We start from the raw sequence: 57,671 nt of genomic DNA on the forward strand, positions 1-57,671 counted from the left end.
GCGTCTGGAGCCTGCGACAACTCAAGCTCGATGGGTTGTATGTCAGCGGTGAAACGCCCTATCGCTATCAACTGGCCATGGGTGTACCCCGCGACAACAAGATGCTGGTCGGCATTCTCGACAAAGTCCTGGCGGACATGAGCCCCGCTGAAATCAGCGCCATTCAGGAGCATTGGGTCGGCAACGTCCTCGATCATCGAACTTTCTGGAATGATCTGCTGGTATATGGCCTGCCCGGATTGCTACTGCTGACTATCGTGCTGGGGGTGGTCATTCGCATCAACCGCCGCTTGAGTTCGGAAATCGCCCGCCGGGTCGATCTTGAACAGGAACTGCGCAGCAGCGAGTACCACTACCGCGGTCTGGTGGAGAGCCTGTCGGCCATCGCCTGGGAAGCAAAAGTCACCGACTACACCTACAGCTATGTATCGCCCCACGCCGAAGACCTTCTCGGTTATCCCCTGTCCCACTGGCTGATTCCGGGCTTCTGGCGCAACATCATTCACCCCGCCGACCTGATCCGCGCCCAGACATTCTGCGATCACGAAGTGCTGGCCGGGCGCGATCACAGCCTCGATTACCGGGTGATCACTGCCGACGGCCGCTGCCTGTGGGTACGCGATATCGTCAGCCTGATCGAACATGGGCATGAGCCGGTGATGCGCGGGCTGATGATCGACATCACCGAGGCCAAGCGCACTGAAGAAGCCCTGCGCCTGTCGGAACAAAAATTCGCGTCCGTGTTCCAGCAATGCCCTGACATTCTGGTGATCGCGCGCCTGAGCGACGGTTGCCTGCTGGAGGTCAACGAAGCGTTTGAAGAGCAGATCGGCCTCAAGGCCGAGGACGTCATTGGCCTGACCGCCACCGACCTGAACATCTGGGGAATTCCCGGCGTTGGACCCGGCCTGCTGCAACGCTTGCAGGCCGGCAGCATCCGCAACCTGGAAATGCCCTTTCGTCGCAGCAACGGCCAGGTGTTTACCGGCCTGATCTCCGCCGAACCCTTTGACCTCGACATGACACCGGCGCTGGTGGTCGTGGTGCGGGACATCACCCAGCTCAAGGAAACCCAGCAGCAACTGCAAACATCCGAAGAAAAGTTCGCCAAGGCCTTCCACGCGTCCCCCGACGGATTGCTGCTGTCGCGGCAAAGTGACGGTTTGCTGCTGGAAGTTAACGAGGGCTTCAGCCGCATCACCGGATTCAACAGCGCCATGTCGGTGGATCGTTCGGTGCTGGAACTGGGGATCTGGGTCAACCTCAATGAACGCAAGCAAATGCTCGACCTGCTGCAACGGGACGGTTTTGTCCGCGACTTCAGCTGCCATATCCGCCGCAGCGACGGGCAGATCCGCCTCTGCGAAGTATCCAGCCGTCCGCTGCCCATTGGCGATGACGACTGCATGTTGACCATCGCCCGGGACATCACCGAGCGCCACCTGATGCAGGAAAAACTGCAACAGGCCGCCACCGTGTTCGAAAGCACCGCCGAAGGCGTGTTGATCACCGACACCCAACAGCACATCAGCGCGGTCAACCGGGCCTTCACTGAGATCACCGGTTACAGCGAAAGCGAAGCGCTGGGGCACACACCGCGCCTGCTCGCCTCAGGCCTGCATGACAGCGCGTTCTACGCGGCCATGTGGCATCAATTGACTGCCGAAGGTCATTGGCAGGGCGAAATTTCCAATCGGCGCAAGAATGGCGAGCTTTACCCAAGCTGGCTGACCATCAGTGCCGTGCGCAACCGCGACATGTTCATCACCCACTTTGTCGCGGTGTTCGCCGACATATCCAGCCTCAAGCATGCCCAGGCCAAACTCGATTACCAGGCGCACCACGACCCGCTGACCGGCCTGCCAAACCGCACGCTGTTCGAAAGCCGCCTGCTGACGGCGCTCACCAGCCAGCAGGAACATGGCGGCCAGGGCGCCGTGCTATTTCTCGACCTTGACCGCTTCAAGCACATCAACGACAGCCTCGGCCACCCGGTCGGCGACCTGCTGCTCAAGGGCATTGCCGTACGTCTGCGCGAGCAACTGCGTGACATCGACACCGTGGCGCGCCTGGGCGGTGACGAGTTCATTATCCTGCTGCCGGGCCTGCAACAACCCACTGATGCCGACAACATCGCCACCAAACTGCTCAATTGTTTCGCCGCGCCATTCCAGGCCGGCGAACACGAGTTTTTCATCAGCGCCAGCATCGGCACCAGCCTCTATCCGAAGGATGGCTGCGACGTTGCCACACTGATCAAGAACGCCGACGCCGCGATGTACCGATCCAAGGCCAAGGGCCGTAACCGCGTCGAAAGCTACACCCGCGACCTCACCGCCCAGGCCAGCGAACGCGTTGCACTGGAACACGAACTGCGCCGCGCCATCGAACGCAACGAGTTGCACCTGTGCTACCAACCGAAAATCAGCCTCGAAGACTACAGCCTGGTCGGCGCCGAAGCCCTCATCCGCTGGCGCCATCCAACCTTTGGCGACGTGCCGCGGGAACACTTCATCCCGCTGGCTGAAGAAAACGGCATGATCCTGCAAATCGGTGACTGGGTCCTGGAAACCGCCTGCCGGCAGATGGCCGAATGGCACCGGCTGTACGACAGTCCCGGCCCGCTGTCGGTCAACCTTGCAGGCGCCCAATTGCGCCAGCCCAACCTGCTCGGCCGTATCGAGCAGCTGCTCAAGGACAACGGCCTCAACCCAGGTTTCCTGCAACTGGAAATCACCGAAAACTTCATCATGAGCCAGGCCGAAGAAGCGCTGGCGGTGCTGCATCAACTCAAACATCTGGGTGTGCAACTGGCCATCGATGACTTCGGCACTGGTTACTCGTCATTGAGTTACCTCAAGCGCCTGCCGCTGGACATCCTCAAGATCGACCAGTCCTTCGTCCGCGGCCTACCGGACGATCCCCACGATGCGGCGATCGTACGCGCCATCATCGCCCTCGGTCGCAGCATGCAATTCACCGTGATTGCCGAAGGTGTCGAGACCCAGGCACAGCAGCAATTCCTGGCCTATGAGGGCTGTGAGCAGATCCAGGGCTACATCGTCAGCCTGCCCCTGCCCCCCGAGGAATTTGCCGCGACGTTCCTTCGTACAACTGTAATGGCTTTTTCGGATAGCACAGCCGCGAAACCGTCGCTATAATCCGCGACCTACTGAGGGCCTATAGCTCAGTTGGTTAGAGCAGAGGACTCATAATCCTTTGGTCCACGGTTCAAGTCCGTGTGGGCCCACCAAACAAGAAAGCCGCGCAATGCGCGGCTTTTTCGTGTCTGGATAGCCCGAAACAGTAGAGCCATTTTTTTAATCGTTCAGTTGGCAAAGTTTTCAATCTTTACCTGGCCCTCGGGGAAGGTGGCGATGATTTCCAACTCGCCACCCATGGCGCGGATGTAATTGCGCAAAGTACTGATGTACATGTCCGTTCGCCGCTCCATCTTGGCGATCGCCGCCTGGTTGACATGCAGTGTCCTGGCCAGTGTGTCCTGACTCAACGCTTGTGCCTGGCGCAACTCGTGCAGCGGCATTTGTGCTCGTAGCTTCTGATGCAGGGCCTCAACACGCGCTTGAGTGAGCTTGTAGGAGCGAGCTCGCGAAGGAACCACAGGCGAGGGTGGATATCTGGTTTTTCGCGTTATCGTTCACGGCCTTCGCGAGCAAGCTCGCTCCTACAATGAATGGGGTTCTCCGCGCCTCAACGGCCACATCCGCTCAAGTATCTCGCCCGTCAACACAACCTCATAGGTATCCGCCGGCCTGCCCCACTGCTCCACTAGCACCAAACGATCCACGAGTGCCGCGCCCAATGCGGTAATGGTTTCAGCCAACGCCTCGACCATTTCCTGAGTCCGCAACCACAGGCGATCATTGATCGTTCTCAGCTCGGCAGTGATGCTGTCGGAGGACTCGGGATTCGTGGTGGCATAGGTGATGTTGCGCAGCAGGTGCCGCAACTCTCTGAGTTTTGCATCATCCCGTTCTGCCCCGTAAGCCCCATTGAGGATGGCGGTCGCTTTCGACATATCGACGCATCTTTCGCCGGAGGGTGCTGATGGCAATGTCTGCGCCATTGCACCTGCAAAAAGCACCATCATCCGGGCTTCCAGGTAGGCCTTCATGGCCTCCATCGACGAAATGGGCTGCACCAGGTTGATGGTCGCGCCGCCTTTATGCCTCAGGTCCTTGGAAACTGTCAGGGTCACGCCGCCCGTTTCAAATCCCAGGGCGCGGGCCACGACGTAGTGGCCCATTTCGTGTTGGGCGATCTGCAATGCACGGTCGCGTACTGCGGTAGGTAGCTTTGTTGTCATGCCCTTCGCCTCGCACCCTCGACTGCCTCAATCCTAGCCGACGCCACGCAACGGCGTAACGCTGAGTAGTCAAGGCATCAGGCAGCCTCTGTAGGAGCGAGCTCGCTCGCGATGAACTCAAGTACGACGCGTTTATTCAGCAAGTACGCATGATCGTTAACGTCCATCGCGAGCAAGCTCGCTCCTACAACGGTCGCAGTGCCTTAATCAGGCAAAGCGTAGGCAATCACATAATCCCCACGATCGGTCGACTGACGCGCACCACCCACCGTCAGCAGGATGTACTGCTTGCCGGTTTTCGGCGAAACGTAAGTCATCGGCCCGGACTGGCTGCCCACCGGCAAACGCGATTTCCAGATTTCGTTGCCGTTGCCGGTGTCGAAGGCCCGCAGGTAGAAGTCCTGGGTGCCGGCGAAGAACAGCAGGCCCGACTGGGTGGCCAGCGATGCGCCGAGGGTCGGCATGCCGATCGGGATCGGCAGGTGCATGCGGATGCCCAGCGGGCCAGTGTCCTGCACGGTACCGACCGGGACTTGCCACATCAGTTTGTGGGTCTTGAGGTCAATGGCCGACATGGTGCCGAACGGTGGTTTCTGGCACGGGATGCCCACCGCCGAGAGGAAGCGCTCGCGCATGGCGCCGAACGGCGTGCCTTCCTGTGGCACCACGCCCATTTCAATACCGCTGGCCCCGGCGCCGATCTTGTCGCGCGGGATCATGTAGTTGGCCAAGCCCAGGCGCATGTCGTTGACGAACATGTAGTGGGTGTTCGGATCGACCGAGACGCTGCCCCAGTTCATGCCGCCCAACGAGCCCGGGAATTGCAGGGCGCGGTCCATGCCCGGCGGGGTGTAGACGCCTTCGTGACGCATGCCTTTGAACTGGATGCGGCACATCAGCTGGTCGAACGGCGTGGCGCCCCACATGTCGGACTCGGTCAGGGTCTTGTTGCCGATTGACGGCATATCCACCGAGAACGGCTGGGTTGGCGAGTAGTGTTCGCCAGGCACATGGCCCTGGGGCACCGGACGCTCTTCAACGCGAGCGATCGGTACGCCGGTTTCACGGTTGAGCAAGAAGATCTCGCCCTGTTTGGTCACTTGCGCCAGCGCGGGTTGGGTGCCGCCCTTGTCATCCGGCACGTCGTAGAGCAACGGTTGCGCCGGCAGGTCGAAGTCCCACAGATCGTTGTGGGTGGTCTGGAAGTGCCAGCGCACGTGGCCGCTCTTCACGTCGATGGCGACGACGGACGAGTTCCACTTGTTGTCCATCTCGGTGCGCTGACCGCCAAAGAAGTCTGGGGTCGCGTTGCCGGTTGGCAGGTAGACCAGACCGAGCTTGGCGTCGTAGGACATCGCCGACCAGACGTTCGGCGTACCGCGGGTATAAGTCTCACCGGCCGGTGGGCGTTTGGTGGTGTTCGGATTGCCCGGATCCCACGCCCAGACCAGCTCACCACTGCGCACGTCGTAGGCACGGACCACGCCCGGCGGTTCGCCGGTGGAGTAGTTATCGGCCACGCGGCCACCAACGATCACTACTTCACCTGCGACCAATGGGGTCGAGGTTTGTTGGTAGTAACCGGGCTTCACTTCGCCCATGTCAGTGGTCAGGTCGACGGTGCCTTTGTTGCCGAATTCTTCGCAAGGCTTGCCGGTGTCGGCATTGATGGCGATCAGGCGTGCATCGCCGGTCGGCAGAAACAGACGTTTCGTACAGGCGGTTGGCTGACTGTCCGAAGACGCCGGGGTTTCGGAATAGCCCAGACCACGGCAGCGCTGCCAGTTGGGCGCGGTGCCTTGCGGGTCGAACTTCCAGCGCTGGGCGCCGGTGTCGGCATCCAGGGCAAAGACTTTGCCGTAGGCGGTGCAGGTGTAGACCGTGTCACCGATTTGCAGCGGGGTGTTCTGGTCTTCGGCGCCGGCGCCGGTGCTTTGCGGGATGTCGCCAGTGCGGAAGGTCCACGCGACCTGCAATTTGCCGATATTGCCCTTGTTGATCTGGTCCAGCGCGGCAAAGCGATTGCCGGCGGTGGTGTTGCCCCAGTGGGCCCAGTCTTTTTGTTCGGTGCCCGGAGTGACCGGCGTTACCGCAGGTTCGGTGGAGGCCTTGACCACGTGGGTCGGGACGAACATGTAGGCCATTGTTGCGACCACACCGACGCCAAGAATACCGGCCAAACCGTAAGCACCACGCCCGCCGGTCGCGCCCGAAGCGCGGACCAGCGTCGGGTAGATCAACGCTACAACCAGACCGATCACCGCGAAGGTCAGTACTCGCGAGACCAGCGGCCAGTACTCAAGGCCCGTATCCCAAACGGCCCAGATTGCCGTGAGGACCAACGCCACACCATACAGCCAGGCACCGAGCGGCTTGCGCCGGGCGATCATCAGCCCGGACGCCAGCATGGCCAGGCCCATCAACAGGAAGTACCAGCTACCGCCGAGCGCGATCAGATAACCGCCACCACCGGCCAGACCGAGCCCGATCAGTGCAATCAGCACGCCCAGCCCCGCCAGCAACCATTTGCTGCCGGCGGCAGCCCCAGAATTATTCATGTCGGACACTTTCCCCATTTGTGACAAGCGCGGAATAATGTACTACCTAGTTACTTATGGCAATTTGTCGCAGGCAAAAATGTCATGAACGGTACTAAGGCTAGATCAAATATCCGCCGCGAGCGCTGTGCCGGATGTGCCTGTAACATGCTTGGCCATTGATCCGTACCGTTGGAGACAGCCCCTTTGCCTGACATTCGCCCACCCGTTCTCGACGAAATTGACCGCCAGTTGATCGCGGCCCTGCAGATCAACGCCCGCGAGAGTGTGGCCATGCTCGCCCGGCAACTGGGCATCGCCCGCACCACGGTCACGTCGCGCCTGGCGCGGCTGGAAAAGGCCAAAGTGATCACCGGCTACGGCGTGCGCCTCGGGCAGCGGGTGGTGGATGGCGGGTTGCAGGCGTATGTGGGGATTACCGTGCAACCTCGTTCCGGCAAGGAAGTGTTGCGACGGTTAAGCGCGATGGCACAGGTGCAGCAGTTGTGTGCGGTGAGTGGCGAATTTGATTATGTGGCGTGGCTGCGTACTGACTCGCCAGAGCAGTTGGATCAGTTGCTGGATCAGATTGGCAGTGTGGACGGGGTGGAGAAGACCACGACGTCGATCATCTTGAGTAGCAAGATTGATCGGGGGCAGCCGGTTTGAGTTTCTGCCTGTAGTTTTTTGGTGCCAGAGCTGGCCTCTTCGCGGACAAGCCCGCTCCCACAGTGGTCAGTGTGTATTGATAGAACGTCATAATGATCAAACAAATGGCAAAACGACGACACTTTGCGTCTTATTAACGTGTTCTGTGCTCTCTAGAATGGCTGGCATCTTTTCCTATACTCAGATGCGCATTCCGCGTCGGGTCGCCAGCAAGGTCAGCCATGAACAAGAACAATCGCCATCCTGCAGACGGTAAGAAACCAGTCACCATTTTCGGTCCGGACTTTCCTTTCGCCTTCGACGACTGGATCGAACACCCGGCCGGCCTGGGCAGCATTCCCGAGCACAATCACGGTGCCGAAGTGGCGATTGTCGGCGGCGGGATCGCCGGCCTGGTGGCGGCATATGAGCTGATGAAGCTGGGCCTGAAACCGGTCGTCTACGAAGCCTCGAAAATGGGCGGCCGCCTGCGCTCCCAGGCGTTCAATGGCGCCGAAGGCATCGTTGCCGAACTGGGTGGGATGCGCTTCCCGGTGTCGTCCACCGCGTTCTATCACTACGTCGACAAACTCGGCCTGGAAACCAAACCTTTCCCCAACCCGCTGACACCCGCATCGGGCAGTACGGTGATCGACCTCGAAGGCCAGACCCATTACGCACAGAAGCTGTCGGACCTTCCCGCACTGTTCCAGGAAGTGGCTGATGCCTGGGCCGATGCCCTGGAAGCCGGTTCGCAGTTCTCCGATATCCAGCAAGCCATTCGCGACCGCGACGTGCCGCGCCTCAAGGAACTGTGGAACACCCTGGTACCGCTGTGGGACGACCGCACCTTCTACGACTTCGTCGCCACCTCCAAGGCCTTCGCCAAGTTGTCGTTCCATCACCGCGAAGTGTTCGGCCAGGTCGGTTTCGGTACTGGCGGCTGGGACTCGGACTTCCCGAACTCAATGCTGGAAATCTTCCGCGTTGTCATGACCAACTGCGACGATCACCAGCATCTGGTGGTCGGCGGCGTGGAACAGGTGCCACAGGGCATCTGGCGCCATGTACCGGAGCGTTGCGCGCACTGGCCGGCCGGCACCAGCCTCAGCTCGCTGCACAACGGCGCACCGCGCACCGGCGTGAAGAAGATCGCCCACGCACCGGGCGGCCGTTTCGCCGTCACCGACAACTGGGGCGACACCCGCGAATACGCAGCCGTGCTGACCACCTGCCAGAGCTGGCTGCTGACCACTCAGATCGAATGCGACGAAAGCCTGTTCTCGCAAAAGATGTGGATGGCTTTGGACCGCACCCGCTACATGCAGTCGTCGAAAACCTTCGTGATGGTCGACCGCCCGTTCTGGAAGGACAAAGACCCGGAAACCGGCCGCGACCTGATGAGCATGACCCTCACCGATCGCCTGACCCGCGGCACCTACCTGTTCGACAACGGCGACGACAAGCCGGGGGTGATTTGCCTGTCGTACTCGTGGATGAGCGACGCGCTGAAAATGCTCCCGCAGCCGGTGGAAAAACGCGTGAAACTGGCGCTGGACGCGTTGAAGAAGATCTACCCGAAAGTCGACATCGCCGCGCGGATCATCGGCGATCCGATCACCGTTTCGTGGGAAGCCGACCCGCATTTCCTCGGCGCGTTCAAAGGCGCCCTGCCCGGCCACTATCGCTACAACCAGCGCATGTACGCGCACTTCATGCAGGACGACATGCCTGCCGAGCAGCGCGGGATTTTCATTGCCGGTGACGATGTTTCGTGGACCCCGGCCTGGGTCGAGGGCGCGGTGCAGACTTCGCTCAACGCAGTATGGGGCATCATGAAACACTTCGGCGGTGCAACTCACGCCGAGAATCCGGGTCCAGGAGATGTGTTCAACGAGATCGGACCGATCGCCCTGCCCGAGTAAGAGGAATCCGAAATGCGCGTAGCCCTATACCAATGTCCACCGCTGCCCCTGGATGTCGCCGGCAACCTGCAACGCGTGCAACAGCTGGCGCTGGAAGCCAAAGGCGCGGACCTGCTGGTGCTGCCGGAGATGTTCCTGACCGGCTACAACATCGGCGTCGATGCCGTCAGCGTGTTGGCGGAGGTGTTCAACGGTGAGTCGGCGCAGCAGATCGCGCGCATTGCCAAGGCAGCCGGGCTCGCCATCTTGTATGGCTACCCGGAGCGCACTGCCGACGGGCAGATCTACAACGCCGTGCAGTTGATCGACGCCAATGGCGAGCGCGTCTGCAACTACCGCAAGACTCACTTGTTCGGCGACCTCGATCACTCGATGTTCAGCGCAGGTTCCGATGAGTTCCCCATCGTTGAGCTCAACGGCTGGAAGCTCGGCTTCCTGATCTGCTACGACCTGGAGTTCCCGGAGAACGCCCGGCGTTTGGCCCTGGCCGGTGCCGAGTTGATCCTGGTGCCGACCGCGAACATGATTCCGTTCGATTTCGTCGCCGATGTCACCGTGCGCTCCCGTGCCTTCGAAAACCAATGCTATGTGGCTTACGCCAACTACTGCGGCCATGAAGGCGACATCCACTATTGCGGGCAGAGCAGCATCGCCGCGCCGGATGGCAGCCGCATCGCTCAGGCAGGCCTTGATGAAGCATTGATTGTCGGTGAGTTGGATCGTCAGTTGATGGTCGATTCCCGTGCCGCCAATCGCTACCTGATCGATCGTCGTCCCGAGCTTTACGGCGACCTGAACAAGCGCTAGTCCACTGTAATCCGCTAGCATTGGCACTTCACTGTTCTGGAAGTGCCCATGCCCGCGCTGAATCCCCTTCGCCCCCACACTGAAACCCTGGCCAACGGCTTGCGGGTGACGCTGCGTCATGTCCCGAATTTGAAGCGTTGCGCAGCAGCGTTGCGGGTCGCCGCGGGTAGCCATGATGTGCCGCTGGCGTCGCCCGGCCTGGCGCACTTTCTTGAGCATCTGCTGTTTCTTGGGACTGAGCATTTTCCTGCGAGCCAGGGGCTGATGGCTTACGTCCAGAGTCATGGCGGGCAAATGAATGCGCGGACCAGCGAACGGACCACCGACTACTTTTTCGAGTTGCCACCTCAGGCATTCGTTGGAGGGCTGGAGCGTCTGTCAGACATGCTCGCCCATCCGCGTATGAATCCGGACGATCAACTGCGGGAACGGGAAGTGCTGCACGCGGAATTTATCGCGTGGTCACAAGACCCGGCGGCGCAACAACAGCGGGCATTGTTCGATGGGCTTTGCGAGACACATCCGCTTCGAGGTTTCCATGCCGGCAACCGTGACAGCCTCCCGGTGCCGCAACCCGAATTTCAGCAGGCGTTGCGGGATTTTCATCTGCGGTTCTATCGAACAGGGCAGATGACCTTGAGCCTGGCCGGTCCGCAGAGTGTCGACGAATTGAGGGTGATGGCCGAGGCATTTGGCCGCGCCCTTGCCCAGGGTGAAAAAGTCCCACAACAATCCCCCTCGCCGCTGATGACGACTTCAGACCCAAGTTATCAACAGGCTGGCGAACGACGGCTGGATCTGCTTTTTGCCCTTGAGGCGCTGCCCGAACTCTCCGCCGAAGCACTGCTGTTCCTGTGTCACTGGCTGAACACCGAGAAACCGGGCGGTTTGCTGGCGGATTTGCGTGAGCGTGGAATGGCGGCAAAGCTCAAGGCCGAGTCGCTGTATCAATTCGCCGGGCAAGCCTTGCTGCACGTCGAATTCACCTTGCCCGCCAATTCCGCGGCAACCGGGATTCCTGAGCGGCTGATGGATTGGCTGGGCTTCTTCGCCCGGCAAGACTGGAGCCCGCTGCGCGAAGAATACGTCACCCTGCTCCAGCGCCAGCAACACGTCAGCAGCGCTCTGCAATTGGCCAGACTGGACAGCGAGCAACGCGAAGTCGGGTTATCTGACCAAGGCGTTACCGCCCTCAAGCAAATCCTCAAACAAATCGGCGCTGTGGATAACTTCAGCGGCCCATGGCAATTACCGGCACCCAACCCGTTCTTGCGTACAGAAGCACCGGCCCCCAACGCCGGATTGATTCGCGGCCAGACCAGCGCCCACCGTGGCTTGCGCACTTTTGCCCAGGACCGTTCGCGCAGCCGCCGCGAACGGTCGCCGATGCAATTCAGCCAGGCATGGCCCGACAACAGCGCGGAAGGTGCGATTTATCTGCGTTGGCGCCTGGACTCGGCTCCCGGCAGCAGCCTCCAATCACGACTGGAAAATAACCTGCAACCGTTGCGAGAAGACGCGCATCAGGCCGGTGTGGATTTGTCCTTCAGTGCGTCGGGCAACGAATGGCTGCTCAAACTGAACGGGCTACAGGAGCCGATGCCCGCCGTCCTCGAGCATGCGCTGAAAGAACTGGCAAAACCTGACGCCGCTGCCTTACAAGCCCAATCGACGAGCGTGGCGCTAATACCGATTCGACAACTGCTCAAAACATTGCCCGATCACTGCCTCGGGCACACCCCGAGCTCGGACGACGTACAGCAACTCTGGTCGAGTGCACGATGGGATGGACTGGCCATCGGGTTATCGGCTCAGACTCAAGCGGCCATGGGCCTGGCCTTGAGCCGCATCCCCGGCACGCCGGACAATCAACTGACGCCGCCCTCTTCGATTCTTGCACAGTCTCTGTGGAGCACTGTCGATACGGCCTCCAGCGAACACGTGTTGCTGCTGTTCTGTCCGACAACCACTCAGGAAATGGCCGACGAAGCCGCGTGGCGTTTGCTCGCGCATGTCTGCCAGACACCGTTCTACCAACGCCTGCGGGTGGAGTTGCAACTCGGCTATGCGGTGTTCAGCGCCCTGCGGCAGATTCACGGGCAAACCGGGCTGCTGTTCGGCGTGCAATCGCCAAGCATTGCGCCTGTAGAGCTGCTGCAACACATCGAGCAATTCCTGAATCGATTGCCGGGGCTGATCCAAGCGCTCGACGACACCACCTTCAACGCTCAACGCCAGGCTCTGGCGGATCAGCTTTCCAGCGGCACGCTCACCATGGACCAGGCGGCCGAATTGCTCTGGCAGGGAAAACTGGCCGGCCGTTCGTCGGAATATCTGACGCAATTGCCCGAGGCCATTTTGCGAATTGACCGGACCGCTCTACTGGCTGCGGCCCAACGCTTGAATCAGGCCGAAGGCGGCCGGCGGTGCCTTGCCAACAGCGCTGTACCCGGTGCGCCATGGCAAGCGACAAAATGATCATTACTGGGGCTGTAAGGAGCTTTTTCAAAGTTTCACGGGCAATCTCTTTGAAATTTTGAGTAACATAGCAACCTAACTATCTGGAACATCTCTGATTTGAGGTGGACTATACCTATAGATAGCGCTGTCCTACCCCACCTGAAGGAGTTCACTTATGGCTTGGACCAAACCTGCCTACACCGACCTGCGTATCGGCTTCGAAGTCACCATGTACTTCGCCAGCCGCTAATCTCTGCTTTGGCAGATGTGCAGCACAACGCCTCGGTTATCCGAGGCGTTTTATTTTCAGCGTTGAAATGATGGAGCGCCCATGTTCGTCCAGATTCTAGGTTCCGCCGCCGGCGGCGGATTCCCCCAGTGGAATTGCAACTGCGTGAACTGCGCAGGCTTTCGCGACGGCAGCCTGCGGGCCACGGCTCGGACGCAATCGTCCATCGCAATTTCCGATGATGGCGTGAACTGGGTGCTGTGCAACACCTCCCCGGATATCCGCGCGCAGCTGCAGAGCTTCGCCCCGATGCAGCCGGGCCGCGCCCTGCGCGATACCGGGATCGGCGCGATCATCCTGATGGACAGCCAGATCGACCACACCACCGGTCTGCTCATGCTGCGCGAAGGTTGCCCGCATCAGGTCTGGTGCACCGACATGGTCCACGAGGATCTGAGCAGTGGTTTTCCACTGTTCACCATGCTGACTCACTGGAACGGCGGGCTGAACTGGAACCGCATCGAACTCGATCAAAGCTTCACCATCTCCGCCTGCCCGAACCTGCGCTTCACCCCGCTGCCACTGCGCAGCGCTGCGCCGCCCTACTCGCCGCACCGATTCGACCCGCATCCTGGCGACAACATCGGCCTGATCGTCGAAGACCTGAACACCGGTGGCAAACTGTTTTACGCACCAGGACTTGGCAAAGTCGATGCGCCGCTGCTTGAGATCATGGCCGGTAGCGATTGCCTGTTGGTCGATGGCACCTTGTGGGATGACGACGAAATGCAGCGTCGTGGTGTCGGCACCCGCACCGGCCGCGAGATGGGCCATCTGGCGCAGAACGGTCCCGGCGGCATGCTCGAAGTACTTGAGCAACTGCCCGGACAACGCAAGGTGCTTATCCACATCAACAACACCAACCCGATTCTCGATGAAGACTCGCCGCAGCGTGCGGAGCTGGATCGGCGCAATGTTGAAGTGGCGTATGACGGCATGAGTATTGTGCTGTAGCGGATGGCCTCATCGCGAGCAAGCTCGCTCCCACATGGGATCGGTGGCGCATACAAAACCTGTGCGAGCTTGCTCGCGATGGCGTCCGAACAAGCACCAAAGCATCCACCGGATGTACACCGGAGAACCGCAATGACCGACACCCCGATGTCCCCCGCCGAATTCGAAGCGGCCCTGCGCGCCAAGGGCGCCTATTACCACATCCATCATCCGTACCACGTGACGATGTACGAAGGCCGGGCCACCCGCGAGCAGATCCAGGGCTGGGTCGCCAACCGTTTCTACTATCAGGTGAACATTCCCCTGAAGGACGCGGCAATCCTCGCTAACTGCCCTGACCGCGAGATCCGTCGCGAGTGGATTCAACGCCTGCTCGACCACGACGGCGCGCCCGGTGAAGACGGCGGCATCGAAGCCTGGTTGCGCCTGGGCCAGGCCGTGGGCCTCGACCCGGACCAGTTGCGCTCCCAGGAGCTGGTGCTACCCGGCGTGCGCTTCGCCGTGGACGCTTACGTCAACTTCGCCCGCCGCGCCAGTTGGCAGGAGGCGGCCAGCAGCTCGCTGACCGAACTGTTCGCCCCGCAAATCCACCAATCGCGCCTGGACAGCTGGCCTCAGCATTACCCATGGATCGACCCCGCCGGCTACGAGTATTTCCGCACCCGCCTGGGCCAGGCTCGGCGTGATGTCGAGCACGGTCTGGCGATCACGCTGCAGCACTACACCACCCGTGAAGGCCAGGAGCGCATGCTGGAAATTCTCCAGTTCAAACTGGACATTCTTTGGAGCATGCTCGATGCCATGAGCATGGCCTACGAACTGAAACGCCCGCCGTATCACAGCGTGACCGGGGAACGGGTCTGGCACAAAGGAATCACCTTATGAGTTTCGATCGCAGCAAGACCCCGACCTGGCGTACCGGTTACCGTTTTCAGTACGAACCGGCGCAAAAAGGCCATGTGCTGCTTTATCCCGAAGGCATGATCAAGCTCAACGAAAGTGCCGCGCTGATCGGCGGTTTGATCGACGGTGAACGGGATGTCGCGGCGATCATCAATGAGCTCGACCAACAATTCCCCGGCGTGCCCGAGCTCGGAGACGACATCGAGCAATTCATGGAGGTTGCCCGTGCGCAGCACTGGATCGAACTTGCCTGATTCATCGGTGCAAGTGCCGCCCAAACCTGAAGTCGGCCTGCCGCTGTGGCTGCTGGCCGAACTGACCTATCGCTGCCCGCTGCAATGCCCGTACTGCTCCAATCCGCTGGATTTCGCCGAGCAAGGCAAAGAGCTGAGTACCGAACAGTGGATAAAAGTATTTCGTGAAGCGCGGGAAATGGGCGCAGCACAACTGGGCTTTTCCGGTGGCGAACCGCTGGTGCGCCAGGATCTTGCAGAGTTGATTCGCGAAGCCCGCCAGCTGGGTTTCTACACCAACCTGATCACCTCCGGCATCGGCCTGACCGAACAGAAAATCAGCGACTTCAAGAAGGCCGGCCTCGATCACATCCAGATCAGTTTCCAGGCCAGCGACGAGCAGGTGAACAATCTGCTGGCCGGTTCGAAAAAGGCCTTCGCGCAAAAGCTGGAAATGGCCCGCGCGGTGAAAGCCCACGGCTATCCGATGGTGCTGAATTTCGTCACCCATCGGCACAACATCGACCAGATCGACCGCATCATCGAGCTGTGCATCGCCCTTGAGGCGGACTTCGTCGAACTCGCCACCTGCCAATTCTACGGCTGGGCGCAGCTCAACCGCGTCGGCCTGCTGCCGACCAAAGAGCAACTGGTGCGCGCCGAACGCATCACCAACCAATACCGCGCCAAACTGGAGGCCGAAGGGCATCCGTGCAAGCTGATTTTCGTCACCCCGGACTATTACGAAGAGCGCCCGAAAGCCTGCATGAATGGCTGGGGCAGTATTTTTCTGACGGTCACGCCAGACGGAACTGCCCTGCCCTGCCACGGTGCCCGACAGATGCCGGTGCAGTTTCCCAACGTGCGCGACCACAGCATGCAGCACATCTGGTACGACTCGTTCGGCTTCAACCGTTTTCGCGGTTATGACTGGATGCCCGAACCGTGCCGCTCCTGTGACGAGAAAGAAAAAGACTTCGGCGGCTGCCGCTGCCAGGCGTTCATGCTCACCGGCGATGCAAGCAATGCCGACCCGGTGTGCAGCAAGTCGCCACAACACGGCGTGATCCTCAAGGCTCGCGAAGAAGCCGAACACGCGACCCAGACCATCGACCAACTGGCCTTTCGCAATGAACGAAACTCACGCCTCATCGCCAAAAGCTGAACCTTTCAGCGCGGCCAAAGCCGTCGCCGCCGGTATCGACTTTGCCGAACTGCAGGTCGGTCGGCACGGCCTGTTCTGGAACGAATACCGCCCCGGAGACGCGGCATGCCGGATCTGGCATTGGCGTGACGGCGCAGCGAAATGCCTGACGCCACCGGGGTTCAGCGTGCGCAGCCGGGTGTACGAATATGGTGGCGGCGCGTTTTGTCTGACGGACGACGGTATCGTTTTCGTCAACGAGGCCGACCAGCAACTGTATCGCCAATCACTGCAAGGCGAGGCACCCGAAAGGCTGACGTCCGGTGCGTGCCGTTTTGGCGATCTGCAGTTCGCCAACGGGCAGGTGCTGGCGGTCGAGGAGCATCGCGATCAACACCGACTGGTGGCCATCGACCTGTTCGATGGCGCACGTCACCTGCTGGTTGAGGGTGCTGATTTCTACTCGGCGCCGACGCTCAGTCCTGATGCCCGGCGCCTGGCCTGGATCGAATGGCGTCGCCCGGATCAGCCATGGACAGCGACCCGTTTGATGGTTGCCGAGCGCCTCGCCAATGGCGGGTATGCCGAAGCTCGTTGTGTGGCCGGCGACGACGCTCAAGAGTCTGTGCAACAACCGCGGTTCGATGCCGACGGTCGCTTGTATTGCCTGACGGACCGCGCCGGTTACTGGCAGCCATGGAAAGAATCTGAAAAAGGCCTGAGCCCATTGCCAAGTGCCGCGGCCGACCACGGCCCCGCACCCTGGCAACTCGGCGGGTGCACCTGGGTGCCACTGAACGAAAACAGCTATCTGGCCAGTTGGACCGAAGGCGGTTTTGGTCGATTGGGTATGTGTGGTGATGCCAGTGAAGACTTTACCGGCGACTTCAGTCGTTTCCGCCATCTTGCCGTGGATGAGCAGTTCATCTATTGCATCGCGGCGTCGCCCGTCAGTTCAACCGCCGTCATCGCCATCGACCGCCAGAGCCGACAAGTGCAAGTGCTGGCCGGTGGCATCGCACCGCTTGCTCCCGAACAGATCAGCCGCCCGCAAACCTTGCGCTACCCCAGTGGTTCAGGCGAAGCACACGGTTTCTTCTACCCGGCGATGACCGGCGAGGCGAAACCGCCGTTGGTGGTGTTCGTCCATGGCGGCCCGACGTCGGCGTGCTACCCGATGCTCGATCCGCGTATCCAGTACTGGGCACAGCGTGGCTTCGCCGTGGCCGACCTCAACTATCGCGGCAGCAGCGGTTATGGGCGGGCCTATCGTCAGGCACTGCACTTGAGTTGGGGTGATGTGGATGTCGAAGACGCTTGCGCGGTGGTCAGCCATCTCGCCGAGCGTGGCTTGATCGATGGCGACAACGCGTTCATCCGCGGCGGCAGTGCCGGCGGCTACACCACCCTTTGCGCGTTGGCCTTCCACAACGTGTTCCGCGCCGGCGCCAGCCTGTATGGGGTCAGCGACCCGGTGGCGCTGGGGCGCGCGACCCACAAATTCGAAAGTGACTATCTGGACTGGCTGATCGGCGACCCACTGCAGGACGCCGATCGCTACGCGGCCCGCACACCGCTTCTATATGCGGGCAATATCCGCGTGCCGGTGATCTTCTTTCAAGGAGAACTGGATGCCGTGGTCGTCCCGCAACAGACCCGCGACATGGTCGAAGCCCTGCAGAACAACGGCATTCTGGTCGAAGCGCATTACTACGCGGACGAACGCCATGGCTTTCGCAAGGCCGGTAACCAGGCCCATGCGCTGGAGCAGGAGTGGTTGTTTTATCGGCGGGTGATGGAGATCGGCGGTGCTCCAATCGCTGGCAAGCCAGCGCCTACAGAACGGTGATCTCCTGTAGGAGCTGGCTTGCCGGCGATCCCGATCTCTATGACACCGCGAAATTCAGCGCTTGGCGATGATGTACACCGCATGCACGATCCCCGGAATGTACCCGCACAACGTCAGCAGGATATTCAGCCAGAACGCCCCGCCGAAGCCTACTTGTAGAAACACACCCAGCGGTGGCAACAGAATGGCGATGATGATGCGAACAAAGTCCATGGGGCAGCTCCTGATTGGGGTGGGCTCGCTCAAGCCCTACAGCTAATCGACCCGTGCCGTTTGTCAGGGTTCAGTCCCTCTACTCCCGAGCGCCACCTCTTCGTTCAATTTCGAAGACAAAAAAACGCCCCACGCCAAAAGTGTCGGGCGTGAGGCGTGCGTTTTACCGCGAGACGGTTCTGGAAATTGTGTGAGGCGCGTCGGATCAGACGGCAATCCCTTTGCGGCACTGCAATTGTGCGGTGCGCACTCGGGAGAAGGCGCGCGCCAGGCGCAGGAGCATTTCATCGATGTTGGCGTTGCTGACATTCAGCGCCGGGGTAAAGCGCAGGCAGTCGGGTTGCGTGGCATTGAGCAGCAAGCCTTCGTACAGCGCGGCCTTGACCACCGCGTCAGCGGAGTCGTCCGACAGCGTCAGCCCCCAAAGCAACCCTTGTCCGCGCAACTCGCCGTGACCGTAACGATGGGCCAAGCGCCCAAGGCCTTCTCGCATGTGCTGGCTGGTTTCTGCGATGTGATTGAGCAAACCCTGGTCCTGCACAGTGTCGAGCACCGCGAGACCCGCTGCGGTCATCAGTGCATTGCCATGATGGGTACCGGTCATCTCGCCGGGCTCGAAACAGCAGGCCTTGCCCCGCGCCAGCAAAGCCGCCAGTGGCACGCCACCGCCCAGGCCTTTGCCAAGCACGACGATATCGGCCCTTACGCCGTAGGACTGTTCCGCGAGCAAAGTGCCGCAACGACCAACGCCGGTTTGCACTTCGTCGAAGATCAGCAAAATGCCGAGTTCACGGCACAAGCGTTCCACACCCTTGAGGTAATGCGCGCTGGCCGGGATCACGCCGGCTTCGCTCTGGATCGGTTCGAGCATGATCGCCACGGTCCGCTCATCCACGGCCGCATGCAATGCCGGAAGGTCATTGAACGGGACATGGCTGAAGCCCGGCAGTCGCGGCTCGAATCGGTTGGTCAATGCCGAACTGTCCGACGCCGAAATCGTCGCCAGACTACGACCATGACAAGCGTTGTTGGCCACAATGATTCGCGACGCGCCGCCGCGATGCTGTTGACCCCATTTACGCGCCAGTTTGATCGCCGCTTCACAGGCTTCGCTGCCGGTATTGAGCAGGTGGGCCTGATCGCTGCCGGTGCTGGCACACAGATGTTCGGCGAGGCTGAGCATGCCGCGGTTGTGCAGGCCGAAACCCGGATTGATCAGCGATTGAGCCTGGGCCGTGATTGCATTGACCAGTACCGAAGGGCTGTGACCAAGGCTGTTGGCCCCGCCACCCTGGGAAAAATCCAGATACGCACGATCCTCGCTGTCCCACAGCCATGAACCCTGGCCACGCACAAACACTTGTTTCGGCCGCTCGACACTGGGCATCAAGTACTCGCAGGAAAGGTTATCGCCTTGGGATGGCAGGGTGGCGTCCATGACCAGGTCATCAAGACTGGGAGGGCTGCGGCGCAGACTGAACAGATTCATCTGGAAAAACCTCTTTTGAGGTTTTTTGCCTTACCTATGTAAACACCATCGAAACAAACGGTATTCATCGCGCTCTGTGGCCCTGTAAGCCTTGTGAATGCGGTTAGACTAGGCTCAGACAAGGCGTTGAGCCATTTCGATTTCCAAGCATTTTCGATAAGTAATACTTATGGATTTCAAGCAACTGCGTTATTTCGTCGCGGTCTATGAAGAGGGTCACGTGGGCCGGGCCGCCGAGCGCCTGTCCATCTCCCAGCCGGCGCTGTCCCAGCAGATCCGCCATCTCGAACAAAACCTCGAGGTGAGCCTGTTCGAGCGCAGCAGCAAACGCCTGTTGCCGACCCTCGCGGCCCACACGCTATACAACCATGCCTTGCCTTTGCTCGATGGCCTGCAACGGGCACGTGAAGCGCTCGGCAACTTCAAGGGGCAGGCGCTGCGCACCTTGGCCATCGGTGTATTGCAGACTGTGCATACCAGCCTCGTTCCGCAGATGCTCGAGCGGGTGCGCAAGGCTCAACCGCATCTGGTGGTGCAGATCTATGAGCTGACCGGGCTGGAAATCGAGCGGCGCCTGCTCAACGGGTCTCTGGACATCGGCATCAGCTACCTGCCACCCCGCCAGCCTGGTTTGCATGGCGTGATGCTGTACGAAGATGAACTGACTCTGGTCATCCCGGCGGAGCATCCGCTGCGTGAATTCAAGAAAGTGTCCATGAGCCAGGCCGCCGAGCTGCCGATGTTGCTGCTGGGCGAAGAGTTTCAAATCAGGCAGATCTGGCAGACTCAACTGGCGAGCCTCGGGCGCCGCCCACAGGTGCAGGCCGAACTGAACAACATGGCCGGCATCCTCGACAGCCTGCCGCACACGCGCCTGGCGACGGTACTGCCCGGACGCTCGCAGAAGACCCATGGCAACCACGAACTGCTGTGGAAGCCCCTGAGCGAACCGCGAGTGCCACTGAAAGTCGGTTTAGTGTGTCGGGATGTGCAACGACAGCAGGCTTCGCTGGCCTTATTGCGGACATTGCTGGAAGAGGTGATAAACGCCCCGGATGGACGCTTGAACAGTGCGCAGGCCCTGGATGGGCAGCGCTAAAACTTTTCTTCGGGCAAAAGAAAACCCCGCCGAAGCGGGGCTTTGCAGACTTTTTCCCTGACATCCATTTCACTCCGCCGTCCTGGCAGAATCCTACGTGTCCCTGTTGTTGCTTTGCGCTTCCTGCGCTACGTCCATGTGAAGTAGATTAGCTGTGGATCCAATCTGCTTCTATGGGAGAACAGCAGCACGTTATGTAAGAGAATGCTTACAAAACGTTACTTCTTCAGAATTGCGCGGCATCCAGCAGGAACAACGACTCGCTGCCGGCCTTCACCGACGCGCTCAACGAGTGAATACGCGGCAACAGGCGAGCAAAATAGAACCGTGCCGTGCCCAGCTTGCTGGCATAGAAATCGTCCTGCGCTTCCTTGCCGAAAGCCGCCTTGGCCATCAGCGCCCACATGTAGGCGTAAGCCACGTAGCCGAACGCTTGCAGATACTCGACCGACGCCGCTCCGATTTCGTTCGGATTGGTCTTCGCCCGGTCAAGCAACCACGCGGTCAGCTCATCAAGGGTGGTCACGGCGTCGTTCAGCGGCTTGGTGAACTCGGCGAGGTCCGCGCTGGCGGTCGCCGTGAAGTGACGAATCTCGTCAGCGAACAGGTTATAGAACGCCCCGCCGCTGCCCACGATCTTGCGCCCGACCAGGTCCAGCGCCTGAATGCCGTTGGTGCCTTCGTAGATCTGGGTGATGCGCACGTCGCGCACCAGTTGCTCCTGGCCCCATTCACGGATGTAACCGTGGCCGCCGAAGATCTGCTGGCCGTGTACGGTGGTTTCCAGGCCGAGGTCGGTCAGGAACGCCTTGGCCACCGGGGTCAGCAACGCCACCAGGTCTTCCGCACGTTTGCGGGTGGCGGCGTCTTCGCTGAACTTGGCGGTGTCCAGCTGCATCGCTACGTAGGTGGAAAACGCACGACCACCTTCGTTCGAGGCTTTCATGGTCAGCAACATGCGACGCACGTCCGGGTGGACGATGATCGGGTCAGCCACTTTGTCCTTGTTCTGCGCGCCGGTTGGCGAACGGCTTTGCAGACGGTCACGGGCGTATTCCACGGCGTTCTGGTACGAGCGCTCGCCAGTGGCCAGGCCCTGGATACCGACGCCCAGACGCTCGTAGTTCATCATGGTGAACATCGCCGCCAGGCCTTTGTTCGGCTCGCCGACCAGGTAACCCACAGCCTCATCGAAGTTCATCACGCAGGTCGCGGACGCCTGGATGCCCATCTTGTGTTCGATCGAACCGCAATTGGCCGGGTTGCGCGCGCCCAGGCTGCCATCGGCATTGACCATGAACTTCGGCACCAGGAACAGCGAAATACCCTTCGGCCCTGCCGGTGCATCCGGCAGCTTGGCCAGCACCAGGTGGATGATGTTTTCGGTCAGGTCGTGTTCGCCACCGGTGATGAAGATCTTGGTGCCGCTGACCTTGTAGGAACCGTCGGCCTGAGGCTCGGCCTTGGTGCGAATGATCCCCAGGTCCGTACCGGCGTGTGGCTCGGTCAGGCACATGGAACCGGCCCAGATGCCGGCATACATGTTCGGCAGGTATGCGGCTTTCAGCTCTTCGCTGGCGTGGGCGTTGATCGACAGGCAAGCGCCGGCGGTCAGCATCGGGTACAGGCCGAACGACAGACTGGCGGAGTTGACCATTTCTTCGACCTGGGCCGAAACGGCTTTGGGCATGCCCATGCCGCCGTAGGCCGGATCGCCACCGACACCGACCCAGCCGCCTTCAGCGTAAGTCTGATAGGCCTGTGGGAAACCTGCCGGCGTGGTGACGGCACCGTCCGCCCAATGGCAACCTTCTTCGTCAGCGGCACGGCTCAGTGGTGCGATGCTTTTACTGGTGACTTTGCCAGCTTCTTCCAGGATGGCTTCGACCGTTTCTGCATCCACAGTCTCGGCCAGCGCAGGCAGCTCGGCCCAGAGTTTGGCGACCTCGAAAACTTCATTGAGGACGAAGCGCATATCGCGCAGGGGCGCTTTGTAGTCAGCCATGGCAAACCTCGCAAGATCTATACAGGTGATTCACAGGAAGAGTATTTTCGTTGGACCGGAGTGTACCTCAACAACTTTTGTGACACATAGGGTCAGCTCATGACCATTTTGTTATTTTTAGTCATTGCCGTGGACGGGAGTGAACGGATGAAACTGTAGGAGCGAGCCCGCTCGCGAAAAACCCCAAGGCGCCACTGGGCATCTGGTTTTACGCGTTATCGTTCACGACCATCGCGAGCAAGCTCGCTCCTACAGGGTAGGTGTCAGAGCGCAAATAGCTCCGCCGGCAGTTGCATCAGGCAATCGCTGCCCGCTTCGATGGCCGCCCGATGGGCGGCTGTGCGCGGTAGCAAGCGCTTGAAGTAAAACTCGCTGGTCGCCAGTTTGCCCCGGCAGAAATCACCATCGCCGCTGCCAGCATCGAGCTGCGCCTGGGCCACCAGCGCCATGCGCAACCACAGGTAGCCGAGGATGATGTAACCGCTGTACATCAGGTAATCCACCGACGCGGCGCCGACTTCGTCCGGGTTTTTCATCGCCGCCATACCGACCTTGGTGGTCAACTCACCCCACTGTTGATTCAGTTGATTGAGCTGCGCCACATACCCGGCCAGTTGCGGATGTTCGGCGTTCGCCGCGCAGAACTTATGGACGATTTTGGTGAACCCGCGCAGCAGCTTGCCTTGGCTGCCGAGTACCTTGCGCCCAAGCAAATCCAGCGCCTGAATACCGTTGGTGCCCTCATAGATCGGCGCGATCCTGCAGTCACGTACCAGTTGCTCCATACCCCATTCGCGAATGAACCCGTGGCCGCCAAACACCTGCATGCCGTGGTTGGTCACTTCCAGCCCGGTGTCAGTCATGAAAGCTTTGCAAATCGGCGTGAGGAACGCCAGCAAGTCTTCAGCCTCCTGACGCGCCGTTTCGTCCGGGCTCAGGTGTGCAGCGTCGAGCAACTGCGCGGTGAAGTAAGTCAGCGCACGATTGCCTTCGTTGAAAGCTTTCATGGTCAGCAACATCCGTCGCACATCGGGGTGCACGATGATCGGGTCGGCGGATTTTTCCGGCGCCTTCGGGCCTGTCAGCGCGCGCATCTGTAAACGGTCATTGGCGTACTTGATCGCGCCCTGGAAGCTCGCCTCGCCCAGACACAACCCTTGCATGCCGGTACCCAGCCGCGCGTGGTTCATCATGGTGAACATGCAGTTCAGGCCCTTGTTCGGCTCGCCGATCAGGAAACCCTTGGCCTCGTCGAAGTTCAGCACGCAGGTGGCCGAGGCCTTGATGCCCATCTTGTGTTCAATCGAGCCGCAGGACACGCCGTTGCGCTCGCCCGCCTCGCCCGTCGCATCGGGCAGGAACTTGGGCACGATGAACAGCGAAATGCCCTTGGTCCCGGCCGGTGCGTCCGGCAATTTGGCCAGCACCAGGTGAATGATGTTGGCACTCATGTCGTGCTCGCCCGCGGAGATGAAGATCTTGCTGCCGGAGATTGCATAGCTGCCATCAGCCGCCGGCACGGCGCGGGTCTTGATGATGCCAAGGTCGGTGCCGCAATGGGCTTCGGTCAGGCACATGGTGCCCGTCCATTGGCCGGCGGTGAGCTTCTTCAAATAGGTCTGCTTTTGCGCCTCGGTGCCATGGGCATGGATCGCCGACATCGCACCATGGGTCAGGCCGGGGTACATGCCCCAGGACGTATTGCTGGAACCGACCATTTCACTGATGACCAGGCCCAGAGAACTGGGCAAACCCTGGCCACCGTAGGCCGGATCCGCCGCCAGGCCATGCCAGCCGCCCTCGACATACTGGGCGAACGCCTGCTTGAAGCCTGCTGGCGTGGTGACCACGCCATTGTCGAAATGGCAGCCTTCTTCATCGCCACTGCGGTTGAGCGGCGACAGCACGTTTTCGCAGAACTTCGCCCCTTCTTCGAGGATCGCATTGACCATGTCCGGGCTGGCATCGGTGGCCCCCAGCGCGGCGTAGTTACGGTGAAAGTCGAAGACGTGGTCGATCAGAAAGCGCATGTCGCGCAAGGGAGCTTTGTACTCGGGCATGGTCATTCTCCGTCGGCAGATTTCTCCAACCTACTGCCGCCGACCCTGCCTCACAATCACCTTCCGCTCGCTGAATGCGCCATCATCACTCAACCGTAGCGGCGTCCCTGCGCACGGCGCCACGGCGGTTCTGCGCGAACGCCATCACACAGTTGCGTCCGGCGCCCTTGGCGCTGTAGAGCGCCTGGTCAGCAGACTTGAGCACCTCTTCAGGGGTGCGTTGATCGATCCGTTCGGCAACGCCGATACTGACCGTCACCGAGACACTCGACGCACCGGAACCGGCACGCCGCTGGCGCCCCTGATTATCGTCCTGCGGGCGATTTTCCTGATTGCGCAGTTGAATGTTGTAGGTGGCGATGGACTCGCGAATGACTTCCAGGTGCGGCATGCACTCTTCGAGGGTCTTGCCTGCAAACACCAGGGCAAATTCCTCGCCGCCATAGCGATACGCCTTACCGCCACCGCCTATTTTCGACAGTTTGCTGGCCACCAGCCGTAGCACCTGGTCGCCGACGTCGTGGCCGTGGGTGTCGTTGAATTTCTTGAAGTGGTCGACGTCGCTCATCGCCAACACGTAGTTGCGCCCCAACCGTTGCATGCGTTCATTCAACGCGCGACGGCCCGGTAGCCCGGTCAGCTCGTCGCGGAAGGCCATTTGATAGGCTTCGTGGGCAACGGCGGCGGCGATCATCAGCATCACCTGACTGCACATGATGTTCAGCGTGAACGGCAGGATGAAGGTTTCCGGCAACATCCAGAACAGCCCGAGCAGCCCCACCCATTGCGCGGCATGCAGCGGTCGCGGGTTGCGCCAGTATTGCCAGGCCAGCAGCAAAAACGCCGCAATGAACACCGGATAGGACAACTGGATCAGGCTCATCCAGGCGCCATGCAAGGCGGGCCAGCGAATCTCCGACAACCAGATCAGCAGCGCATGTGGATAACTTTGCTCAAGCCCCAGCGCCACGCTGCCGACCGCCAGTAATACCGCGAAACGCGCCACCATGTCCTGAAACAGATGAGTGCGCTCCTGCCACGCTGCGAACACACCAAACAGCAGCGGCAGCAGCAGGCAACACAAATGAAAGACCACGGCGGCATCGTCACGCACCTTGCCGTTGTCGCGGTAGTAGTCAGTCTGGGTGTCGAGCAGGAAGTAGGCGATGTACACCGTGACCATCAGAAACAGCTCACGCTGACGTCGGTAAACCGCGCAATAGGCGCCACCGAGCAGTAACACCAGGGTGGGCAGCACGTTGAACAGCGAGGTGAAGAAGACGTTCAGATCCTTGATGTATGCAGCCGCAAGCCCCGCCAGTAACAGCAGTAAAGACGGCAGGAAATGACTGAAACGCATCGCGGAAGAACGCAACAAGGGTAAAGCTCCGACCCGTCAGATCAATAGATGGCAATGTGCCCACTACTTTAACGGCAGTACCCCCGATTTGCTGAGTGAAATACTGAGGTATTTGAAAAAGGGCGCCACTGGCGTCCATCAACTGCCAGTGGCGCAAGGGGAAAACCTGTTACAGGTCGTTGTTGAACGGTTGCAGCGGCCCCTCCAGACGCGTACGACCTTCCGCACCGACCGGCTTGAGCTGAATGTCGGCGTCCTGCGCCTGCCGGGTGGTGATCTTCGGACTGGCCGGTTTTTGCCCGACCGAATTTTCATCACCCTTTTCGCCTTGGGGCAGTACCAGCGAAGGATGGTCAAACGGCGCCCGCTCCCACGCGACGCGCGGATCAGTGAGGCCGACCTCCATGAACTTGACCAGCGCCTCCACCTCAGCCGGCGTCAGGTTGAGCCGGGTCATGTCCGGATCAAGATTGGAGCCGTTGTGCTGATTGACCGCCGGGTGCTCAAAGCCACTGGTGTTGCTGGCATCCTCCCCACGCCGGTCGCCGCCGCGGTTGTAGAACTCCATCACCTGTTGCAGCGTTGCGCGACTGCCGTTGTGGAAGTACGGCCCGGTCAACGCGATGTTGCGCAAGGTCGGCGTCTTGAAGGCGCCATCGACCGCGTCGCGGAAACCGACTTTGGGTTTGAGCGTCGCATCACAAGGGATGGCCGGGCTCAAGGGCGCTTCGAAGGTGCACACATCAACTTCCAGCGGGTCAGGGATCTGACCGCCCTGGAGTACGGTGTTGTACTGGCGAGTGAAAGACAACGGATTGCCCCAGGCATCCGTCCCGCCGAGCGCCAGGTCTTCCGAGGTCGGGCGCACCCCTGTGTTGTAGAAGCCGTTGTCATAAAGCGTGGTCAGGTTGTCGGCCATGACCATGCGTTCGATCCGCTCCCGAGGATGGAACAGCAAGCGGCTGCCGGCATTGGTCAACTCCGCGCCACCATGGCAACTGACACATTTGCCCTTGCCCAGGAACAGGTTCATGCCCTCGACCTGCTGGTTGTTCATGGCGGTGTGATCGCCCTGTAAGTAGGCATCCAGCGGCGCCTGGTCCGAGATCAGCGTGGACTCATACATCTGAATCGCCAACCCGAAGAACAGCGGGAAGTTCGCCTCCATCTGGGTATAGGGCGCGCCGCCCAGCGAGACCTGCTGCGTGGCGTTCCACAGGCGCGGCTGGAACGCGTTCTTGATCAGTTCACGATAAGTCGGCCGGCGGGCACCGGATACCGGTGCGAGTACCGAATCGGTGGACGAGATTCGTTGCTGCTTGAGCATCAAGGTGTCGAGCATGCGCCGGCCGATGTCGGCGAAGGTACGACCGCCGCAGGACATTTCCACCGGGCTGCCGGGTGGCCCTACCGCCTGCGAGGCGGCGGAAGCATCCTTGAGTGCCAGCCTGACCTTGGTCGCCACACCACTGCGATCGCTGGTCACGAAAATCCCGGCGTCAGGGTCGCGATTGCCGAACGGTGAGAAACCGTTGAAGACGTTATTGGCCCGGCCATCCCAGAAGTTGCGCACGTTGAACGCGGCGTTGATCACCGTGGGTGCGTTGCGCCCGGTACTGCGGCGAACATTGATGCCGCCCACCTGGAAGATGCCGTCCGGTTGCTGAATGCACTTGTCGAAACGCGCCTGATGGGGCTTGACGAAGTTGGCGTCGAAAACGCCTTGCGAGCCGATCACATCGTCAGTCGAGTAGAGAATGGCCGAGTTGCGATCCAGCGGATTGGCCAGCACATGGGTCGGGAAGTCACTTTTCTTCAGCAGGTAGTTCGGACCGCCCTTGCCACCGGATTTGGTGGTGTAGCTCGGTACGTCGCCGGGTATGTCCGAGGCGGTGAACGGTTTGTTGAAAATCGACGAGACGTTCGCGTTGGTATTGGCCTGGCCCGGGTTGATCTGGTTGGTGGTGCGGTGATCGGCACCCGCGTGGAAGTGGCACGACGCGCAAGCAGTGGAACCGTCACTGCCGATCTCCATGTCCCAGAACAGTGCCTTGCCCAAGAGCACTGCCGCCGGGCGATTGAGCACGTAGTCGGTCATCAGGTCGACTTTGCGCCCGCCTTCGGTTCCCGATGGGTCGGGCGGCAGCAGGCCGCGCAGCGACTGCAGAGTGGGCACGTCCGGTACGGGCGGATCGACCGCTACCGGGTCAGCGGCCCAGACACTCGCGACCGGTAGACCGATGGCAAACAGAGCGCCCGCCATCGCACAGGCAAAACGGGTGATTCGAAAGAGGCTCAAGTACTTGACCATCATGACACTCTCGATTCAGTAGGGAGTCGCCAAGCTCCGTGATTATCCTGTTGCGAGATACACTCATCGCCGAAACTTTGCTGCTTGCACGAGTAGTTACATCCACTCGAGAAATGGCTCGGGCAAAACGAAGCTTGACTGAAAAAGTACTCTCTTGGCTCAGGGTTGATTAAGACATTGCTCTGTCGCACCGCCGGGTGCGCTTAACTCTACTCTAGCTGTAACAAAACATTTCAACAGAAAAAATTATTTTTATCCAGGCCAACACAATTAAAAATTTGTGCTTGTAAACGCACCTGACAACACAAAAAAACTAAGACTAAAGACTTACCTCAAATTTGGTGAACTTCCCCCACTACTGGGTCACCCCCCCAAAACCTTGCATATACCGGCTCACACGAAAATCTTAAGCCAATGTTTTTAAAGCTCAATATGTATTCAGATCAGTGCTTGAGAATTTGGCAAAGCAATTGCTAACTCATACTTCGCCGGGGCTAACCGCATTTACAATAAACGCCTGCAAGCCCAGACAACCAATAGGAGCCAACCATCACAAAACACAACTACTCCGCACGTGCGCAAGTTGCACTGCGCGAGCTATGGGCTTATTTAATATCAACACAAAAACCTCGTTACCAACACTTCGATACATTTCTCTTTCGATGTCTTTTCGCCCAGAGTAGATATAGACAACTTTTCTCATTCAGCACTTAGAACAGAACGCGCCCAGCGAGCATCTTAACTTCACTTCGCACACTCCCGAACTTGGGTATGTATCCCCCCCTATGTTGGTGGCTATTAATTCGGCAGTGTTGCGCGCAATACCATCCTTGACCGCGCAACCCGCATTCCGAGTGCGTCGGCAGCGATTTGTATCAAATTGTTTCATGGCCGGCACGACAACTGCTTTGTACGCCTCAGGCTCAAGGAAATGTCTCTCGCGATTGCGCCCGTAACCGGCCGACGCAACGCAGGTTGAAAGCATCCAGACGGGAAGAATCGGGCCATACACAGGCACTTGTCCCGGTGGATCGAGCCCCAACTCGATACCCACGGCTTTGCGCTTTTCTTGCGCAGGATTCAGCGTATCAGCAGAGCTGCGAGTCGATTGGCCGGCAACTGGTCCTGCAATATTCTGGAGAGATCCATGAGCTTATCCTTGTACGAAAAAACGCCCGCCATACCGCTGCTCCACAAACGATTCAACAGCATCTTCGGTCGTCATGCCCTGCTCGCCACTGCCGTTGCCGTCGCACTGACCATTGGTGGTGGCGCGGATGCATTTGCCAAAAACGGCGCTGGTGGTGGTGGTGGTGGTGGAGGTGGCGGCGGGACTGCCAAGCCCCCAGCAGGGGCGACCTCGCCGTTCACGACACCCACACTGCCCGATCCGGTTTTTACAAACCCGACTGCGATTCATGGGTTCGACGTTACAGGCTTTATCCAGAACATGACGCTCGATACCACCAATGTGAATTGCCCTGGCACCACTGACCCTGGCCGTTATGGAGGTACCGTCCAACTGAACGGCGTAACGATTACCGTCCCTTGCAATACGGTCCTGCAAATGCCGGCCAATACCCTGACCTGGGCCGAGTTCGTCAGGGGCGGTACGCTGGCGCTCAACAAGGGACCGACTTCATATCCGTCGTTCGAGATCCACGTGGTGGGCAACTCTGTGTCCAACAAACAAATAGCCGGGCTGATTTTTGTCTCCCAGCAAGCCGCGAATGCTGGTAGTGGGGTCATTACCCGCATCGACTACACCAACGGCAACATCGAAGTCGACAGCGGTAATCCTCTGCTGCCCACGATCCTTCAGATCAACGACCCGAATGGACGTTTTGGCCGAGCTCAAAGCCCCGACCCACGTTTCTCCGTCGATGATGCAAACCCGACTATCCACGCCGCAACCGGGTACCCGATGTGCGTGCCGCGCACGATTTCCGGGGACGATGCACTCTGCCCACAAAAAAACCGGCCAAAAGCGGTCACTCCGACTACGACCAACAACTGCCGCAACTTCGCCCAGGCCGGCGTAACGCCTCCGGCCAGCGGAGACCTTTCTCCTCCGGTGACGGGACAGACCTATTGCAGCCAATACGTCATGAAGAGACTCAGCGATGCTTCGCGTACGGCGACGGACCCCGACCCGTCTCAACAGGCCCCCTTCGAAGTCGGCGACTTCATCAGTTGGGCCGGCACCTTGTTCAAGTCCGCGACAACGGGGGCCCCGGACTTCATCTCTGCGCACACGATTGAAGCCAACGTCGGGATCTACACTCAGCCCGGTTCCCAACCGAGCTATCTGTCTATCGGGGAATTTGGTGTCGGGACAGCCGACCCAGCGGTAACAGCAATCGGCGGTGGCGACCAGGAAACCCAGGACCGGATTTTCCTTGAAGCTTCAACCACCGACATCAAGACCCCGGTCGACATTTATCTGATCGATGTCAACCCATCGACTGGCGCACAAACCAACCGCTGGGTTACACCCTATGAGATGACGGGTGAGTGCAATCCTGCGCTGGCCCTTGCGACCAGTTGCCTGGGCGCCACGGGTGGTATTACCACTCAGAACACCGGCCCTCAGCCACAACGCGCCAGAGTTCGGGCGACCAAGGCACCCGCCGGGCTCTTGAGCCAGCCAACGCGTACCCTGCGTGTCGTTGCACGCTCAATGTGCGTTCCACAGCAAACGCTCTCGCAAGCGGGCGTGGACAGCTGCATCCAGAACGCCAGCAGGCTGACGGTAGCCAATGGGCTGGTCGCTGGACAGTATGTGGCGCCGGTGTTCGAGTTCATCTTTCCGGAAGGCGTCAAGCCTGGTGATCCCGTTGTCCCGAACGACTTCTGGCACCTGCCATTCATACGTAACGGAGAAGGCACCAATACTCCAGGCGGTGTCGGTCCGTTGGCCCCTACGCCATGGTGATCAGGGTCTGGTGACAGAGCCAAAAAAAACCGCCGTTCCCAAGGGAGCGGCGGTTTTTTAGAAGCACTGCGTCAAGGCTTAGTAGCCCAGGTCGAAGTTCTCTTCTTTCATGTCCATCAGGTTGTTGGCACCCGACAGCATGGTTGCAACGTGAGTGCGGGTACGCGGCAGGATGCGCTGGAAGTAGAAGCGCGCAGTCTGCAGCTTGGCGGTGTAGAACGCCTCTTCGGAAGTGCCGGCAGCCAGTTTCTCGGCAGCCAGGCGCGCCATGTCAGCCCAGAAGTAGGCCAGGCAGGCGTAACCGGAGTACATCAGGTAGTCCACGGAGGCCGCGCCGACTTCTTCGCGATCTTTCATGGCGGCCATACCGACCTTCATGGTCAGCTCGCCCCATTCCTTGTTCAGTGCAGCCAGCGGAGCGACGAACTCTTGAACCGCTTCGTTGCCTTCGTTGGTCTGGCAGAACTTGTGGACGATCTTGGTGAAGCCTTTCAGGGCTTCGCCTTGGGTCATCAGCACTTTACGGCCCAGCAGGTCGAGTGCCTGGATACCGGTGGTGCCTTCGTACAGCATCGAGATGCGGCTGTCGCGAACGTTCTGCTCCATGCCCCACTCGGCGATGAAGCCGTGGCCGCCGTAGATCTGCACGCCGTGGTTGGCCGATTCAAAACCGACTTCGGTCATGAAGGCTTTGGCGATTGGCGTCATGAAGGCCAGCAGTGCGTCGGCTTTCTTCTTCTCTTCTTCGTCCACGCCGTACTTGACGATGTCGACCTGCTTGGCAGTGAAGTACACCATCGCACGGTTGCCTTCGGCGAATGCCTTCATGGTCAACAGCATGCGGCGTACGTCAGGGTGGACGATGATCGGGTCAGCGGCTTTGTCCGGCGCTTTCGGGCCAGTCAGCGAACGCATTTGCAGACGGTCGCGAGCGTATTTCAGGCCGCCCTGGAAACCGACTTCGGCGTGGGCCAGGCCTTGCAGCGCGGTACCCAGACGTGCAGTGTTCATGAAGGTGAACATGCAGTTCAGGCCTTTGTTCGCCGGGCCGATCAGGAAACCGGTAGCGCCGTCGAAGTTCATCACGCAGGTGGCGTTGCCGTGGATGCCCATCTTGTGTTCCAGGGAACCGCAAGACACAGCGTTACGCGCGCCAACCGAGCCATCGGCGTTCGGCATGAACTTCGGCACGATGAACAGGGAGATGCCTTTGGTGCCAGCCGGTGCATCCGGCAGGCGAGCCAGCACGATGTGGACGATGTTGTCGGCCATGTCGTGTTCACCGGCCGAAATGAAGATCTTGGTGCCGGAAACCTTGTAGGAACCGTCGGCCTGAGGTTCGGCCTTGGTGCGCAACATGCCCAGGTCGGTGCCGCAGTGCGGTTCGGTCAGGCACATGGTGCCGGTCCATTCGCCAGAAACCAGTTTGGTCAGGTAAGCCTCTTGTTGCTCAGGCGTACCGTGCTCGGAGATGGTGTTCATTGCACCGTGCGACAGGCCCGGGTACATGCCCCACGACCAGTTGGACTCGCCAACCATTTCGCTGATGGCCAGACCCAGGGATTCCGGCAGGCCTTGGCCGCCGTGCTCTACGTCGTGAGCCAGGCTCGGCCAGCCACCTTCGACGAATTGCTTGTAGGCTTCCTTGAAGCCAGTCGGGGTCTTAACGCCGGACTCGCTCCAGGTGCAACCTTCGAGGTCACCCACACGGTTCAGCGGAGCCAGCACCTGCTCACAAAACTTGGCGCCTTCCTCGAGAATGGCGTCAACCATGTCCGGGGTTGCGTCGGCACAAGCCGGAAGGCTCTGATAGTGCGCTTCGTAGCCGAGCAGTTCGTCACGAACGAAGCGAATATCACGCAAGGGGGCCTTGTAGTCAGGCATAGCGATAAACCTCTGCTGATGTAACCGGGAATGAACGACCGCATGGATTTGTTGTTGCGATCAAACAGTTGTTTGAAACATACGTTTACGCCGAAATCTTGTCAAGCGTCGATCATTTGCCGTTCGTCATCGCCGGTTTGGATACACAGGCACACGACAACGCAGCGGCGCTGTCGAAGCAGCCCGCCACACTGAAAAGATTAGTTGAGCAAAGAAAGACTTACGCAGAAAAACGCCGCGAACAGGCGCGGCGCTGGAAGGTGCGGGATCAACGAGGAATCAAGCGTAGGTATCGATTAACGTTCCGAGCACTTCGTCGGAGGCCTTGGCGACTTTCACCCCCAGTTCCGCCTGAATCCTGCCTTGGGCCATGTCGACCAGGTTGCTGCCCAGATCCGATTGCTGGCTGCGATCAACCGATCGCAGACGATCGACTTGCGCCTCGGAGGACTGGCTGGTGACCGAACGCTCGATCGTGGTGTTGGCGATCTGCCCGGCGGCTTGATCGACTCGGTTCTGCCCTGTCTGAAGGGTGCTCAGACCGGCATAAAAAGCGGTGTTTCCTGAGATTTCCATGGGAGAACTCGTCCTTTCAAAGGATCAACAACGACCATTGAAGCAGAGTGGCTGGCAAAACACCCGTCAAAAACACTAATGGCACAGTGCCTTTTCATAGGCAAAGCCCGCATTGCCAAACGTCAGTCCAACAGGTCCAGTTGCAAGTGCTCGGCCACTGCCTCAGCCGTCACGGCCTTGAGTTTGGGCACACGCCCAAGGCACGGTGCCGGGAGGCGCTCGGCAAGGGTGGCGAGGTTTTCTTCCAGCCGCGAGGTTTTCGGATCGATGATGTTGGCTACCCAACCCGCCAGTTGCAAACCGTCCCGGGCAATCGCTTCGGCGGTCAACAGGGCATGGCTGATACACCCCAGTCGCACGCCCACCACCAGAATTACTGGCAACTGTAACGCGATGGCCAGGTCCGACAGATTGTCCTGATCCGCCAAGGGTACGCGCCAGCCGCCAGCGCCTTCGATCAGGGTGAAGTCCGCCTGCATGTCCAGAATTTGCCGCATCGGCGCCAGCAACGACTGCACCGTCAGCGCCACGCCTGCCTCTCGCGCCGCCAGATGCGGAGCGATGGCCGGCTCGAAGGCCACCGGATTGACCTGTGCATAGGTCAGCGGCAGCGAGCATTCAGCCAAGAGCGCCAGCGCATCTGCGTTACGCAGGCCTTTGGGGGTTACATCGCAACCGGAAGCGACCGGTTTGCCCGCCGCCGTGCTCAACCCCGCCGAACGCGCCGCATGCAGCAGGCCCGCGGCGACCGTGGTTTTACCGACATCGGTATCCGTGCCGGTGATGAAATAGGCTGCGCTCATAAGGGTTTCTCCAAAACGGCATACACCACTTGATAAGTCGCCGGCAGGCCCCGGGCCTGACGAAACTGCTCATAAGCCCCAATCAAACCCATAATCCGCGCCCGGCCGGTCAAGCCACCGGGTCGACCTGGATTGAGGTTATGCGCACCCAGCGCCTTGAGCTCATGCGTCAGGCTGCGCACATCCGGGTAATGCAGCACGTGGGGAAGGTTTTGCAGACTGACGACCCTCAAGCCACTGGCCGCACACAACTGTTGATAAACACCAAACTCGCGGAAGCGGTTGACGTGCACCATGCCATCGACTTCGCGCCAGCTGTCGCGCAATTCAAACAACGTCCCTGTACAAAGACTAGCAAACGCGAAAATTCCACCCGGTTTCAGCACCCGACAGGCTTCACCGAGCACCGAGTCGAAGTCCGCGCACCACTGCACCGCCAGGCTGGAGAAGATCAGGTCGCAGGTCGAATCCTGCAGTGGCAAACGCTCGGCATCACCGGCCACGAAGTGCGTGGCCCCGCCCAATGGCCGGGCGTGATTGAGCATGCCTTCGGCTATGTCCAGCGCCACACCGTGGCTGCCCGGAAACTGCCCGCCCAGGGCACGACTGAAATGCCCGGTGCCACAGCCCAGATCCAGCCAGCGCTGCGGCACAAACTCCGGCGCCAGGTGCCCGAGCAATTGGCTGCCGACATCGCGCTGCAGCTCGGCCACACTGTCGTAGCTTGCCGCCGCACGGGAGAATGACGCGGCTACCTGACGCTTGTCGGGCAAGGCGCCGGGCAGTTTTGGAAAGGATAGATCAGTCATCGCCGCACTCATGCAAAAAGGCCTGGATCGCCCCCGCCACACCGTGGGGATCCTCCAGGAGAAACGCGTGGCTGGCCTGTTCAATCAGACCGATTTCGATATCCGGCAGCATCGCCAGCAACTCGCCCGCCGCTTCTGCTGGCACCAGTGCGTCAAGGCCGGCGAACAAGTGCAGTTGCGGACCGCGAAACGATTGCAATGCCCGGCGGGTATCCAGTTGCGCGAGTACTTGCAGACCGCTCATCAACACTGGCGCTGCGGTATTCGGCGCGCCGGCGAGCAACAACCGCGACAATCCGCGCGGGTCTTCGGCGCCCTGGGTACAGAGCAGTGAAAAGCGTTTCAACGTCGCGCGCGGGTCGGCAGCACATCCCGTCAGAAACGCATCGAAGGTTTCGCCAGGCATGGCGGCGGTCCATTGTTCATGAGCGACAAAAGAAGCGTTGCTGGCCAGGGTGAACACGCCACAGCAACGATCACCGCGCCGGGCCGCCAACTCGCAGGCAAGCATGCCGCCCAATGACCAGCCGCCCAGCCAGGCGTCTTGCGGCAAGGTCGAATCGAGCTCATCGAGCCATTCTTCAAGATCGCTCGACTCCAGCTCCGGCAACGGCTCGATCTCCACGCGCAGGTGTTCATCCAGGCCGCGCAAGGCCGCCGCCAAAGGCTCCAGCGGTGAAACACCAAGGCCCCAGCCGGGCAGCAGAATCAGACGATCACGCATGGCTTGGCTCCGGCTTCAGTTGTTGAAAGCAATCGGCCAGTCCGTTTAACAATAGCTGTACCTGGGCCTCGCTGTGGGCAGCAGTCAGCGTGACTCGCAGTCGGGCGCTGCCAGCGGGCACGGTCGGCGGGCGAATCGCGGTCACCATCAATCCGCGTTCGCGCAACAGTTGTGAAAAGCGCACCGCGCGCCCGGCGTCGCCGATCATGATCGGCTGAATCGGCGTGAAGCTGTCCATGAGTTCCAGGCCAATCTGTTCGGCACCGTGGCGGAACTGGCGGATCAGCGCCTGCAAATGCTCGCGGCGCCAGTGTTCGCTGCGCAGCAGTTCCAGGCTTTTCAGGGTGGCGCAGGCCAGCGCAGGTGGCTGGCTGGTGGTGTAGATGTAGGGCCGGGCGAACTGGATCAGGCTCTCGATCAACTCTTCACTTCCCGCCACAAAGGCACCCGCCGTACCGAAGGCTTTGCCGAGGGTGCCGACCAGCACCGGTACGTCATCCTGGCTCAGACCGAAATGCTCGACGATGCCGCCACCGTTGGCACCCAACGGTCCAAAACCGTGAGCGTCGTCGACCATCAACCAGGCGCCTTTGGCCTTGGCCTCGCGAGCCAGCGCTGGCAAGTCGGCGATATCGCCGTCCATGCTGAACACGCCGTCGGTGACCACCAGCGTATTGCCGGTGGCTTTTTCCAGGCGTTTGGCCAGGCTCGCGGCGTCGTTGTGCAGATAACGATTGAACCGCGCCCCGGACAACAGCCCCGCGTCGAGCAGCGACGCATGATTGAGCCGGTCTTCGAGCACCGTGTCACCCTGCCCCACCAGCGCCGTGACCGCGCCGAGGTTGGCCATGTAACCGGTGGTGAACAGCAACGCGCGCGGGCGACCGGTCAGGTCGGCCAACGCTTCTTCCAGGGCATGGTGCGGGGCGCTATGGCCGATGACCAGATGTGACGCCCCTCCGCCCACGCCCCATTTCGCAGCGCCAGCGCGCCAGGCTTCGATCACTTGCGGATGATTGGCCAGGCCCAGGTAGTCGTTGTTACAGAACGCCAGCAACGGCTGACCATCGACCACCACTTGCGGCCCCTGCGGGCTTTCAAGCAGCGGGCGCTGGCGGTAGAGATTTTCGGCACGACGGGCAGCAAGGCGTGCGGCGAGATCGAAAGACATGCAGGCCTCGGAAAAACAATCAAGGTAGACACCGAACCTGTAGAAGCTGGCTTGCCAGCGATGAGGGCGTCGGATTCGACATAACCCTCAGCTGACAGACCGCTATCGCTGGCAAGCCAGCTCCTACACGTGTTTTGCATTCCAACCAGACAAGTCGGTGAAGGACTCAAACAGCCGCGTTATAGAACTGCTCGCTGCTCTTCTGCTCCACCAGCGCTTGCTCGATAGCCGCCTGATGCACCTCATCGGCGTGCTCTTCGCGGGCTTCCGGCAGGATGCCCAGACGCGAGAACAGTTGCATGTCCTTGTCGGCCTGCGGGTTGGCGGTGGTCAGCAGTTTTTCGCCGTAGAAAATCGAGTTGGCACCGGCGAAGAACGCCAGGGCCTGCATCTGCTCGTTCATGGCTTCACGGCCGGCGGACAGGCGCACGTGGGATTGCGGCATGAGGATGCGTGCGACGGCGAGCATGCGGATGAAGTCGAACGGGTCGACGTCGTCGGCATTTTCCAGCGGCGTACCGGCGACCTTCACCAGCATATTGATCGGCACCGACTCCGGGTGCTCCGGCAGGTTGGCCAACTGGATCAGCAGGTTGGCGCGGTCGTCCAGCGACTCGCCCATGCCGAGGATGCCGCCGGAGCAGATCTTCATCCCCGAATCACGCACGTAGGCCAGCGTTTGCAGGCGTTCGCTGTAGGTGCGGGTGGTGATGATGCTGCCGTAGAACTCCGGCGAGGTGTCGAGGTTGTGGTTGTAGTAGTCGAGGCCGGCCTTGGCCAGCGCTTCGGTCTGTTCTTGATCCAGGCGACCGAGGGTCATGCAGGTTTCCAGGCCCAGGGCTTTCACGCCTTCGACCATCTTCAGTACGTAAGGCATGTCTTTGGCCGACGGGTGCTTCCACGCCGCGCCCATGCAGAAGCGGGTCGAACCGATGGCCTTGGCGCGAGCGGCCTCTTCGAGGACCTTCTGCACTTCCATCAGTTTTTCTTTTTCCAGGCCGGTGTTGTAGTGACCGGACTGCGGACAATATTTGCAATCTTCCGGGCAGGCGCCGGTTTTGATCGACAGCAGGGTCGACACCTGGACGCGGTTGGCGTCGAAATGCGCGCGGTGCACCGTCTGCGCCTGGAACAACAGGTCATTGAATGGTTGAACGAAGAGTGCTTTGACTTCGGCCAAAGTCCAGTCATGACGCAGGGTTGCAGTGGTGCTGGCGCTCATGGGCGTTTCCTTTGAATTATGCTTTGGCAGGCGGCTGGGTAATGGAATGTCACAGCCGCTTCACAGTTGTTTCGGCATATTTAAGGAAGAGTGATGCGCTGTCAACCACGACACGAAGGACCGGTTTACATCTGGTTAAAAAACAAACAATCATGCCTTTTGTGCGATGAACCGGCCGACGACATCTCCCCTGTTTGCACGGCCTGTGAAACCGAGCTGCCGTGGCTCGGCGATCACTGCCAGACCTGCGCCCTGCCGCTCCAGGCCGCGGGCCTGACCTGCGGCCATTGCTTGAATCAGCCACCGGCCTTCGAACAAGTGATTGCCCCCTGGACCTACAGCTTTCCGGTCGACAGCCTGATCACCCGTTTCAAACACAACGCAAAGTGGCCGTTTGGCCGTCTGCTCGCCGAACTTCTCGTTCAATACCTGCAACATCGCTTCGAAGACGACCTGCAGCGGCCCGATGTGCTGATCCCGGTACCGCTGGCCAACCGGCGCCTGCGCGAGCGCGGGTTCAATCAGGCAGCGATGCTGGCTCACTGGCTGGGTGCCGACCTGGATATACCTTGCGACGAACGGTTACTGCTACGAACCCAGGACACCGACGCCCAACAGGCCTTGAACGCCGAAGCCCGCCGAAAGAACCTGCGCAACGCTTTCGCCCTGACGCCCGGCGCGGTCGTCAAAGGCCTGCACCTGGCCCTGGTCGACGACGTCCTGACCACCGGTGCCACGGCCCAGGCCCTGGCTCGCCTGCTGATGAACGCCGGCGCAGCGAGGGTCGACGTCTATTGCCTGGCCCGCACACCTAAACCCGGCGAGTCACCCTGACTTGACTCCCGGACCTTCAGCGGCCAACGTCCTCACCCTCGTCACCCGCAAAAGCGACTTGCCATGTCTTTGCCAACCTTGTTGTCCCAGCACATTGTCCGCCGTCCGCAGCGCATTGCCCTGCTGCAGCACATCGCCGAACAAGGCTCGATCACCCGCGCGGCAAAGAGCGCGGGCCTGAGCTACAAGGCCGCCTGGGATGCAATCGATGAGCTGAACAACCTGGCGCAGAAGCCTCTGGTGGAGCGAATTGTCGGCGGCAAAGGCGGCGGCGGTGCGCGCCTGTCCAACGAAGGTGAGCGGGTGTTGCGCCTGTACCAGAAGCTGCAAGCCTTGCAGGCCCAAGTGCTGGAAGCCGCCGAGGACGCGAGCGATCTCGACCTGCTCGGACGCCTGATGCTACGCACCAGCGCGCGCAATCAGTTGCACGGCAAGGTGATCGCAATCGAACCTCAGGGACGCAACGACCTGATTCGCCTCGAAGTCGACGAAGGCGTGATCGTCGACGCACAAATCACCCACGACAGCACCGAGCGCCTGGAGCTGCAGATCGGCACCGACGTCGTGGCATTGATCAAGGCTGGCTGGCTCGATGTACTGGAAATCGATTCAGCCAAAACACCGGGAAACAATTGCCTGACAGGCACCATCGAAAAGATTCTCGACGCCGACGATGGCCCCAGCGAAGTGCGCATTACCCTGCCCAACGGTCTGACACTGTGCGCACTCGATGAACCGAGGCATCTGCAAGCATTGGGGCTGACCTGCGGCAAACCGGTGCGCGTGGAGTTTTCGCCATCTACGGTTCTGCTGGGTACGCCGCTTTAAAGAAACTGCAACAAAAGGTTCATTACTCATCATTAAGGTGTCTGCAAAACCGCAGGGAGCCTGAAATGAGCCTATTAGAAGAAAACCAGTCCACCGATCTCGAAAACATGGTCGGCCTCAGCCGTCGCGGCTTCATCAGCGCAGGTGCCCTGTGCGGCGCCGCGATGTTCCTCGGCGGCAATCTGCTGAGCCGCAGTGTGATGGCCGCCAGTGTCAGCGCCGGTAACAGCCAGTTGCTGGGTTTCGACAGCATTGCCGCCGCCACCAGCGACGCCATCACCCTGCCACCGGGCTACAAGTCCTCGGTGCTGATCAGTTGGGGCCAGCCTCTGCATAAGGACGGCCCGGCGTTCGACCCGAGCGGCAACGGCAGTGCCGAACATCAGGAAGCCCAGTTCGGTGACAACAACGACGGCATGAGCCTGTTCGAGTTTCCGGGCGAAAAAGACCGGGCGCTGATGGCGATCAACAACGAATACACCAATTACCGCTACCTCTACGCCCACGGCGGCATGCCGCAATCGGCGCAAGACGTGCGCAAGGCGCTGGCCTGCGAAGGTGTGTCGGTGATCGAAGTGCAGCGCAAGAACGGCCAATGGCAATTCGTCCAGAGCTCGCGCTACAACCGCCGCATTCACGGCAATGCGCCGATCACCATGAGCGGCCCGGCCGCCGGTCACGCACTGCTGAAAACCAGCGCCGATCCCCACGGCAAGAACGTCCTCGGCACCTTCCAGAACTGCGCCAACGGCAAGACGCCCTGGGGCACCTATCTGACCTGTGAAGAGAACTTCACCGACTGCTTCGGCAGCAGCAATGCCGAGCAAAAATTCGACCCGGCGCAAAAACGCTACGGCGCGGTGGCTGCCAGCAAAGAGATCAACTGGCACCCGCACGACGAGCGCTTCGACCTGGCCAAGAACCCCAACGAACTCAACCGCCACGGCTGGGTGGTAGAGATCGATCCTTTCGATCCGCAGTCGACACCGGTCAAGCGCACGGCCCTGGGACGCTTCAAACATGAAAATGCCGCCCTGGCCGAAACCGGGGATGGTCATGCCGTGGTGTACATGGGCGACGATGAACGCGGTGAGTTCATCTACAAATTCGTCAGCCGCGACAAGATCGACCACAAGAACCCCAAGGCCAACCGTGACATTCTCGACCACGGCATCCTGTACGTAGCGCGTTTCGATGCGGGGGACGGCAACACCGATCACCCGAAAGGCCAGGGTGAATGGATCGAACTGACCCACGGCAAAAACGGTATCGACGCCAGCAGCGGTTTCGCCGATCAGGCTGAAGTGCTGATCCACGCCCGTCTCGCCGCCAGCGTGGTGAAAGCCACGCGCATGGACCGCCCGGAATGGATCGTGGTCAGCCCCAAGGATGGCCAGGTTTACTGCACGCTGACCAACAACGCCAAACGTGGCGAAGACGGGCAACCGGTGGGCGGGCCGAACCCGCGAGAGAAGAACGTCTACGGGCAGATCCTGCGCTGGCGCACCGAACGCGACGATCACGCTTCGCACACCTTTGCCTGGGACCTGTTTGTAGTGGCCGGCAACCCGACCGCGCATGCCGGTACGCCAAAGGCCGGCTCGTCGAACATCACCCCGCAGAATATGTTCAACAGCCCGGACGGCCTGGGTTTCGACAAGGCCGGACGCTTGTGGATTCTCACTGACGGCGATGTGAGCAACGCCGGAGACTTTGCCGGCATGGGCAACAACCAGATGCTCTGCGCTGATCCGGCGACCGGCGAGATTCGCCGCTTCATGGTCGGGCCGGTGGGTTGCGAGGTGACCGGGATCAGCTTCTCGCCGGACCAGAAAACCCTGTTCGTCGGGATTCAGCATCCGGGCGAAAACGGCGGTTCGACCTTCCCCGAGCACCTGCCCAATGGCAAGCCGCGGTCTTCGGTGATGGCGATTTCGCGGGAAGACGGCGGGATCGTCGGCGCCTGACCGGCCCTCATCGCGAGCAAGCTCCCACAGGATCGACGCTGACTTGAAACCTGCGCAGAACCTTGTGGGAGCGAGCTTGCTCGCGATAGCGTCAGCACAGTCACCACCTATCCGCGCCCGTCTGCGCTACCATGCCTGGCCGGACGCAGCAGCCTGCTGCGCGCAGGAGTCAGCATGGCCCACCCGTTTGAAACCCTCACACCAGACCTAGTGCTCGATGCTGTCGAAAGCATCGGTTTTCTCAGCGACGCGCGCATCCTGGCGCTCAACAGCTACGAGAACCGCGTCTATCAAGTCGGTATCGAAGACGCCGAGCCACTGATCGCCAAGTTCTACCGGCCGCAACGCTGGACCAACGAAGCGATTCTGGAAGAGCACCAGTTCACCGCCGAACTCGCCGACTGCGAGGTGCCGGTCGTGGCGCCGTTGATCCACAACGGTGAAACCCTGCACGAACACAACGGTTTCCGTTTCACCCTGTTCCCCCGCCGAGGCGGCCGCGCGCCGGAGCCTGGCAACCTCGATCAGTTGTATCGCCTGGGCCAGTTGCTCGGCCGCCTGCATGCGGTCGGCTCGACCCGGCCGTTCGAGCACCGGGAAGCTCTGGCGGTGAAAAACTTCGGCCACGACTCACTCAACACCTTGCTCGACGGCAATTTCATCCCACGTAGCCTGCTGCCGGCCTACGAATCGGTGGCCCGCGATCTGCTCAAGCGCGTGGAAGATGCCTACAGCAACACGCCGCACCAGAACATCCGCATGCACGGTGACTGCCACCCCGGCAACATGATGTGCCGCGACGAGATGTTCCATATCGTCGACCTTGACGACTGCCGCATGGGGCCGGCGGTACAGGACATCTGGATGATGCTTGCCGGCGATCGTCAGGATTGCCTGAGCCAATTGTCGGAACTGATGGACGGCTACAACGAATTCCACGACTTCGACCCGCGTGAACTGGCGCTGATCGAACCATTGCGTGCCTTGCGTCTGTTGCACTACAGCGCCTGGCTCGCCCGCCGCTGGGACGACCCGGCCTTCCCGCGCAGCTTTCCATGGTTCGGCACCGAGCGTTATTGGGGCGATCAGGTGTTGGCGTTGCGCGAACAATTGGCGGCGCTCCAAGAAGAGCCACTGAAGCTCTTCTGACCCACCCGGCCCCCTGTAGGAGCGAGCCTGCTCGCGATGGACGTCAACGATAACGCGTGCTGTCTGGATAAACGCGTTGCCCTTGCGTTCTTCGCGAGCAGGCTCGCTCCTACAGTTATCCGTGTTCACAAATGACCTACCTATTCAGCCAGGACATTCGCAGACAAATCTCCTTACAATCCCCTCTTTGTTAGCTGCCTAAGCAAGGATTCTGCATGCAAGCCGCCAACCCGCGTCGCGGGTACATATTGGGCCTGAGTGCCTACATTATCTGGGGACTTTTCCCACTCTATTTCAAAGCCATCGCCAGTGTGCCTGCCGTGGAAATCATCATCCACCGGGTGCTGTGGTCGGCGCTGTTCGGCGCCTTGTTGCTGATGGTCTGGAAGCATCCGGGCTGGTGGCGCGAGTTGCGGGAGAACCCACGACGGCTGGCGATCCTGGCCCTGAGCGGTACATTGATCGCGGCCAACTGGCTGACCTATGTGTGGTCGGTGAACAACGGCCGCATGCTGGAGGCCAGCCTCGGTTACTACATCAACCCGTTGGTAAACGTGTTGCTGGGCATGCTGATCCTGGGTGAACGGTTGCGGCGCATGCAATGGATTGCGGTGGGCCTGGCGGCCGTCGGCGTGGCGCAGCAGGTGTGGCAGGTGGGCAGCCTGCCTTGGGTGTCGCTGGTGCTGGCGCTGACCTTCGGTTTCTACGGGTTGATTCGCAAGCAGGCTCCAGTCAAGGCATTGCCTGGCCTGGTAGTGGAAACCTGGATGCTGGTGCCGATCGCCATTGCCTGGTTGCTGTTCAATCCGACTGCACACAGCGCTCAGGCCGAGTTCTGGACCACGTCGGAAGCCTGGTGGCTGGTGGCGGCCGGGCCGGTCACGCTGGTGCCGCTGGTCTGTTTCAACGCTGCCGCACGGCATTTGCCCTACACCACGCTCGGATTTCTCCAGTACCTGGCGCCGACGCTGGTGCTGTTGCAAGCCGTGCTGCTGTTCGGCGAACACTTATCGTCCAGCACCTTGGTAGCCTTCATCTTTATCTGGGCCGGCCTGGCGGTTTACAGCATCGATGCGTGGATAAGTTTGCGCCGCCGCAACTGATCAAAAAACACACAAACCTCTACAGGCCACGTCTCCCGTGGCCTGCATCATTCCTTCCCAAGGTTATCCACAGCGTGATCCCCGTCGATTGTGCGCAAGTGGCTGAAACTGCTGGTTTTTTGATCAAATCCTGAAGAACCCCGGTCGGCGTGGCCTAGCGGGGTGTCTCTACAGGTTATCCACAGGCCGGTGCACGTTTAACTTGGATAACCTGATCAAGGGTCGCTGCGCAGCACCAACTCAACCATCAGATCGTCAGCCAGGGTTTCCAAACGCGATTGCAGTACGTCCAGTGACAGCGTCAGCGGGACGGCAAGAATTGCTTCTGCATGGAACAGCGGCTCGCTGCTCATCGGCGCCGGGCGTACTTCGGTGACCAGCCGCTCCAGATTCACCCCTTGCTCGCTCAACAGGCGGGTGATGTCCCGCACGATCCCCGGACGATCATTACCCACCAGTTCCATGGCGATCGGCTTCCAGGTACAGGATTGTTCGATGCCGCTTTCGGCGATCAACACGCGAATGCCGTGGGCGGACAAACCCTGGAGGGCATCGACCAATTCGTCGTAGGCCTCGGCCGGCACACCCACTCGAAGAATCCCGGCGAATTGTCCCGCCATGCGCGACATACGGCTTTCCAGCCAGTTACCGCCGTGCTCGGCAATGCATTGGGCAATGCGCTCGACTTGCCCGGGCTTGTCCGGAGCAAAAACGGTGAGTACGAGGTGGTCCATGGCGCAGCCCTCTTTTGTTATTGAAAGAGAAGTATAGGCAAGTTGTTTCTGCGCTGAATCGGCTGACGCCATCGCTGGCAGCCAGCTCCTACAAAAATTGCAAATACCCCTGTAGGAGCCGGCTTGCCGGCGATCCGATACGCCGCCGAGCGAATGCCAGCCAACAAATCGTGTACAACTTTTGATATTTAACTGGAACAATCCACTGGTTTTTTGAGAACATCCTGCTCCGTGCCGTGACCGCAATGCGTCATGGGGTCGCAGAACGACGTAATTAGTCTAATTTTCACAACCGCAATTCATCATGTAGTATGCCGCAGCGCGCACTACATAACGTTGGATCGATGTCTGCCGCAGGCACGTTCGCAACCCTGAAAGCCCTGTCAGCAAGGCCCCAAGCCGTTGATTGGTCCCAACCCAGCCGCCCGTCACGGGCATGTACTGGTAGAGGGGTTTGTGGTTTAAATGGCCAAAGGCTTCATTGTTAATTTGAAGAGCTGAAAAGCGAAATAGCTGAGCAGAGTGAGGCAAGCAATGACTGAACACGTTCAAGTCGGTGGCCTGCAGGTCGCCAAAGTCCTGTTCGACTTCGTGAACAACGAAGCCATTCCCGGTACCGGCCTCACCGCCGATAAGTTCTGGGCCGGTGCCGACAAGGTCATCCATGACCTGGCGCCGAAGAACAAAGCCCTACTCGCCAAACGCGATGATTTCCAGGCTCGTATCGATGGCTGGCACCAACAGCGTGCCGGCCAGTCGCACGACGCCGTGGCCTATAAAGCCTTCCTGCAAGACATCGGTTATCTGCTGCCAGAAGCGGCCGATTTCCAGGCAACGACGCAAAACGTCGATGACGAAATCGCCCGCATGGCCGGCCCACAGCTCGTGGTACCGGTGATGAACGCCCGCTTCGCACTCAATGCCTCGAACGCCCGTTGGGGCTCGCTGTACGATGCGCTCTACGGCACCGACGCCATCAGCGAAGCCGACGGCGCGGAAAAAGGCAAAGGCTACAACAAGGTGCGCGGTGACAAGGTCATCGCCTTCGCCCGTGCCTTCCTCGACGAATCGGCGCCTTTGGCGGCCGGCTCCCACGTCGACTCCACCGGCTACAAGATCGTCGACGGCAAACTGGTGGTCGCCCTTAAAGGCGGCAGCAACACCGGCCTGCGCAACGACGCTCAACTGATCGGTTTCCAGGGCGATGCCGCTGCACCGACCGCGATTCTGCTGAAAAACAATGGCCTGCATTTCGAAATCCAGGTCGACGCCAGCACCCCGGTCGGCCAGACCGACGCGGCCGGCGTCAAAGACATCCTGATGGAAGCTGCGCTGACCACCATCATGGACTGCGAAGACTCGGTTGCCGCCGTCGATGCCGATGACAAAGTGGTGATCTACCGCAACTGGCTCGGCCTGATGAAGGGCGACCTGTCGGAAAGCGTCGCCAAGGGCGGTCAGACCTTTACCCGTACCATGAACGCCGACCGCACCTACACCGCAGTCGATGGCAGCGAACTGAGCCTGCACGGTCGCTCGTTGCTGTTCGTGCGTAACGTCGGTCACCTGATGACCATCGACGCGATCCTCGACAAAGACGGCAACGAAGTGCCGGAAGGCATTCTCGACGGCCTGGTGACCTGCCTGTCGGCGATCCACAACCTCAACGGCAACAGCTCGCGCAAGAACAGCCGCACCGGCTCGGTCTATATCGTGAAGCCGAAGATGCACGGTCCTGAAGAAGCAGCGTTCACCAACGAGCTGTTCGGCCGCATCGAAGACGTGCTGGGCCTGCCACGCAACACCCTCAAAGTCGGGATCATGGACGAGGAGCGTCGTACCACGATCAACCTCAAGGCCTGCATCAAGGCGGCGAGCGAGCGCGTGGTGTTCATCAACACCGGTTTCCTCGACCGCACGGGCGATGAAATCCACACCTCCATGGAAGCCGGCCCGATGGTGCGCAAGGCGGACATGAAGGCAGAAAAATGGATCGGCGCCTACGAGAACTCCAACGTCGATATCGGTCTGAGCACCGGCCTGCAAGGTCGCGCGCAGATCGGTAAAGGCATGTGGGCCATGCCGGACCTGATGGCAGCGATGCTCGAACAGAAAATCGCTCACCCGCTGGCCGGTGCCAACACCGCCTGGGTGCCGTCGCCGACCGCTGCTGCCCTGCACGCGCTGCACTACCACAAGGTTGACGTGTTCGCCCGTCAGGCCGAACTGGCCAAGCGTGCCCATGCATCGGTAGACGACATCCTGACCATCCCGCTGGCGGTGAACCCGCAGTGGACCGCCGAACAGATCAAGAACGAACTGGACAACAACAGCCAGGGCATTCTCGGCTACGTGGTGCGCTGGATCGACCAGGGCGTCGGCTGTTCCAAGGTGCCGGACATCAACGACGTCGGCCTGATGGAAGACCGTGCAACGCTGCGTATTTCCAGCCAGCACATCGCCAACTGGCTGCGCCATGGCGTCGTCACTGAAGAACAAGTCATGGAAAGCCTCAAGCGCATGGCACCCGTGGTTGACCGGCAGAACGCCGGCGATGCGCTGTACCGTCCGCTGGCCCCGAACTTCGACAGCAACATCGCCTTCCAGGCAGCGGTCGAACTGGTGGTCGAAGGCACCCAGCAACCGAACGGTTATACCGAGCCGGTCCTGCACCGTCGTCGTCGCGAGTTCAAGGCTGCCAATGGCCTGTAACTGAGCGTTTACGCCGGACATGAAAAAGCCCTGATCGAAAGATCAGGGCTTTTTTTACGCCATGTTCCTGTAGGAGCCCGGCTTGCCGGCGATGGCATTCTCAAGGACGCTATCGCCGGCAAGCCGGACTCCTACAAAATGCGTTTCACACGCGGCTACAGCTTCACCCCAAGCTCACGCTTGACCAACTCAAGCAACTGCGCGGCATCAATCGGCTTGAGCAGAAAGTCCACCACACTCAAATGCATTGCCGCGATGGCGTCTTTCACGTCGGCATCGCCCGAGACGATGATGATCGGCAACGCCGCCCTAACCGATTCGCGCACCTGGCGGATCAGCTCCAGCCCGTCGATATGGCCCATGCGCAGGTCAGTAATCACCAGTCCGATCGAAGGCTTTTCCTCCAGCATCTTGAGTGCAGCTTCGCCACTGGCCGCGGTCAGGCTGCGAATACCGTCCAGCGCGAGAATCTCTGACAGCAGCTCCCGGGCGTCCTTGTCGTCATCGACGATCAGCACCCGTTGCGGTGGCAGGTCAGGTTCCTGCATGACGGCACTCAGCGCTTCGCGCTCGGCGTCGCTCAAAATATCGTGGTCGGACATGGCTTTCTCTACATGTTCACTTCATTTCCCTAGCACAGTGGTGAGACATCGCTAAGCAGACCCTCAATGTGCGCTTCGTCGGAAAATTTTCCAAGAGGGGAACAGAGAGGTTTTTCGCACCCTTGTGTAGGGTTCTTCCGACATTTCAGGGCGCTAACTGCCTACCTAGACTTACGTCCAATGGGCACCCCGGCCACAGGGGTCGACCATGTCCGGGTCATCCGACAACAACAATTCAAAAAAACAGCGGTAATGGTTATGAGTAAAGCGGACGCCTTCACACAGGCAGGGAAAACCGCGGTGTTGCAGAACATCCAGGGCACGTTGCAATTCCTTCAGCGCTTCCCGCCCTTCAACCAGATGGAACACGCTCACCTGGCGTTTCTGGTCGAGCAATGTCAGCTGCGTTTTTACGCTCCCGGCGAGAGCATCATCAAACCCGCCGACGGCCCGGTCGAGCACTTCTATATCGTCAAGCAAGGCCGGGTCGTGGGCGAGCGTCCGCATACGGCCAAAGGTGGCACCGAAACGGTCTTTGAGATCACCACTGGCGAATGCTTCCCCCTCGCGGCGTTGCTGGGTGAGCGGGCGACCCGCACCGAGCACCTGGCGGGCGAAGACACCTTCTGCCTGCAGCTGAACAAGCCGGCGTTCATCCGCCTGTTTTCGCTATCGGACACCTTCCGCAACTTCGCCTTGCGCTGTGTCAGCAGCCTGCTGGATCAGGTCAACCAGCAAGTGCAGCAAAAAGCCGTGGAAACCCTTGGCACCCAATATTCGCTCAATACCCGCTTGGGCGAATTGGCCATGCGCCACCCGGTAATGTGCGGCCCCCAGACGCCATTGCGCGAAGCCGTGACGTTGATGCACGAACAGCAGGTCGGCAGCATCGTGGTGGTCGACGAACTCAAGGCGCCATTGGGGATTTTCACCCTCCGCGACCTGCGTCAGACCGTGGCCAATGGCAGCAGTGATTTCAACGAAGCCATCGAAGGGCACATGACCCGGGCACCGTTTTTCCTGTCGCCGGATCACAGTGCCTTCGACGCGGCGATTGCCATGACCGAGCGGCACATTGCCCATGTCTGCCTGGTCAAGGACCAACGCTTGTGCGGCGTGGTTTCCGAGCGCGATCTGTTTTCCCTGCAGCGAGTCGACCTGGTTCACCTGGCGCGTACCATCCGCAATGCGCAGAAGGTGGAAAACCTGGTGGCGCTGCGTGGCGAAATCGGTCAACTGGTCGAGCGCATGCTGGCCCACGGCGCTTCCTCGACGCAGATCACCCACATCATCACCTTGCTCAACGACCACACCGTGTGCCGGGTGATCGAACTGACCCTCGCCGAAAGAGGCGACCCCGGCGTGCCATTCAGCTGGCTGTGCTTCGGCAGTGAAGGCCGTCGCGAGCAGACCCTGCACACCGATCAGGACAACGGCATTCTGTTCGAAGCCAGGGATGCGGCCCATGCCGCCGAGATTCGCGGCAAGTTGCTGCCCCTCGCCCAGCAGATCAACCAGAGCCTGGCGTTGTGCGGCTTCACCTTGTGCAAGGGCAATATCATGGCCGGCAACCCCGAGCTGTGCCTGTCCCGGGCCGAATGGGCGCGGCGCTTTGCGGCATTTATCCGCGAGGCAACCCCGGAGAACCTGCTGGGGTCGAGCATCTATTTCGATTTGCGCGTGGTCTGGGGCAGCGAGCAAGGCTGCGAGCAGTTGCGTCGGGGCATCCTCGATCAGGTCGGCGACAATCGTTTGTTCCAGCGCATGATGGCCGAGAATGCGCTGCGTAATCGCCCGCCCGTAGGACGTTTCCGCGAGTTCGTGCTGGCGCGCAAAAATGGTGAAAAAGCCACTCTGGACTTGAAAACCCAAGGCCTGGCACCGTTCGTCGACGGCGCCAGGTTACTGGCCCTGGCCCACGGTATCGAAGCGAACAACACGCTGGAGCGTTTTCGCCAACTGGTCGCCAAAGAGGTCATCGAGCCCCTGGACGGTGCCGCGTACGAAGAGGCCTATCACTTCATCCAGCAAACCCGCATGCAGCAACATCAACTACAGACCCGGGAGAATTTTCCTTACTCAAACCGGGTCGACCCCGACAGCCTCAATCATCTGGACCGGCGCATCCTGCGTGAGTCCCTGCGCCAGGCACAACGCCTGCAAAGCAGCCTGACGTTGCGGTATCAGCTATGAGCCTGTTTTCATGGTTGCGCCCAGCGGGCCCCACCCTGCCCGCCCACCTGCAACATCGCCTGGAACGCTTGCCCACCGCCGCCGCCCTGAGCGAATGCAGTCTGCGCGAGCAGCGCTGGGTGGTACTCGATCTGGAAACCACCGGGTTGAACCTGAACAAGGACCAGGTGCTGTCCATCGGCGCGGTGGTGATCGAGGACGGGGCCATCGACTTTCGCCAGCTGTTCGAACGCACCCTGCAATATCCGCAAGTCAAACTCGGCCCCAGCGTGCTGATCCACGGCATTGGCCCCAGCGCCATTGCGGCGGGCAGCGACCCGGCAGAGGCGTTGCTCGACCTGATGGAGTACCTCGGTGACAGTCCGGTGCTGGCCTTCCACGCGCCGTTTGACCAGCACATGCTCGGCCGCGCACTGAAAGATCACCTGGGTTGCAAGTTGCAGCATACGTTTCTGGATGTGGCGGACATTGCGCCGCTGCTATGCCCACAGGCGAACATTCGCGAGGCCGGGCTGGACGACTGGATCGACTGGTTCAAGCTCGAAGTCTTCGAGCGCCACCACGCCAGCGCCGACGCCCTGGCCACCGCTGAACTGGCGCTGATTCTGTTCAGCCGCGCGCGGCAGCAGCAGATTCATAGCCCGTTGAACCTGCAACAGCGCTTGAGTCAGTGGAAACGCCGGCAGCAGGCACCGTCCTTCTGACCTATACGCACACCCCCTGCTCGCGAAAAATCATCTGACACCTCGGTCTTGCCAGAAAAGCGTGTCACCGTTGACGATTTTCGCGAGCAAGCTCGCTCCTACAGGGGCCGCCGCCAAATTCCCACCCGACCAACGCTAATTGCTTACCTACCCTGCCTCTGCCACAATCGCGAACAATTCTCGTTAGTTACAACTTCCCAATCGGTGATGCGGCGTGTCGTCAGTCCCAAGCCCTCAAAGTGAGCTCGTCGGTGCGTTGTATCGCGACCATCGCGGTTGGCTATTGGCCTGGCTTCGACGCAACGTCGCCTGCCCGCAGCGGGCAGAAGACCTGAGCCAGGACACTTTCGTGCGTTTGCTGGGCCGCGAGGATATGAAGGCCCCGCGCGAACCGCGGGCATTTCTGGTGGCGATTGCCAAGGGCCTGCTGTTCGATTACTTCCGTCGCGCCGCGCTGGAACAGGCCTATCTCACCGAGCTGATGCTGATTCCCGAAGCCGAACAACCATCGGCGGAAGAACAGCAAATGATCCTCGAAGACCTGAAAAACATTGACCGTTTGCTCGGCAAGCTTTCCAGCAAGGCCCGGGCGGCGTTCCTCTATAACCGTCTCGACGGCCTCGGCCATGCAGAAATCGCCGAGCGCCTCGGCGTGTCGGTGCCGCGAGTGCGTCAGTACCTGGCCCAAGGCACTCGCCAGTGCTACATCGCGCTGTATGGTGAGCCGACATGAATCCGGTCAGTTCCAAACCGGTATCGGCCAAAGTGCTGGACGCGGCGATTGCCTGGCAGTTGTCCATGGATTGCGCCAACCCGGTTGAGCGCGAAGAGTTCGCCAAGTGGCATGCTGCCAACGAAGAGCACGCCCGCGCCTGGCGCCAGCTGGGCATGCTCGACCAGCGCTTCAGCGTAGCCAGCGGCCCGGCCCGCACAGCCCTGCTGCAATCGCGCGAAGGCATTCGCCGGCGGGTGCGCAAGCTCGGCAATGGCATGGCGAGTGTGGTGGCGGTGATCGGCCTGGCGCTGTTTGCCGGGCCACGTTACCTGCCGATCGATTACTGGCTGGCCGACCAGCGCACCGCCGTTGGCGAGCAGCGCACCCTGCGCCTGGCCGACGGCACTCTGGTCAGTCTCAACACCCACAGTGCCCTGGATGTGCGCTTCGATGAAAAGCAGCGGCGCCTTGTCCTTCAAGAAGGCGAGATCCTGGTTGAAACCGGTCATGGCGACCCGCGGCCGTTCATTGTCCAAACCCGTGAAGGCAGCATGCGCGCGCTGGGTACGCGGTTTCTGGTCAAGCGCGAAGACGAAGGCACGCGCCTGAGCGTGCTGCAGTCGGCGGTGGCGGTTCACCCCGAGTCCAACCCCGATGAACAGATTCTGCGCGAAGGCCAGCAGGTGTTGATCCGCAGTAACGGCCTGGGTCCGGTTCTGGCCGTCAACCTCGGCGCGGATGCCTGGACCCGCGGCATGCTGGTGGTGGATAACACGCGACTGGAAGACCTGGTGCATGAAATCGGTCGTTATCGAACCGGTTACGTCGGCGTTGCGCCGGAAGTGGCCGACCTGCGCATCACTGGCAGCTTTCCGCTGCGCGACACCGACCTGGCGCTCAATGCCCTGCTGCCGACCCTGCCGGTGCAGATCGAGCAGCACACGCAATGGTGGGTGAAGGTCGTGGCCAAGGCCGACGCCAAGCCCTGAATCCCCACACAGAACCCTGTGGCGAGGGGGCTTGCCCCCGTTGGATCGCGAAGCGGCCCCCGCATTTTCCAGTTAAACCGCATTGGCTGATTTTGCGACTGCTACGCAGCCGGACGGGGGCAAGCCCCCTCGCCACAAAATGCGCATCCCTGAAGCACCTCGATGCTTATTGGATAACTGAATCGAAATTATTTTCATCCAGCCCTATCACTTTTTGATTTTCGTTCGGCACACAGGCAATTGAGAAATATTTCCATTCAGGAGCCGCTGTATGTCCCGTTCGCTAGACACCTTGTTGCGCCCCAGTTTGCTGGCGGTCGCCATAGCCCTTTGCACCCCTTTGGCCAGCAGCCAACTGTTCGCCGCTGAACAGGCGTCCAGCGTTCGCGCCTACAACCTGCCGGCCGCACCGTTGGCCAGCACCCTGAACCAGATCGCCAGCCAGGCCGGAATGGCCCTGTCGCTGAATCCGTCGCTGGCGGCGGGCAAAACCTCGGCGCCTGTCAATGGCCAGTTCGACGCCGCCGGCGCCCTGCGCGAAGCCCTGCGTGGCACCGGGCTGCAGCTGGAGCAAAGCAGTGCCGGCACCTACAGCCTGGTGGCTGTACCCGAGGGTGTGTTGGCCCTGCCAGCGACCAGCGTGATCGGCGTGGAAGACACTGAAAGCGCCTGGGGCACGGCGCAAGGCTATCTGGCCAAGCGCACTGCCGCCGGCACCAAGACCGATACCGCGCTGGTCGAAGTACCACGTTCGATTTCGATCGCGACCCGCGAACAGATGGACGACCGTGGCGTTCACAGCCTCGACGACGCTGTGCGCTACATGCCCGGCATCACGGCCAGCAGCTACGGCAGCGACACCCGCGCCGACTGGTTGCGCGTTCGTGGCTTCGAGCCGACCCAGTTCCTCGATGGCCTGCCACTGCCAAAAGGCGTGTATGCCAACCCGAAACAGGAAACCTGGAACCTCGATCGCCTCGCACTGCTGCGCGGGCCGGCCTCGTCCGTTTACGGTCAGACCCCGCCAGGCGGCCTGCTGGACATGGTCAGCCGTCGCCCAAGCACTGAAGCCAGCAACGAAATCCAACTGCAATACGGCAGCGACAATCAACGCCAGATCAACTTCGCCAGCACCGGCAAGATCGATGATCAAGGTCAATTTCTCTACGGCGTCAGCGGCGTAGTGCGCGACAGCGGCACGCAGATCGACCACGTCGACAACAAGCGCTACAACATCGCCCCCAGCCTGACCTGGAATATCGACGAAGACACCCGGTTCACCCTGCTCTCGCAATTCACCCGTGACGATACCGGGATCACCAGCCAGTTCCTGCCGATCCAGGGCACCAAGATCCATTCGCCATTGGGCGATATTTCCCATCACAAAAACCTGGGCGACCCGGACTGGGAATACTACGACCGCACCTACTACGCACTGGGCTACGCCTTTGAACATCGCCTCAACGATGTCTGGCAGTTCAAACAGAACTTGCGTTACACCAAGTCGGACTTGTCCTTCCAGGCGCTCACTCCCGGTGCCTATCCGTTCACTCAAGTCGACGCCGAAGGCAATGTGGGCCGTACGAGCACCAGCGTTGACGAGGACATCAGCCAGTTCGCCGTGGACAATAACTTCCAGGGCGACTTCGCCACCGGCGACATCCGTCACACGCTGTTGATCGGTCTCGACCATCAGCGCACCAACACCAACTACACCTCGATTTTCGGTGACGGCCTGACCACCAACGTCAACAACCCGATCTACGGCCAGCCAATCGTCCGTCCTCCACGTTCGTCGGCGTTCTACGACTACGATCAGAAGACCTACCAGACCGGTCTGTACGTCCAGGATCAAATGGCACTGGATCAATGGCGCCTGACCCTGGGTGGTCGTGAAGACTGGGTGCATACCAGCACCAAGTTCTTCAACAAGGGTGATGCCACCAACACCGACCGGAACACGAACTTCAGCGGCAACGCAGCGATCAGCTACGTGTTCGACTCCGGCTTCGTGCCATACCTGTCTTACGCAGAATCGTTCCAGCCTGCGAGCAACGCCGATACCTCGGCGACCGAATCGTTCAAGCCGACCGAAGGCAAACAATGGGAACTGGGCATCAAGTATCAACCGCCTGGCAGCAATACCCTGCTGACTGCAGCGGTGTATGACCTGACCCAGAAAAACGTCTCCGTCACCACCAACGTCAATAACATCCCGATCACCAGCCAGACCGGTGAAGTCAAAGTCAAAGGCCTGGAGCTGGAAGCCGTTTCCGACGTGACCGAAAACCTCAAGGTCATCGCCGCGTACACCCTGGCCAAATCCGAAGTACAAGACGGCACTTTCAAGGGCAATCGCCTGCAACTGATGCCTATCCAAATGGCTTCGCTGTGGACCGATTACACATGGCACAACGGCGTGCTGGATGGCTTTGGTGTGGGCGGCGGCGTTCGCTATACCGGCAATACCTATGGCGACCAAGCCAACACCGAGTTGGGCAAGGCCGATGCCTACACCGTATTTGACGCCGCCGTTCACTACGACCTCGGTCGCCTGGACAACAGCCTCAAAGGTGCCTCTCTGGCGTTGAATGCAACCAACCTGTTCGACAAGGACTACATCTCGACGTGTGACAGCTTCTACTGCTACTACGGCGACCAGCGCAGCGTCGTCGCCAGTGCAACGTACAAGTGGTAACGCGTTGAACTGACACGCCCAATGACCAGGCCGTCCTTCGTGGACGGCTTTGGTTTTTCTGAAGGCAATGAAATGAAAAGTAAAACAATTCGCCGCTGGTCCGCGATCCACACCTGGACCAGCCTGATTTGTACGGTGTTCCTGTTGCTGCTGGCCCTGACCGGCCTGCCGTTGATCTTTCACCACGAGATCGACCACTTGCTGGGCGATGCGCCTCAAGTGAAGGAGATGCCGGCGGACACCCCGCGCCTGAATTTGCAGCAGTTGGTTGAAGCGGCCGAGAAACACCGTCCCGGTGAAGTCATGCAGTATTTCGGCTTCGAGGACGACGAGCCCAATGCCGTGCTGACGATCATGGCGGCCACCGCCGGTACCGAGCCGAACTCGTCCCACACCTTCATGCTCGACGCTCGCACCGGCGAAGCACTGGAGACGCCATCGGCCAACGGCGGTTTCATGCTGACCATGCTGCGCCTGCACGTGGACATGTTCGCCGGGCTGCCGGGCAAGTTGCTGCTGGCGTTCATGGGGATTCTGTTCGTGGTGGCGATCGTTTCCGGCACGGTGCTGTACCTGCCGTTCATGCGCCGCTTGAAGTTCGCCACCGTGCGCCAGGACAAATCCACGCGCCTGCGCTGGCTCGACCTGCATAACCTGATCGGTGTGGTGACCTTGACCTGGGCCTTGGTGGTTGGCGTGACCGGCGTGATCAGTGCCTGCGCCGACCTGATCATTGCCGCCTGGCGCAACGACACCCTGAGCGCCATGGTCGCGCCGTACCGCGACGCACCGCCGCTGACGCAACTGGCGCCGGCCACCCGTTTGCTCGACATCGCCAAGGATGTCGCGCCGGGCATGCAGCCGGACTTCATCGCCTTCCCGGGCACCCGCTTTTCCAGTGAGCACCATTACGCGGTGTTCATGAAGGGCAGCACGCACCTGACCTCGCATCTGTTGACGCCGGTACTGATCGACGCCAGCACCCTGCAAGTCACTGCGGTGGCCGAACGACCGTGGTACATGGACGCCATGGGCATGTCGCAGCCGCTGCATTTCGGTGACTACGGCGGCATGCCGATGCAAATCCTCTGGGCGGCCCTGGATGTGCTGACCATCATCGTGCTCGGCAGCGGGGTGTACCTGTGGGTGGTGCGGCGCAAGGCTGCCCGCCCGGTGGTGGAAAAGGCGGAGAGCGTGGCATGAAGCCCCGGCAGTCGAACTTCTGGAAAGTCTTCGCCATTCCAACCGGCATCGCGTTGCTCAGCGCGGCAGGGTTGTTTGCCGCGTTGCTTGGGGATGGTGTGTGGGATTCGCTGAGCTGGGTGGGGCTGGGCATCCCCGCCGCGCTTGCCCTGCGAGGCCTCTTGCAACGCCACTGATCCCTGTGGGAGCGAGCTTGCTCGCGATGAGGGCGTGTCAGTCTCCATGGATGCTGGCTGACACACCGCTATCGCGAGCAAGCTCGCTCCCACAGGTTTTTATTCGCTAGTCATACGACGACTAAACTCCCCGCCTGTCGCCTCCCCCTGCAAATCCTCTGACATATCTGTTGACAGTTTTACCCTTGCGATCCTATAAAGACACATGTTGTACGACAACCTACAACAAATGCGGCACCAAAAATAAATCCAAAAAAATGATGGTGAAGTGATGAAAGTCAAAGGCATCCGCTGGTGGATGGTCGGCCTGGTGACGGCCGGCCTGAT

General features: G+C 60.4%; 45 protein-coding genes and 1 tRNA gene (2 of these 46 cut by a window edge). 28 read left to right on the plus strand and 18 right to left on the minus strand.

The genetic code is table 11. The features are described from left to right. On the plus strand, nt 1-3,161 hold the 3' portion of the coding sequence (locus B0D71_RS22225; protein WP_103396632.1) for an EAL domain-containing protein. 586 nt of this gene lie to the left of the window's left edge; the window shows 3,161 of its 3,747 coding nt (coding positions 587-3,747); its start codon lies beyond the left edge, outside the window; its stop codon occupies nt 3,159-3,161. A 15-nt stretch (nt 3,162-3,176) separates the two neighbouring features. After that, nucleotides 3,177-3,253 (plus strand) — tRNA-Ile (locus tag B0D71_RS22230). 75 nt (nt 3,254-3,328) lie between these two features. Here B0D71_RS22230 and B0D71_RS22235 read toward each other — a convergent pair. The 3 genes from B0D71_RS22235 to B0D71_RS22245 form a co-directional block, all read right to left on the minus strand. Then, nucleotides 3,329-3,622: an XRE family transcriptional regulator gene (locus B0D71_RS22235; RefSeq protein WP_103396633.1), complete on the minus strand. Its 294-nt coding sequence runs from the start codon at nt 3,620-3,622 to the stop codon at nt 3,329-3,331. A 63-nt stretch (nt 3,623-3,685) separates the two neighbouring features. Further along, on the minus strand, nt 3,686-4,327 hold the full coding sequence (locus tag B0D71_RS22240) for a peptidase M41 (protein ID WP_103396634.1): 642 nt from the start codon (nt 4,325-4,327) through the stop codon (nt 3,686-3,688). Nucleotides 4,328-4,530: 203 nt separating this feature from the next. Beyond that, on the minus strand, nt 4,531-6,885 hold the full coding sequence (locus tag B0D71_RS22245) for a glucose/quinate/shikimate family membrane-bound PQQ-dependent dehydrogenase (RefSeq protein WP_103396635.1): 2,355 nt from the start codon (nt 6,883-6,885) through the stop codon (nt 4,531-4,533). Nucleotides 6,886-7,071: 186 nt separating this feature from the next. Here B0D71_RS22245 and B0D71_RS22250 point away from each other — a divergent pair, with 186 nt between their 5' ends. The 10 genes from B0D71_RS22250 to B0D71_RS22295 all read left to right on the plus strand — a co-directional run bounded on the left by B0D71_RS22250 (nt 7,072) and on the right by B0D71_RS22295 (nt 18,076). After that, nucleotides 7,072-7,533 (plus strand): Lrp/AsnC family transcriptional regulator, encoded by a 462-nt coding sequence (locus B0D71_RS22250; protein ID WP_046029956.1) that lies wholly within the window; start codon nt 7,072-7,074, stop codon nt 7,531-7,533. Between the two features lie 221 nt (nt 7,534-7,754). Beyond that, complete coding sequence (locus B0D71_RS22255; RefSeq protein ID WP_103396636.1) at nt 7,755-9,437, plus strand: flavin monoamine oxidase family protein; 1,683 nt, start codon at nt 7,755-7,757, stop codon at nt 9,435-9,437. 12 nt (nt 9,438-9,449) lie between these two features. After that, nucleotides 9,450-10,244 (plus strand): carbon-nitrogen hydrolase family protein, encoded by a 795-nt coding sequence (locus B0D71_RS22260; RefSeq protein ID WP_103396637.1) that lies wholly within the window; start codon nt 9,450-9,452, stop codon nt 10,242-10,244. A gap of 48 nt (nt 10,245-10,292) precedes the next feature. Further along, entirely contained in the window at nt 10,293-12,722 is a 2,430-nt protein-coding gene (gene pqqF / locus B0D71_RS22265) for a pyrroloquinoline quinone biosynthesis protein PqqF (protein WP_103396638.1), read from the plus strand. A gap of 157 nt (nt 12,723-12,879) precedes the next feature. After that, a complete protein-coding gene (gene pqqA / locus B0D71_RS22270) occupies nt 12,880-12,954 on the plus strand; it encodes a pyrroloquinoline quinone precursor peptide PqqA (protein ID WP_003444522.1) in 75 nt (24 codons plus the stop codon). Between the two features lie 81 nt (nt 12,955-13,035). Continuing rightward, nucleotides 13,036-13,947, plus strand: coding sequence for a pyrroloquinoline quinone biosynthesis protein PqqB (gene pqqB / locus B0D71_RS22275; RefSeq protein ID WP_103396639.1), 912 nt, complete (start codon nt 13,036-13,038; stop codon nt 13,945-13,947). Nucleotides 13,948-14,079: 132 nt separating this feature from the next. Further along, on the plus strand, nt 14,080-14,832 hold the full coding sequence (pqqC, locus tag B0D71_RS22280) for a pyrroloquinoline-quinone synthase PqqC (protein WP_103396640.1): 753 nt from the start codon (nt 14,080-14,082) through the stop codon (nt 14,830-14,832). Beyond that, on the plus strand, nt 14,829-15,104 hold the full coding sequence (pqqD, locus tag B0D71_RS22285) for a pyrroloquinoline quinone biosynthesis peptide chaperone PqqD (RefSeq protein WP_103396641.1): 276 nt from the start codon (nt 14,829-14,831) through the stop codon (nt 15,102-15,104). The genes pqqC and pqqD overlap by 4 nt, the downstream gene beginning before the upstream one ends. Continuing rightward, nucleotides 15,076-16,248 carry a pyrroloquinoline quinone biosynthesis protein PqqE gene (pqqE, locus tag B0D71_RS22290; RefSeq protein ID WP_103396642.1) on the plus strand — a complete coding sequence of 391 codons (1,173 nt, stop codon included), beginning with the start codon at nt 15,076-15,078 and terminating at the stop codon, nt 16,246-16,248. The genes pqqD and pqqE overlap by 29 nt, the downstream gene beginning before the upstream one ends. After that, nucleotides 16,214-18,076 (plus strand): S9 family peptidase, encoded by a 1,863-nt coding sequence (locus tag B0D71_RS22295; RefSeq protein WP_103396643.1) that lies wholly within the window; start codon nt 16,214-16,216, stop codon nt 18,074-18,076. The genes pqqE and B0D71_RS22295 overlap by 35 nt, the downstream gene beginning before the upstream one ends. Nucleotides 18,077-18,130: 54 nt before the next feature. Here the strand turns inward: B0D71_RS22295 and B0D71_RS22300 are convergent, their stop codons facing one another. Further along, nucleotides 18,131-18,289, minus strand: coding sequence for a YqaE/Pmp3 family membrane protein (locus B0D71_RS22300; protein WP_007947822.1), 159 nt, complete (start codon nt 18,287-18,289; stop codon nt 18,131-18,133). A 205-nt stretch (nt 18,290-18,494) separates the two neighbouring features. Further along, nucleotides 18,495-19,778 carry an aspartate aminotransferase family protein gene (locus tag B0D71_RS22305; RefSeq protein WP_103396644.1) on the minus strand — a complete coding sequence of 428 codons (1,284 nt, stop codon included), beginning with the start codon at nt 19,776-19,778 and terminating at the stop codon, nt 18,495-18,497. Between the two features lie 169 nt (nt 19,779-19,947). Here B0D71_RS22305 and B0D71_RS22310 point away from each other — a divergent pair, with 169 nt between their 5' ends. Then, nucleotides 19,948-20,877 carry a LysR family transcriptional regulator gene (locus B0D71_RS22310; protein ID WP_103396645.1) on the plus strand — a complete coding sequence of 310 codons (930 nt, stop codon included), beginning with the start codon at nt 19,948-19,950 and terminating at the stop codon, nt 20,875-20,877. A gap of 226 nt (nt 20,878-21,103) precedes the next feature. Here B0D71_RS22310 and B0D71_RS22315 read toward each other — a convergent pair whose 3' ends face one another. The 4 genes from B0D71_RS22315 to B0D71_RS22330 form a co-directional block, all read right to left on the minus strand. After that, on the minus strand, nt 21,104-22,882 hold the full coding sequence (locus tag B0D71_RS22315) for an acyl-CoA dehydrogenase C-terminal domain-containing protein (protein WP_103396646.1): 1,779 nt from the start codon (nt 22,880-22,882) through the stop codon (nt 21,104-21,106). A gap of 263 nt (nt 22,883-23,145) precedes the next feature. Further along, entirely contained in the window at nt 23,146-24,942 is a 1,797-nt protein-coding gene (locus B0D71_RS22320) for an acyl-CoA dehydrogenase C-terminal domain-containing protein (protein WP_103396647.1), read from the minus strand. Nucleotides 24,943-25,027: 85 nt separating this feature from the next. Continuing rightward, nucleotides 25,028-26,302: a GGDEF domain-containing protein gene (locus B0D71_RS22325; protein ID WP_420825145.1), complete on the minus strand. Its 1,275-nt coding sequence runs from the start codon at nt 26,300-26,302 to the stop codon at nt 25,028-25,030. A gap of 169 nt (nt 26,303-26,471) precedes the next feature. Beyond that, a complete protein-coding gene (locus B0D71_RS22330) occupies nt 26,472-28,613 on the minus strand; it encodes a cytochrome-c peroxidase (protein WP_103396768.1) in 2,142 nt (713 codons plus the stop codon). Between the two features lie 1,147 nt (nt 28,614-29,760). Here B0D71_RS22330 and B0D71_RS22335 point away from each other — a divergent pair. After that, a complete protein-coding gene (locus tag B0D71_RS22335; RefSeq protein ID WP_103396649.1) occupies nt 29,761-31,548 on the plus strand; it encodes a hypothetical protein in 1,788 nt (595 codons plus the stop codon). Nucleotides 31,549-31,626: 78 nt separating this feature from the next. Here B0D71_RS22335 and B0D71_RS22340 read toward each other — a convergent pair whose 3' ends face one another. From B0D71_RS22340 to bioB, 7 genes are all read right to left on the minus strand, one after another. Then, the gene (locus B0D71_RS22340; RefSeq protein WP_103396650.1) at nt 31,627-33,432 is read right to left on the minus strand and encodes a phenylacyl-CoA dehydrogenase; all 1,806 of its coding nucleotides are present in this window, start codon (nt 33,430-33,432) and stop codon (nt 31,627-31,629) included. A 279-nt stretch (nt 33,433-33,711) separates the two neighbouring features. Beyond that, a complete protein-coding gene (locus B0D71_RS22345) occupies nt 33,712-34,008 on the minus strand; it encodes a pyrroloquinoline quinone biosynthesis protein PqqE (RefSeq protein WP_103396651.1) in 297 nt (98 codons plus the stop codon). Nucleotides 34,009-34,130: 122 nt separating this feature from the next. Further along, complete coding sequence (gene bioD, locus B0D71_RS22350) at nt 34,131-34,811, minus strand: dethiobiotin synthase (protein WP_103396652.1); 681 nt, start codon at nt 34,809-34,811, stop codon at nt 34,131-34,133. After that, a complete protein-coding gene (gene bioC / locus B0D71_RS22355) occupies nt 34,808-35,620 on the minus strand; it encodes a malonyl-ACP O-methyltransferase BioC (protein ID WP_103396653.1) in 813 nt (270 codons plus the stop codon). Before bioC ends, bioD begins: the two co-directional genes overlap by 4 nt. Continuing rightward, nucleotides 35,613-36,344 (minus strand): alpha/beta fold hydrolase, encoded by a 732-nt coding sequence (locus B0D71_RS22360; RefSeq protein ID WP_103396654.1) that lies wholly within the window; start codon nt 36,342-36,344, stop codon nt 35,613-35,615. Before B0D71_RS22360 ends, bioC begins: the two co-directional genes overlap by 8 nt. Further along, the gene (gene bioF, locus B0D71_RS22365; protein ID WP_103396655.1) at nt 36,337-37,515 is read right to left on the minus strand and encodes an 8-amino-7-oxononanoate synthase; all 1,179 of its coding nucleotides are present in this window, start codon (nt 37,513-37,515) and stop codon (nt 36,337-36,339) included. The genes B0D71_RS22360 and bioF overlap by 8 nt, the downstream gene beginning before the upstream one ends. Before the next feature lie 166 nt (nt 37,516-37,681). Continuing rightward, nucleotides 37,682-38,737 carry a biotin synthase BioB gene (gene bioB, locus B0D71_RS22370; protein WP_007981424.1) on the minus strand — a complete coding sequence of 352 codons (1,056 nt, stop codon included), beginning with the start codon at nt 38,735-38,737 and terminating at the stop codon, nt 37,682-37,684. Between the two features lie 93 nt (nt 38,738-38,830). On the opposite strand from bioB, the gene B0D71_RS22375 reads away from it, so the two are divergent. The 5 genes from B0D71_RS22375 (at nt 38,831) to rarD (ending at nt 44,618) form a co-directional block, all read left to right on the plus strand. Beyond that, nucleotides 38,831-39,571, plus strand: a complete 741-nt coding sequence (locus tag B0D71_RS22375; RefSeq protein WP_103396656.1) for a ComF family protein — start codon at nt 38,831-38,833, stop codon at nt 39,569-39,571. A gap of 63 nt (nt 39,572-39,634) precedes the next feature. After that, nucleotides 39,635-40,399 carry a TOBE domain-containing protein gene (locus B0D71_RS22380; protein ID WP_103396657.1) on the plus strand — a complete coding sequence of 255 codons (765 nt, stop codon included), beginning with the start codon at nt 39,635-39,637 and terminating at the stop codon, nt 40,397-40,399. 65 nt (nt 40,400-40,464) lie between these two features. Continuing rightward, nucleotides 40,465-42,366: a PhoX family protein gene (locus tag B0D71_RS22385; RefSeq protein WP_103396658.1), complete on the plus strand. Its 1,902-nt coding sequence runs from the start codon at nt 40,465-40,467 to the stop codon at nt 42,364-42,366. A 174-nt stretch (nt 42,367-42,540) separates the two neighbouring features. Next, nucleotides 42,541-43,515, plus strand: coding sequence for a serine/threonine protein kinase (locus B0D71_RS22390; RefSeq protein WP_103396659.1), 975 nt, complete (start codon nt 42,541-42,543; stop codon nt 43,513-43,515). A 215-nt stretch (nt 43,516-43,730) separates the two neighbouring features. Beyond that, on the plus strand, nt 43,731-44,618 hold the full coding sequence (rarD, locus tag B0D71_RS22395) for an EamA family transporter RarD (RefSeq protein ID WP_103396660.1): 888 nt from the start codon (nt 43,731-43,733) through the stop codon (nt 44,616-44,618). Between the two features lie 215 nt (nt 44,619-44,833). Here rarD and B0D71_RS22400 read toward each other — a convergent pair whose 3' ends face one another. Continuing rightward, nucleotides 44,834-45,352, minus strand: coding sequence for a glycine cleavage system transcriptional repressor (locus tag B0D71_RS22400; protein ID WP_102670836.1), 519 nt, complete (start codon nt 45,350-45,352; stop codon nt 44,834-44,836). Between the two features lie 534 nt (nt 45,353-45,886). Here B0D71_RS22400 and B0D71_RS22405 point away from each other — a divergent pair. Continuing rightward, entirely contained in the window at nt 45,887-48,064 is a 2,178-nt protein-coding gene (locus B0D71_RS22405; RefSeq protein WP_103396661.1) for a malate synthase G, read from the plus strand. Nucleotides 48,065-48,219: 155 nt separating this feature from the next. Here B0D71_RS22405 and B0D71_RS22410 read toward each other — a convergent pair whose 3' ends face one another. Beyond that, complete coding sequence (locus tag B0D71_RS22410) at nt 48,220-48,666, minus strand: response regulator (protein ID WP_103396662.1); 447 nt, start codon at nt 48,664-48,666, stop codon at nt 48,220-48,222. Between the two features lie 252 nt (nt 48,667-48,918). Here B0D71_RS22410 and B0D71_RS22415 point away from each other — a divergent pair, with 252 nt between their 5' ends. The 8 genes from B0D71_RS22415 to B0D71_RS22455 form a co-directional block, all read left to right on the plus strand. Further along, entirely contained in the window at nt 48,919-50,859 is a 1,941-nt protein-coding gene (locus B0D71_RS22415; RefSeq protein ID WP_205886027.1) for a putative nucleotidyltransferase substrate binding domain-containing protein, read from the plus strand. Next, nucleotides 50,856-51,563, plus strand: a complete 708-nt coding sequence (locus B0D71_RS22420) for a 3'-5' exonuclease (RefSeq protein ID WP_103396664.1) — start codon at nt 50,856-50,858, stop codon at nt 51,561-51,563. The genes B0D71_RS22415 and B0D71_RS22420 overlap by 4 nt, the downstream gene beginning before the upstream one ends. A gap of 214 nt (nt 51,564-51,777) precedes the next feature. Then, nucleotides 51,778-52,296 (plus strand): RNA polymerase sigma factor, encoded by a 519-nt coding sequence (locus B0D71_RS22425; protein WP_103396665.1) that lies wholly within the window; start codon nt 51,778-51,780, stop codon nt 52,294-52,296. Continuing rightward, nucleotides 52,293-53,267, plus strand: a complete 975-nt coding sequence (locus B0D71_RS22430) for a FecR domain-containing protein (RefSeq protein WP_103396666.1) — start codon at nt 52,293-52,295, stop codon at nt 53,265-53,267. The genes B0D71_RS22425 and B0D71_RS22430 overlap by 4 nt, the downstream gene beginning before the upstream one ends. Nucleotides 53,268-53,538: 271 nt before the next feature. Next, nucleotides 53,539-55,965, plus strand: coding sequence for a TonB-dependent siderophore receptor (locus tag B0D71_RS22435; protein ID WP_103396667.1), 2,427 nt, complete (start codon nt 53,539-53,541; stop codon nt 55,963-55,965). A gap of 72 nt (nt 55,966-56,037) precedes the next feature. Then, nucleotides 56,038-57,168: a PepSY-associated TM helix domain-containing protein gene (locus B0D71_RS22440; RefSeq protein WP_103396769.1), complete on the plus strand. Its 1,131-nt coding sequence runs from the start codon at nt 56,038-56,040 to the stop codon at nt 57,166-57,168. Next, nucleotides 57,165-57,344, plus strand: a complete 180-nt coding sequence (locus B0D71_RS22445; protein WP_103396668.1) for a hypothetical protein — start codon at nt 57,165-57,167, stop codon at nt 57,342-57,344. Before B0D71_RS22440 ends, B0D71_RS22445 begins: the two co-directional genes overlap by 4 nt. 271 nt (nt 57,345-57,615) lie before the next feature. After that, on the plus strand, nt 57,616-57,671 hold the 5' end (the start) of the coding sequence (locus B0D71_RS22455) for an MFS transporter (RefSeq protein ID WP_103396669.1). It continues 1,243 nt past the right edge of the window; only the first 56 of its 1,299 coding nucleotides appear in the window; the start codon lies at nt 57,616-57,618; the stop codon falls past the right edge of the window.

The organism is Pseudomonas laurylsulfativorans, assembly GCF_002906155.1.
In the GTDB taxonomy this organism is placed as follows: Bacteria; Pseudomonadota; Gammaproteobacteria; order Pseudomonadales; family Pseudomonadaceae; genus Aquipseudomonas; species Aquipseudomonas laurylsulfativorans.

Excerpts from the sequence above, each read along its gene's own strand:
- B0D71_RS22240 (WP_103396634.1), bottom strand. The coding sequence starts at position 4,327 with ATGACAACAAAGCTACCTACCGCAGTACGCGACCGTGCATTGCAGATC.
- B0D71_RS22245 (WP_103396635.1), bottom strand. The coding sequence starts at position 6,885 with ATGAATAATTCTGGGGCTGCCGCCGGCAGCAAATGGTTGCTGGCGGGG.
- B0D71_RS22255 (WP_103396636.1), top strand. The coding sequence starts at position 7,755 with ATGAACAAGAACAATCGCCATCCTGCAGACGGTAAGAAACCAGTCACC.
- B0D71_RS22260 (WP_103396637.1), top strand. The coding sequence starts at position 9,450 with ATGCGCGTAGCCCTATACCAATGTCCACCGCTGCCCCTGGATGTCGCC.
- pqqF (WP_103396638.1), top strand. The coding sequence starts at position 10,293 with ATGCCCGCGCTGAATCCCCTTCGCCCCCACACTGAAACCCTGGCCAAC.
- pqqB (WP_103396639.1), top strand. The coding sequence starts at position 13,036 with ATGTTCGTCCAGATTCTAGGTTCCGCCGCCGGCGGCGGATTCCCCCAG.
- pqqC (WP_103396640.1), top strand. The coding sequence starts at position 14,080 with ATGACCGACACCCCGATGTCCCCCGCCGAATTCGAAGCGGCCCTGCGC.
- pqqD (WP_103396641.1), top strand. The coding sequence starts at position 14,829 with ATGAGTTTCGATCGCAGCAAGACCCCGACCTGGCGTACCGGTTACCGT.
- B0D71_RS22295 (WP_103396643.1), top strand. The coding sequence starts at position 16,214 with ATGAACGAAACTCACGCCTCATCGCCAAAAGCTGAACCTTTCAGCGCG.
- B0D71_RS22300 (WP_007947822.1), bottom strand. The coding sequence starts at position 18,289 with ATGGACTTTGTTCGCATCATCATCGCCATTCTGTTGCCACCGCTGGGT.
- B0D71_RS22305 (WP_103396644.1), bottom strand. The coding sequence starts at position 19,778 with ATGAATCTGTTCAGTCTGCGCCGCAGCCCTCCCAGTCTTGATGACCTG.
- B0D71_RS22310 (WP_103396645.1), top strand. The coding sequence starts at position 19,948 with ATGGATTTCAAGCAACTGCGTTATTTCGTCGCGGTCTATGAAGAGGGT.
- B0D71_RS22315 (WP_103396646.1), bottom strand. The coding sequence starts at position 22,882 with ATGGCTGACTACAAAGCGCCCCTGCGCGATATGCGCTTCGTCCTCAAT.
- B0D71_RS22320 (WP_103396647.1), bottom strand. The coding sequence starts at position 24,942 with ATGCCCGAGTACAAAGCTCCCTTGCGCGACATGCGCTTTCTGATCGAC.
- B0D71_RS22325 (WP_420825145.1), bottom strand. The coding sequence starts at position 26,302 with ATGCGTTTCAGTCATTTCCTGCCGTCTTTACTGCTGTTACTGGCGGGG.
- B0D71_RS22330 (WP_103396768.1), bottom strand. The coding sequence starts at position 28,613 with ATGGTCAAGTACTTGAGCCTCTTTCGAATCACCCGTTTTGCCTGTGCG.
- B0D71_RS22335 (WP_103396649.1), top strand. The coding sequence starts at position 29,761 with ATGAGCTTATCCTTGTACGAAAAAACGCCCGCCATACCGCTGCTCCAC.
- B0D71_RS22340 (WP_103396650.1), bottom strand. The coding sequence starts at position 33,432 with ATGCCTGACTACAAGGCCCCCTTGCGTGATATTCGCTTCGTTCGTGAC.
- B0D71_RS22345 (WP_103396651.1), bottom strand. The coding sequence starts at position 34,008 with ATGGAAATCTCAGGAAACACCGCTTTTTATGCCGGTCTGAGCACCCTT.
- bioD (WP_103396652.1), bottom strand. The coding sequence starts at position 34,811 with ATGAGCGCAGCCTATTTCATCACCGGCACGGATACCGATGTCGGTAAA.
- bioC (WP_103396653.1), bottom strand. The coding sequence starts at position 35,620 with ATGACTGATCTATCCTTTCCAAAACTGCCCGGCGCCTTGCCCGACAAG.
- B0D71_RS22360 (WP_103396654.1), bottom strand. The coding sequence starts at position 36,344 with ATGCGTGATCGTCTGATTCTGCTGCCCGGCTGGGGCCTTGGTGTTTCA.
- bioF (WP_103396655.1), bottom strand. The coding sequence starts at position 37,515 with ATGTCTTTCGATCTCGCCGCACGCCTTGCTGCCCGTCGTGCCGAAAAT.
- bioB (WP_007981424.1), bottom strand. The coding sequence starts at position 38,737 with ATGAGCGCCAGCACCACTGCAACCCTGCGTCATGACTGGACTTTGGCC.
- B0D71_RS22375 (WP_103396656.1), top strand. The coding sequence starts at position 38,831 with ATGCGCTGTCAACCACGACACGAAGGACCGGTTTACATCTGGTTAAAA.
- B0D71_RS22380 (WP_103396657.1), top strand. The coding sequence starts at position 39,635 with ATGTCTTTGCCAACCTTGTTGTCCCAGCACATTGTCCGCCGTCCGCAG.
- B0D71_RS22385 (WP_103396658.1), top strand. The coding sequence starts at position 40,465 with ATGAGCCTATTAGAAGAAAACCAGTCCACCGATCTCGAAAACATGGTC.
- B0D71_RS22390 (WP_103396659.1), top strand. The coding sequence starts at position 42,541 with ATGGCCCACCCGTTTGAAACCCTCACACCAGACCTAGTGCTCGATGCT.
- rarD (WP_103396660.1), top strand. The coding sequence starts at position 43,731 with ATGCAAGCCGCCAACCCGCGTCGCGGGTACATATTGGGCCTGAGTGCC.
- B0D71_RS22400 (WP_102670836.1), bottom strand. The coding sequence starts at position 45,352 with ATGGACCACCTCGTACTCACCGTTTTTGCTCCGGACAAGCCCGGGCAA.
- B0D71_RS22405 (WP_103396661.1), top strand. The coding sequence starts at position 45,887 with ATGACTGAACACGTTCAAGTCGGTGGCCTGCAGGTCGCCAAAGTCCTG.
- B0D71_RS22410 (WP_103396662.1), bottom strand. The coding sequence starts at position 48,666 with ATGTCCGACCACGATATTTTGAGCGACGCCGAGCGCGAAGCGCTGAGT.
- B0D71_RS22415 (WP_205886027.1), top strand. The coding sequence starts at position 48,919 with ATGGTTATGAGTAAAGCGGACGCCTTCACACAGGCAGGGAAAACCGCG.
- B0D71_RS22420 (WP_103396664.1), top strand. The coding sequence starts at position 50,856 with ATGAGCCTGTTTTCATGGTTGCGCCCAGCGGGCCCCACCCTGCCCGCC.
- B0D71_RS22430 (WP_103396666.1), top strand. The coding sequence starts at position 52,293 with ATGAATCCGGTCAGTTCCAAACCGGTATCGGCCAAAGTGCTGGACGCG.
- B0D71_RS22435 (WP_103396667.1), top strand. The coding sequence starts at position 53,539 with ATGTCCCGTTCGCTAGACACCTTGTTGCGCCCCAGTTTGCTGGCGGTC.
- B0D71_RS22440 (WP_103396769.1), top strand. The coding sequence starts at position 56,038 with ATGAAAAGTAAAACAATTCGCCGCTGGTCCGCGATCCACACCTGGACC.
- B0D71_RS22445 (WP_103396668.1), top strand. The coding sequence starts at position 57,165 with ATGAAGCCCCGGCAGTCGAACTTCTGGAAAGTCTTCGCCATTCCAACC.